We start from the raw sequence: 57,671 nt of genomic DNA, 5'->3' as shown, positions 1-57,671 counted from the left end.
TTGTTCAGCTTGTAAGGCATATTGACTACGTTCGCCTAAATGGCTTTTAATCATTTCCGCCCCGTGTCCAACGATCGTCACGATTTCTGTTGGTTCTGTTTGTTCTACTTGATCTAAAATATGTTCGACCATTGGTTTACCAGCAACTGGATGCAATACTTTATAAAGTTTAGATTTCATGCGTGTTCCTTTACCAGCTGCTAAAATAATTGCGTATCTATTTTCCACGTTTGCCACCTCAAATTAACTAAATTGTTTGATTTTCTTCTAAATCGTCCTCATTATACCTTTTCTAGTTTATCTTACTCTTTTGTCTTTTTCAACAAAATAAGGCATTTAAAAGGTAGACCAATTTATTTTCTCATCTTTTTTTAAAGGAATAAAACAGAAAAAAAGAACCTGAAAATGGAATGGACCATTTTCAGGTTCTTTTTCAAATTATTTCTCTGTGAAATAGTTTCCTGGGACTACGCTAATCGTTTTTGTTTGTGTATCCACATCTTCCACATATAATAGCGAAGTGTAGTCATCGATTGCACGACGGCCATTGAATTTTGACTCAGCAAAAACGGTAATGCCCACAAGTTCTGCTTCAAATTCTTCAATCATACTCTTCATACCATTGACGGTGCCGCCGCCTTTCATGAAGTCATCCACGACTAAAACTTTTGATCCGCGTTTTAAGCTGCGTTTTGAAAGTTCCATTTTTTCGATACGTTCTGAAGACCCTGATACATAGTTCACGCTCACCGTTGAACCTTCAGTAATCTTAGAATCGCGACGAACAATCACAAACGGAACATTTAAGTAATAAGACACAGCTTGCGCAATTGGCACTCCTTTGGTCGCAACGGTCATTACCGCATCAATTTGTTTGCCTAAATATTTAGAAGCAATAATCCGGCCCACTTGTCTTAATAAATTCGGTTCCCCAAGTAAATCTGAAAGATAAACATAGCCCCCAGGTAATAAGCGATCTTGTTCTGACAAACGATCACATAAATCCATAATCAACTGCTCCGCTTCCTCATAAGGAATTTCAGGGATAAAGCGGACACCGCCTGCAGCGCCTGGAATCGTTTCTAAAATACCTGTTCCACGTTCTTTAAATGTTTTTTTAACAATTGCTAAATCTTCACTAATGGAAGACTTGGCAGATTGGTATCGGTCAGCAAAATATGTCAAAGAAACCAATGTATGGGGATGATCTAAAAGATATTGGGTCATATCGATTAATCGTTCACTTCTCCGAATTTTCAAATTCGTCACTCCTTTTCATTCTATCGTTCCTTATTATAAGGGGTTTAACCGAAAAATTCGAGGATTTTTTTCAAATAACTGAAAATAGTTCGCCATTTCTTTTAAAAAAAAGAAATAAAGGAGAAAAACTTTCGTTTTTCTCCTTAGTTTCTTTGCATTTTTTGTTTTCGCTGGACCATAACAACCACTCGGCGATAAATATTGACTAATAAGAATAAACCAATAAAAATTAGGGTAATGCTTGCACTCGGTGGTGTTTCCAAATAATACGAGCTAGTCAACCCTGTTAGCATGCCAATCAAGCCCATAAACACACTGATGATAATCACCGTGTTGAAGCCTTTACCAATTCGCATACCTATCGCAGCTGGTAAGACCATAATTGCTGAAATTAACAAGGCTCCCGCGATCGGAATCATCACAGCAATCGCCACACCAGTAATTACATTAAAAAGCATCGACATCCAATGAATAGGTAGCCCATCAACATGAGCAGTATCTTCATCAAATGTTAAAATATACATTGGGCGTTTAAATAACATAAACAATAGAACTAAAACTACGAATAAAATTGCCAACATAACCACTTGATCCCATGTAATCGTGACGATGGAACCAAATAAATACGATTGAATACTAGCAGCTGAATTGCCTCCTGTTAAATTCATCAAAACTAACGCCAAAGCCAAACCGCCTGACATTAAAATAGCAATCGAAATTTCTGAATAGGTGCTATAAATCATTCGTAAATATTCTAGAATGATTGCAGCCACAATCACGACAATTAAGGTCATTAAATTAGGATTCCAATTAAAAAAGAAGCCTAGTGCCACACCGGCTAATGACACATGTGAAAGGGTATCTGCCATTAAAGATTGTCGGCGAATAACTAGAAAGACGCCGAGCATTGGGGCAATCACTGAGATAAACAGTGCTGCTAAAAAGGCCTTTTGCATAAATGCATAAGAAAGCATTTCTGCCATACGATTCACTCCTTACCGCTAAAATGAACACTACCATTGTAGCGACGTTTAAGCGAATTAATTTTTTAATTCCTGCTTATTTTTTAAATTTTTCCCACATTTCTTTAAGCCGTTCCTTGGCTTTCGTTATGATCGAGCCAGATAACGTTTTATTGGAAAATTTACGTATACGATTCTTCACTCATATGGAAGCAACGCCATTTCGAATCTTCTTTGCGGACAAGACGAATTTGACGATCCACATAGGTTTTGATATCTTCATGATCATGTGTAATCATCAAAATAGCTTTTCCATGTTCATGCGCACTGTGTTGCAACAATTGATAAAATTCGTTTCGCGATTGTTCATCCATACCTGTTGTTGGCTCATCTAAAATAAACAAATCTGGATCTGTCGCAAACACTCGTGCTAAACTAATTCGTTGCTTTTGCCCTCCAGAAAGCTCGCCAATTCGTTTGTGGCGCATTTCCCACATGTCCACTGATTTCAAAGCTTTTTCCACATGAAGATGATCTTTTTTCGTCAACGGTTTGAACCAACGATTTCTGGGAAAGCGACCTGAACGTACTAATTCAATGACGGTGCTAGGAAAGCCCGCATTGAAAGAAGCGACTTGTTGTGGAATGTAGCCAATGCTGATTTTTTCACCAGCACTATTTTTTTTAGCGACCGTAATTTTGCCACTTGTTGGTTTTAATAACCCTAAAGTACTTTTGATCAGCGTTGACTTGGCAGCGCCATTTTCTCCTGTTAAAATAACGAATTCCCCTGGATCAACATAATAAGAAACATCTTCTAAAACAGGTTCATCATCATAATAGAAGGTTAAATTTTCGACTTCAATATAATGCATAAGTTGGCTCCTTTCTGTTGCCAGATTAATGAATGCTTTTTTGTAAAGCAGCGAGGTTTTCTTTCATGACAGACACGTAGTTCTCGCCTGCTTCTTGTTCTTTTTGAGTTAAACTCTCTAAAGGATTCAATACGGCTAATTCGACGCCTGTCTCGTCTGCCAATGTTTTGGCTACTTTTGTAGAAGCCGATGCTTCAAAATAGATCACAGAAACATTGTTTGTTTTAATATATTTTTTTAATTCGGCTAAACGACTTGGCGAAGGTTCTTGGTCTGGAGAAATCCCAGCAATCGGTTCTTGGGTCAAACCATATTGTTTTGCCAAATAGCCAAATGCAGCATGTTGCGTCACAAAGGTCCGATTTTTAGCGCCTGCAAACGCAGCTTGGTATTCCTTATCTAGCGCAGTCAATTTTTCCAAATAAGCAGCGGTATTTTTTTCAAATACGGCTTTTTTTTCAGGATATTTTTTGATAAGCGCATCCCGAATCGCTGTTACTTCTTTTTGCGCTAACACGGGATCTAACCAGACATGCGGATCCAGTTCGTGGGAATGGTTATGGCCTTCATGACCTTCTTCGCCAGATTCTTCCTCTTCTGTTCCTTGCATCAATTGAATGGATTGACTGGCTTCCACGATTGAAACTTTTTTCGTGTCCAAGTTTTCAATAACATTCGGAACCCAAGTTTCTAGCTCTTTACTATTATAAACAAAGACATCCGCATCAGTAATTTTCGCTAAGTCTTTTGCGCTTGGTTCATAATCGTGTGGTTCCGTTCCAGCTGGAATCAACAGCTCAACCTCTCCCTCATCACCAACGACTTGTTTTGCGAAGTCGTACATCGGATAAAAAGTAGTCATTACCGTGAGCTCTTTCTTCTCTTTTGGCGATTGTGTGGTTTGCCCACAACTAGCTAAAAGAAAAGCACTGATTGCTAAAGTAACGCCGATTATCAAACGGCGGTAGATTTTCGTCATGTTCTGTCCTCTTTTCGATTTACCTATTATAAACCGTAATATTTACGATTTGCCAGGAATAATGTACCAAATGGATCACGGGACGTCAAGGAATAAATTTAAAAAAACAACAGAGCGTGGGACAAAAATCACTTTGGGTTTTTGCTCCACGCTCTGTTGTTTTTATTTATTTCAATGTCCGAACCAAATAAACTTCTTCGCAAAAGCCTTTGAGTCCATTATAAATCCGTTGTGCTCGTGTTTTCTTTTCACATAAAGCAAAGACTGTCGGTCCACTGCCGCTCATCAACGCTGCATCAGCGCCGTACTTCAGCATGCGATCCTTGATTTGTTGCACGATTGGATGTCTGGCAATCGTGACACTTTCCAACGCATTGCCAACCGTTTGGGTCATCCCAGTATAATCACCATTCTCAATAGCTATTCTTAGTCCAGCAATATCTGGATGGTGCAATTCATCTACCGCTAAATCATTAAAAACGGTACTAGTGGATACACTAATTCTTGGTTTAACTAACACAATCCAACATTGAGGCATGGTCGGTAATGCTTCAATTTTCTCCCCACGTCCGTTTGCAAAGGCTGTTCCGCCCCTTAAACAATAAGGAACATCCATACCAATTTGGCTGCCAATTTCACAGAGTTCGTCCATCGTCAACCCCAGATTCCACAGTTTGTTCAAGCCTCGTAATGCTGCGGCACAGTCACTGCTCCCCCCTGCTAAACCAGCTGCCACGGGGATACGTTTTTCAATATATATTTTAATTCCTTTATGAATATTATAGGTACGCTTTAATAAGTCAACTGCTTGATAGACATGATTCCGTCGATCCACGGGTAAAAAAGAGCTGTCCGTTTCAATACGAATGATGTCTTCTTCTAGATTTTCAAAAGTTAAATGATCGGCTAAATCTACACTTGCAAAAATAGATTCAACTTCATGATAGCCATCCACACGTTTATGCAGAACATCTAACCCAAGATTAATTTTCGCAGGAGCTCGTTCGATTATTTCCATCGGTTCCCTGATTCACCTTCCTTAATCTTTTGTCTACCAACATTTTAATCTTTTAGATTCTATCATATGTCCATGAAGAAGTACACCGAAGATTGCTCTTTCTCTGACAACAGATGGGTGAAATTAAAAAGAGCTTAGGAACGAAGGGCTCTTCCTTCACTCCTAAGCGGACTTTCTAAATTATACGGCTTGACCGATGAATTCGATTTCAACGGTGCGTGTTAAAACATCTGAATAGCTATAAGATACACGTTCAAATGAGTTCTCGTCTGGATCCAAGTCAACAACAAAAACAGATGGATAAGTCTCCGTTAAGATTCCTTTACGTTCTGTTTGGCGCTTTCTTCCAGTCTGAGCAACTAACATAATTTCACTGCCGATACGGCCTTCCAAATCTTTCTTAATTGACGATAACGTTGTTGGCATTGCATTCACCTCGAGAAACATTATATCACTTTTTTTAAAAAATTTCAAGTTTATCATACTAGAAGTCTGTTTGCAACTACTTTTGCTCGACAAACCAGCTGTTTTGTCGAATTTTTATTCATTTTCTAATGTATATTTCATTTTTGCTTTGGCACGATCATAGGCACTTCGGACAGCTGAAAAAGTTCCCCCACGTACTTTAGCGATTTCTTCTAACGTGTAGCCTTTTAAGTATGCGTTTAAAATTTGTTGTTCCAACGAGGAAAGACGTGTCGGAAAAGCTGCCAATTTTTCTTGAATCATTAATTGACCTAATGGGTCGGTGGCCGCTGTCCCTAAATAGTCCACTAACTCTTCACCAGCGCTTTCTAATCGTTGTTCCAGAGAAATAGACAAGGTATCTGTTCGCCGCTTATAGGCGCATTGATGGCGAATTAAGCTATGTACGTGATTTTCAAAATTTCGTTTAAAAAACTTTCCCAATGATGCTTGTTTTTCTGAATCAAATCGTTCTAACGTCCGAAAGAAGACAATTCGCCCTTCTTGAAGCCAGTCATCAGTATCATAATCTTTTAAATAGTATTTTTTCATGCACTTATAAATCACTGGCTGATATTGCCCATATAAAGCTTGAAATTGTTCTTGGTCTCCTGCTAATGCTTGCTGAATCTGTTCTAACATAAAAAGCCCTCCTTTTCGATAAACGTATCGAATGATTTAGGAGAGCATAGCATGTTAGAAATTTATGACTTAAGCGAACATTTGTTTAATCTTTTTTTTGAGACAATTCTTCTAGCTTCTCAGAAAGTTTTGATAACTGCTCCACGTTCCATGGAGAATTTCGACGAAATTGCTGGAAATGGATATCCGTTGCATGAATGGCAATCGTCTTTTCTGTTTTCTGGACAGCTTTGTAAAGTTCATTGGCCGAAGTCCGCAATGCACCTTGTGAAAAGACCACCCATTGTTCAGCCAAATCACTCGTTGCGACTGTTACTTGCGTTAAACGATCATTTTTTTCACCAGCTAGACGTTCAATATAACTATCTGCTGTTTCATCTTCTTTGGTGAAAACCACGGTCAAAAGGTACTTTTTGTACGTTTGCTGAATACCTGGGACTAATTGGGCATCAAAGACCACAATGATTTCCAACCCTTCATATTTGGCATAATTGGACAGACGACTAAGAAGCAGTTCACGCGCATCCTCTAAACGCTCTTGCTTTTTCAACTGGACCAATTCTGGCCAAGCACCAATCATATTATAGCCATCAACGATTAACAATTGTTTTTTCATACAATCGCCTGCTTCTATAATGGGTTGCGGCCACGATAGACTTCATACATTAGCAAGCCTGCAGCCACACCAGCGTTTAAGCTTTGAACGTGTCCAGTCATTGGAATCGTTAATAATTCATCCACTTCTTTATGAAGACCTTGACTCATGCCACGACCTTCATTTCCGATGATTAAGGCAATTGCGCCTTGTGTATTCCAGCGACGATAATCCGTCCCAGACATATCTGTACCAAAAATCCAAAATTGATTCTCTTTTAGCGTTGCAATACTTTGCGCTAGATTCGTTACACGAGCCACTGGAATATGTTCCACGGCCCCTGTTGATGCTTTGGTTACGGTTGGTGTAATTCCCACTGCACGATGTTTCGGAATGATAATACCGTCCACGCCTGTCGCATCAGCAGTTCGCAAAATTGAGCCAAAGTTATGTGGGTCCTCTAGACTGTCTAAAATTAGGAAAAATGGTGTTTCTGTCTTTTCTTTTGTTTGTTCCAATAATTCTTCTAAAGTTAAATATTGATACGCCGTGATTGCTAAAACCATGCCTTGATGCACGCCGTGATCACTCATCGTATCTAATTTTGCTTTAGGCACCCATTTGACTGGAACAGCCTGTTCTTTCGCTGCTTGTTTTAATTGCTCAATTTTCTCGCCACGAGCATCTTCTTGTAAAAACAATTTATTCCCGCGTCCTTGCTGCAACGCCTCAACAGTGGCATGGAAACCAAAGACAAAGTTATCTGCTAGCTCTTCTGAGGTTCCATCAGCACCTGCTGTCGCTGGTCGTGGGTTCCGTTCTTTTGAACGCTTATCTGAACGTTCTGGACGTTTCTTACCTTTTTTAAAAGGACGAGATTTTTCATTTTTCATTGGTTTCACCTACTTTCTTGATACACCAGTTAATTAATTCTTCTAAACGTTCTTTTTGTTGTGTTAAATGTAAATAACCCATCAAGGATTCGAAACCGGTCGCTACCCGATAAGTCGTCACATCAGCATTTTTGGCAAAGGTGTGACTTTTCGCATTCCGACCGCGTTTGTACATCACTTCTTCTTCCTCCGTTAGCATTTCTCCCGCTAACATCGCTTGCATTAAGCTTGCTTGGGCTTTTGCTGACACGTAATGTGTCGCCATGCGATGCAAAACATTCGGTTTCGTTTGTCCTAAGGAAACTAAATAATCACGAATGTAAATTTCATAAATCGCATCGCCAACATAGGCCAAAGCTAAACCGTTTAATTGTTTGTAATCTCTCATTCACTTCTTCTCCATCTCGTTCCTTGCGGAGTATCTTCTAAAACAATGCCTTGTTCTTTTAATAAATCGCGGATTTCATCACTTCGGGCAAAATCACGGTCTTTCCGTGCTTGGTTCCGTTCTTCAATTAACGCATCGACTTGTGCATCCACTAATTCTTCGTTTTTAAAGAATAAACCAAAAATAGCTAACCAGCCACTGAAAAGCTTATCCATCGCCACTAGAATTGGTTCCGAAACTGTCGCTTGTTCACTGTACTGATTCATCATCTTCGCTAATTCATAAACGACCGTAATCCCGTTAGCTGCATTGAAATCATCGTCCATTTCCGTAATAAAACGTTGTTCTAATTCGTTTAATTGAGCCAAATAGTGTTCATCCTCTGGCAAACTTGCGACCGCATCTGCTTGTCTAAAACGTAAATTTTCAAACGCATTTTTCAATTTTTGATAATTGGCTGCTGCCTCTTTTAGAGTGCTTTCGCTATAACGAATCGGGCGACGGTACTGGGTGGTGGACATAAAGAAACGTAAAATTTGCGGATCCACTTTTTGAATCATTTCATGAACAGTAATGAAGTTACCTAGGGATTTGCTCATTTTTTCATCGTCTTCACCAATTGTGACATAGCCGTTATGCATCCAGTAATTGGCAAAGGTATGGCCTGTTTTGGCTTCGCTCTGTGCAATTTCATTCTCATGATGTGGAAATTCTAAATCTTGTCCACCGCCATGAATATCAATCGTCTCTCCCAAGTGTTTTGTCGCCATGACAGAGCATTCAATATGCCAGCCGGGACGTCCTTTACCCCAAGGAGAATCCCAAGAAATTTCATCTTCTTTGGCACTTTTCCAAAGAGCAAAATCCAATGGGTCTTCTTTTAATTGTTGTTCAACGCCAGTTCGTTGACTTGCCCCCACTTCTAATTCATCAATCGATTGATGGCTTAATTTACCATAATTAGGGAATTTACGGGTGCGATAATACACATCACTTGCGACCTCATAAGCAAAACCTTTTTCAATTAAAGCGTCGATAAAAGCTAAGATATCAGGCATGTGGTCCATCACCCGGGGATGTAGCGTTGCTGGCTGGACATTCAATGCTTGCGTGTCTTCTTCAAAGGCTTTGATAAAACGCTCCGCCACTTCCGGCGCAGTAATTTTCAATTCTTTGGCTGCCTTGATAATTTTATCATCGACATCTGTAAAATTCGAGACATAATTCACTTCATACCCACGATATTCAAAATAACGACGAATCGTATCAAAGGCGATCGCACTGCGCGCATTACCGATATGGATATAGTTATACACGGTTGGTCCGCAGACATACATCCGAACTTTACGCGCCTCAATTGGCGTAAATACTTCTTTTTCTCTGGTCAATGTATTATAAATTTTAATCATGCCCTTTTTCCACCTTTCTTCCATTTAGACGAACGACTTTCGCAGGAACACCCACAGCTGTAGCATCTGCTGGGATGTCTGAAATAACAACAGCACCCGCCCCAATTTTTGAACGTTCACCAATCACAACTGGCCCTAAAATTTGAGCTCGTGCCGAAATCATCGCTCCTTTTTTCACTGTTGGATGGCGTTTACCCGTATCACGACCGGTCCCACCTAACGTCACTCCGTGAAACAAAACAACATCTTCTTCTATTTCCGCGGTTTCCCCAATCACAATGCCCATGCCGTGATCGATAAAAACTCCCGCTCCAATTGTGGCTCCGGGATGAATTTCTACGCCCGTTATGAAACGCCAAAATTGTGCATGAATCTTCGCCAACAAAAACAACTGATGCCTATATAAGAAATGAGACAAGCGATGCCAAAACAGGGCGTGCAAGCCAGGATACGTTAAAAGAACTTCTAGTGTGGTCCGCGCTGCAGGATCGTTTCTTTTAACAGCTGCGACGCTACGTTTCAACCAACTCATAGGGTGAACTCCTTTCTACTATACAAAAATAAAAAACGTCTTTTAAGCAACAAAAAAACGTTGCTTAAAAGACGCCCATGCGTGGTTCCACTTTTCTTCACAAGAACTAGCTCTTGCCTCGATACAGTTAACGCCTGCCGACGTCTTCGGTTACTTTTTTCACCAAAGCCACTCATAGATGCATTTCGACAAAAGATGCTCGCTGTTCTCACCACCCACAGCGTCTCTGAAATCCATCTGATTGTCTACTTCTTCTATTCTTTGTGTTTTTATAACACTTTATTTAAATGATCTAATGCTTTTTCTTTGCCTAATAATTCGATGGTTTCGCCTAATTCAGGACCATGCATTTGTCCAGAAACAGCAATTCGAATTGGCATAAACAAGTTTTTGCCTTTAACGCCGGTTTCTTTTTGGACGGCTTTAATCGCTGCTTTAATACTTGGGACATCGAAAACGTCCAAGGCTTCTAATTGTTCTTTAAACGCATGTAACACAGTTGGCACTGTTTCTCCTTGCAAGAATTCTTTCGCAGCATCATCTAAAACTGGATGTTCATTAAAGAACAAGTTTGATAGTTCCACAATTTCAGCTGCATAACTCATTTGTGGTTGATACAAGCTAACTAATTGTTTTAACCATTCGATTTTTTCAGGAGATGGATTTTCTTCAACACGACCGTCAGCGACTAAATAAGGAATACACATATCTGTTAGTTCACTCAAGTCCATTTGTTTCATGTATTGATTGTTAATCCATTCTAATTTTTTCGCATCAAAGGCCGCTGGTGACTTGCTTAAGCGTTGTTCATCAAACAATTTAATCAAGTCTTCTTGTGAGAAGATTTCTTCTTCGCCAACAGGAGACCATCCTAGTAAAGCAATAAAGTTGAACATGGCTTCTGGTAAGTAACCTAATTCACGGTATTGTTCAATAAATTGTAAAATTGTTTCATCACGTTTGCTCAATTTTTTGCCAGTTTCTGAATTAATGATTAAGGTCATATGGCCAAAGACAGGTGGTGACCATTCAAACGCTTCGTAAATCATTAATTGTTTTGGTGTGTTCGCAATGTGATCATCGCCACGTAAAACGTGAGAAATTTTCATTAAGTGATCATCTACTGCAACGGCAAAGTTATACGTTGGCATCCCATCGCGTTTTTGGATGACAAAATCGCCACCAATGTTATCTGACTCAAAAGTAATTTCACCTTTCACGATGTCATCAAATTTGTATTCTGTATTACGTGGCACACGGAAACGAATCACTGGTTCTAGACCAGCCGCTTCTTTGGCTGCTTGTTCAGAAGGTGTTAAATTCGCACAAGTGCCTGCGTAGTGAGGCATTTCCCCACGAGCTTGTTGTGCTTCACGTTCTGCTTCTAATTCTTCTGGCGTACAATAACACTTATACGCACGATTGCTACTTAATAATTGATCAATCAATGGTTGGTAAATTTCTTTACGTTCTGATTGACGATATGGACCATATTCTCCCGGATGAGCAGGTGATTCATCCCATTCCATCCCTAACCATGCTAAGTTTTCCAACTGACTTTTCTCGCCGTCTTCGATGTTCCGTTTTTGGTCGGTATCCTCGATACGAATGATAAATTCTCCGTCATTGTGGCGGGCAAATAAGTAGTTAAATAATGCTGTTCTTGCATTCCCAATGTGCAAGTGTCCAGTTGGACTTGGTGCGTAACGCACACGAACTTTCGTCATGTTCATTCCTCTTTCCATTTTTTAAAAACAGACGGTTTAACGTCGTTTTCAGTTATTTTTCCAATAAAGCAACGGCAATTGCGCCGATTCCTTCTTTTTTACCAACAAAGCCCATCGTTTCCATGGTCGTTGCCTTAATGTTCACTTGTGTGACCGCTAAGTGGCAACTCGCGGCTAGATTCTTTTTCATCTCTGCCAAGTATGGGCTCATCTTTGGCTCTTCCGCTAAAATTGTACAATCAATATTGCCAATAGTAAAGCCCGACCGCCCAACTTTTTCATTTACTTTTGTTAATAAGTTTACAGAATTCGCATTTTTGAACTGCGGATCGGTTTCGGGAAACAGTTGCCCAATATCACCCAGACCAGCGGCACCAAGGATTGCATCAATAATTGCATGTGTTAAAACATCGGCATCTGAGTGACCTAACAGACCTTTTTCATAAGGAAGAGTAACCCCACCAATAATTAAAGGTCGTTGCGGAACTAATTGATGAACATCAAAACCTTGACCGATTCGAATCATACTAAGTCCTCACTTTGCTTAATTTTTATCGTTTTTAGGATGGTTATCCTTGCGATCATTAATCCCGCGACCCGCGTGCGCCGGTTTGGCAAAAATCATACGCCCAGCTGCGGTTTGTAAAGCACTTGTGACGACCACTTCGATTTGCTCATTCATGTAATGCTGGCCATCTTCTACCACAACCATTGTGCCATCATCTAAGTAAGCGACCCCTTGTTGACGCTCTGTTCCGGCTTTTACAACCATCACATTCATCGTTTCACCTGGAATCACCACTGGTTTCACAGCATTAGCTAAAGCATTAATGTTTAAAACAGGCACATTTTGAAATTCAGAGACTTTATTTAAGTTGTAGTCATTGGTCACAACCACGCCATCTAATAATTTTGCTAATTTGATTAATTTACTGTCTACTTCAGAGATATCCTCGAAATCTCCGTCATACATCTCAACGGAGATACCTTCTTCTTTTTGTAAAGCATTTAAAATATCTAAGCCACGACGACCTCTCACCCGTTTTAAACTGTCTCCAGAATCAGCAATGTATTGTAATTCATATAAAACAAAGTTAGGGATGAGCAAAACACCTTCTAAAAAGCCTGTTTTAGCGATATCGTAGATTCTGCCATCAATGATGACACTGGTGTCTAAAATTTTGTATTTATGGAAGTTGTCTTCCACTTTACGTTCCAACATTTGTCCTTCGGTGTCTTCCGTATTTGCTTTCTTTTGGCGAGGTGTGAAAACTTTTTTCCACTCCTCAATCCGTGTTGTTCCCATTCGGAAACCTAAGTAACCCAGAATAATCATAACTAGAATTGGTAGTAAACTATTCACGACAGGAATTTGTAAGTTGTACATTGGAATGGAGATAATGACGCCAATTGTTAAACCAATGATGGCACCAATACTTCCAAATAATAAATAGGTTAAACTCATTTCATTTAAAGCTGCTTCGATTTTTTTAACAGCGGAAACAATATACTTTGCTAACCCTAAAGATAAAATAAAGAAAATAATTGCACCAATTAATCCGTTCGTAAAGTTATTGTTTAACCAACTGTTATTGCCTTGCTTAGCCATTTCCCAAGCCATTGGGAAAAGAGAAATTCCTAAACTTGCACCAGCAATGATCATCAGCAACGTGATGATTCGTTTTTGCATATAGCCATCCTCCTCGTTTATTTAATAAAGACGTCTAGCGTTGTGGGGCGTACAAAAATCATACGCCACCAACAACCTAAACGGATTATTTCTACTTTCATCATTTAAAAACTTTTCTTAACGTTTCACCAATTGTTGAAACGCCAATAATTTCAATCCCTTCAGGCGCTTCCCAGCCACCAAGGTTATTTTTAGGGACATAGACTTTTGTAAAGCCTAGTTTTTGCGCTTCACGCACTCGTTGTTCAATACTATTCACGCGGCGGATTTCACCAGTTAAACCAATCTCACCAATGAAACATTCCGAAGATGAGGTTCCTTTTTCTTTATAGCTAGAAGCAATACTGATTGCTAACGCTAAATCAATAGCTGGTTCATTAATTTTGACTCCACCAGCCGCTTTTAGATACGCATCCTGGTTTTGTAATAAAAGGCCTGCCCGTTTTTCTAAAACCGCCATGATTAAAGAAACGCGATTAAAGTCCAACCCGGTGGTCGTTCGCTTGGCATTGCCAAACATCGTTGGGGTAACTAGCGCTTGGATTTCCACCAAAATGGGGCGTGAACCTTCCATTGCTACCACAATTGAAGATCCGGTGGCTCCTTCTAAACGTTCTTCTAAAAAGACCTGAGAAGGATTCATAACTTCAACCAATCCATGTGTCTGCATTTCAAAAATACCAATCTCATTCGTTGAGCCAAACCGATTTTTGACAGCCCGTAAGATTCTAAAGGTGTGATGCTTATCTCCTTCAAAATAAAGAACCGTGTCTACCATATGTTCCAACATCCGTGGCCCTGCGATAGACCCTTCCTTCGTTACGTGTCCGACAATAAAAATGGCAATCCCATTCGTTTTTGCCAGTTTCAATAATTCGGCAGTTGTTTCTCGGACTTGACTGACACTACCAGCAACGCTGGTAACATCTGGCTGCGTCATTGTTTGAATCGAGTCAATAATGACATAGTCTGGTTCTAATTTTTCAATGGCTCGTGATATTTCGTGCATATCTGTTTCTGCGTATAAGTAAAATGTCTCGTTGACGGTGCCTAGACGCTCCGCTCGTAATTTAATTTGCTCAGCACTTTCTTCACCAGAAACATATAAAACCGTGCCACCTGTGGCTGCTAATTGTTGCGATACTTGTAAGAGCAATGTTGACTTACCAATTCCGGGATCGCCACCGATTAAAACTAACGAACCTGGAACAACGCCACCACCTAAAACCCGATTCAGCTCCACTAATTCAGTTTTTACACGCGGCTCTTTTTTAGGTACGACTTCAGATAGCCGTTGTGGTTGTGTCTTTTTACCAGTCAAACTTACTCTAGCACGACGATCAGAAGTATCTTGAATAACCTCTTCCACCATCGAATTCCATTGTCCACAATTAGGACAGCGGCCGAGATATTTTGGAGACACATACCCACAGCTTTGACATTCAAATTGAACTTTTGCTTTTTTTGCCATGTAGAATCTCCTTATCTGTTGTTTATTTTAACATTTATTAAATGGTTTGAATAACGTTGCCTACTGAAAAAATGGGCTTTATTTTTGTCCAGACGAACCAAAACCGCCCGTTCTTTCTGCCTCGACTTGGTCATCATCCGCTAATAAAAACGGCTTAAAAATCCCTTGGCCAATTCGTTCACCTTTCTCAATGACAACATCTTCATATCCAAAGTTTAAAAATTGGAACATGATATGTCCTTCGTTATTCTCGTTATTATAATAATCACTGTCAATGACTCCGACACCATTCGCTAAAAGTAGGAACCGTTTTAGCGGGTTCGAAGAACGACTCACCAATTCTAAATATTCAGAATCAGGCATATACGCCTTAATTCCTGTTTTAACTAAAATTGGTTTGGGATTTTCTCCAGCTTGTTGTAACTTCCAAAGACTTGGTACAACGACCGTTTCGGCTGCTTGAAAATCATACCCCGCGGCACCTTTTGTTGCTCGTTGTGGGACACTCAAGCCCTCTTCTTGATACTTAGAAATAATCTCAAAACCACGTTGTTTCATATTCATTCTCCCCTACTGTCTAAACTACTCCTATTTTACCATAATCTCTGATACTCTGGTTGTTTTTAGTAAGTTTCTCATTTCTAAAAGCCCAGTTAATCTAGACTACGCAAAAAAGAGGAGAATTTTTGTTTATTTTCCTTCTTTTAGTCTATCATCTTCTCTTAAAATAAACAGACCAAATCCCAAAAAGTCCCAAGATTCCCTCAAAAAGTTCACACTTTCATTAAACTTTCTTTACTATTCATTATTTAGCACTTTCTAGTAGCCGCTGATTTTGTTATAATGAGTGTCAAATTTTACTGTAAAAAGAAACGAGGCACTTATGAGAAACAAACTCCAACAGGCCAAACGAATTGTGATCAAAGTCGGAACCAGTTCTCTGATTTATCCCAATGGCAATATTAACTTAAAAGCAATTGATCAATTAGCCTTTACTTTGAGTGATTTAAGCAACCAAGGCAAAGAAATTATTTTAGTTTCTTCTGGCGCAATTGGTGTCGGACTGAATAAATTAAATCTATCTGTGCGCCCAACGACAATTCCTGAACAACAGGCAGTCGCTGCAGTCGGCCAAGCAGAATTAATGAACATTTATAATCAGCGGTTTTCAACCTATAGCCAACAAATGGCACAAGTTTTATTAACTCGTGATGTTATTGAATATCCTGAAAGTCGCAATAATGTTACCAATACTTTTGAACAACTGTTAAAAATGAATATTATTCCTATCGTCAATGAAAATGATACTGTCGCAATTGAAGAATTGGATCACTTAACCAAGTTCGGGGATAACGATCAATTGTCTGCCATTGTCTGCCAAATTGTTCAAGCTGACTTGTTAGTTATGTTATCAGATATTGATGGTTTCTTTTCAGACAACCCTACTGTCAACAAAGAAGCCACGTTATTTTCTGAAATCAATGAAATTAATGAAGACTTGTTCCAATTAGCCGGTGGTAAGGGGAGCCGCTTTGGCACTGGTGGGATGTCTAGTAAATTAAAAGCTGCTGAACGTGTGTTAGCTAATCAACAGGCGATGATTTTAGCAAACGGAAAGCAGCCAAAAATCATTTTTGAAATTTTAGAAGGAAAAGATATCGGTACGTTATTTATTAAAGGAGGGCATGAAAGTGACTGATTTAAAGCAACTAGGGCAACAAGCTAAAGAAGCCTCTTATACGCTAGGCTTGATGGATACTCGTCAAAAAAATACTTTGTTAAACAAAATGGCCGCAGCCATTGAAGCCAATGCACCCCGCATTTTACAAGCAAACGCATTAGATTTAGAGCAAGCCGCTACCCACGGAATTTCTGAAACAATGCAAGACCGCTTACGTTTAACAGAAGAACGGATCACAGCGATGGCCGAGGGCATACGTCAAGTCGCTACTCTACCCGATCCAATTGGGGAAGTAGATAAAATGTGGCGCAATGAAGCGGGGCTGTTAATTGGGCAACAACGCGTACCTTTAGGTGTTATTGGAATCATTTATGAATCGCGGCCGAACGTGACAACGGATGCCGCTAGCCTTTGTTTCAAATCGGGAAATGCTGTTATTCTTCGAGGCGGAAAAGAAGCGTTTCACTCCAATCAGATATTGGTGACAATTTTACAAGAAGCGCTAATACAAGAAGCCGTTTCTCCCCATCTCATTCAATTTGTTGATGATACTTCTAGAGAAACAGCCCAACAACTTATGCGCTTAAATGACTACTTGGATGTCCTCATTCCACGTGGCGGCGCCAACTTAATCAAAACTGTTTTGACGACGGCCACTGTTCCTGTTATTGAAACGGGCACGGGCAATTGTCATATTTATGTGGACAAAGACGCCCAGTTAACAATGGCAACTGAAATTATTGTCAATGCTAAATGTCAACGTCCTTCTGTCTGTAACGCCGCCGAAACGTTATTAATTCATCAAGAAGTGGCTGAAGCCTTTTTACCAACAATTGAAAAAGCCTTGAAGGAGTTTCACGTGGAACTTCGGGCAGATGAACGTGCGTTAGCAATTTTTGAAGAAGCCATTCCAGCGACTGAACAAGATTGGGAAACGGAATTTCTCGACTTTATCTTAGCAGTGAAAGTCGTTGATTCTTTAGACGAAGCCATCCAGCATATTAATCGCTACAATACAAAACATTCTGAAAGTATTATTAGTGATAATTACTTTGCCACACAACAATTTTTACAACAAGTGGATGCAGCCGCTGTTTATGCGAATGCTTCAACTCGTTTCACGGACGGTTTTGAATTTGGATTTGGCGCCGAAATCGGCATTAGTACGCAAAAATTACATGCCCGTGGACCTATGGGCTTAGCAGAGCTTACTTCGACAAAATATGTTATTTATGGAAATGGGCAAGCACGTTCTTAGAAAGAAAAACCCTTGATTTAAAAATCAAGGGTTTTTCTTTCTCCTCCCCGATGTGCATCTTTACACATGGAATTGTTCACAGTTCCACAATCTATTCTTGATATTTTTTTTGAATCCTCATTATACTTTCTACATACGCTTGTTTCACTTGGACTGGCTCTAAAATTGTCACTTCTTCACCAAAGCCCATAAAATAGTTGGCTAAAAATTGTGTTTCTGTTGGATGAATCTGTCCAACTAAAAAACACTGCGTGGGCGTTTCTTCCAACTGAATATTGTCAAAGCGATGTTTATAAAAAAATTCTTTGCCTTTTTCTGTAATGATTGCTTTAAATGGAATCGTACGTGCCGTCGTTTGTTGATGGCGATACGATTCTTTCAGTTCTTCAGTCGTAAAATCCAGTGTTTGGTTTAACTGCTGAATAGCCTCCATAAAATCACAGCGGTAAGTACGCCAAGCCTTTTTAGTCACATCATAGCCTGAACAATACCAATACCCTTCTAAAATAGTTAACCGGGTTGGTAAGATTTTTTTCGTTGTTGCTTCATATCTGGTATAGTTAAACTGAATTACTTGTTGCGCCAAAATACAATGAAACAGCTGCTCTAAATTGCCTGGTGCTTCTACTTGTTCAATTCCTTCGTAATAGACGACCTTACTCATTTGACTGATTTTAAATTGGGTTGGTTCATCTAAAGAATGTAATAATTTTTGCTTAATTTGCTGATAGGAATGACCAAACGGTGACTCTGCGACTAATTTCAGTAATTGTAACGAAAAAAAGATTGCTAACACTTCATTTTCGTTAAAATAAATCGGCGGCAACAACGGTTTGTTTAAAACTCGATAGCCACCATAACGACCATTCTCCACATATAGCGGCACGCCTAAATTTTCCAAAGCTTCAATATCCCGCAAAGCTGTGCTTTTAGAAATCCCAAAAGTTTTCATTAACTGATTTAAATTAAACTGAGGATGGGTTCTCAAGAAAAAAAGTTCCTGATTTAAACGTTCTGATTTTTTCATTTTTCCCTCCATCGGTGTCACTTTTTGACACCTTTTATTGTTATGCTTATCTTATCAATCTTAGGAGGTTCAAACAATGAAAAACACACAATTTGCCCTTTTCATGGTCTTAAATGGACGAGCAACGGAAGCCTTGACGTTTTACCAAGAAGCCTTTGCTGGTGATATTCTTTTTAAAATTACTAATCAAGAATTTAAAGAGCGTTTAAATCCTTCTTTGACCATTCCCGCTGGCGAAGAACACTGGCTTTCTCACTCGATTTTACAAATGGACACTTTTCAATTACAACTAGCTGATAATCCTTTGTTTGCAGGAATGAATACCACGCCCACAGAACAATTGGCCCTCAGCTTAACCGTCGACAGCCGTCACTCTGCCAAAACAATTTTTGAAAAACTCACGTGCCATCCCGAATCCTGTATTATCCTAGAACCAATTGAAAATGAATTTGCAACATTTTATACGATTGTGAAAGATCCTTTTGGTTTAGTCACTCAAATTACTCATGAAAAACAAGCAGATCCTACCAAGAAAGGACGTTAGCCGAAGAATGCGAACCTATGAATCAAAAGAAGCCTTGATTGAGGCCATTCAAATAGCTTCACAAAAATATTCAGCTGAATTTGCAGAAATTCCTGAAACACTTAAAGATCACCGAATTGAAACAGTAGCTAAAACACCTTCAGAGAACTTAGCCTATCAATTAGGTTGGCTCAACTTGCTGCTTTCTTGGGAAGAACAAGAACAACGTGGTCTGACCGTTCAAACGCCAGCTAAAGGTTATAAATGGAATCAACTGGGCGCTCTCTATCAATCATTTTATCAAACCTATGGACAAATGAGTTTAGAAAGTCAGCTGATTGCGTTGCAAGACATCTTAGAAAAATTACTTCATTGGATTGACTCGCTTTCCGAAGACGAATTATTTTTACCTCAACAACGGGCTTGGGCGACCACCAAAGCACAATGGCCTCTTTGGAAATGGATTCACATTAATAGCGTTGCCCCTTTTACTAGTTTCCGAACGCAAATTCGCAAATGGAAAAAAGCGTGTCTTTAAAAAGTTATCCACATTTTTTCAAAAAAAGCTTGACAAGCATTTTTAAATTCTCTACAGAAAACTTTGTGGATGAAATTTCTTATTTTTTCCAAAAAACTTTTCCACAATGCTTATTTGTTCGACATTAAATCTTTGTAAATTCTAGAAAAAAGAAGATGAAAACGTTGTTTTAATAACGTTTTCATCTTCTTTCAACTTTAGGGGCTCCTTTACTTTTAGCAAGCAGCCCTTCTGAACTTGCGTTTATTTTTTTTAGCAACTCGAAAACTTATCCTTGTGGATAAACCGAGATAAAAAGCTTTTTTGTGGTTTTCAACAGAGTTATGCACAAAGTTATCCACAGGGCGTTTTCAGCAATTTTTCGGAGAATATTCGTTGTTTAATCTGGTGATTTAGCATTTGAATGTCAATCCCTTACTACTAATTCTTCTTCACTCCACCCTTAGGATCCTAATAAAATTTTAAAGTTTTTCTTCTATTGGTACATCAAATAAAGAGTATGATAAACTATAGGTACTTTCGAAAAATCAGGTGAGGTTATTTATGAAAAATAAAAGTAGGCAGTTTTTAAAAAACAACTGGCCTTATATGTTAGCCAGTTTCTTCATTCCATTTTTAATTATGGCAATTATCTATTTGAGTATTGGGATTTATCCAGGAAGTAGTCGCAGTGTTTTAGCCAGCGATGCCTTTTCTCAATTTTCAAATTTTCACGCAAGCTTTAACAATGTTCTTCATGGAAAACAAAGTCTTTTCTATACGTGGAATGCTTCTTTGGGACTAAACTACTTGTCCTTAATTTCCTATTATCTTGGTGGCTTATTTACGCCGCTCGTCTTTTTCTTTAACAATCAAAACATGCCTGATGCGCTCTATTTCCTAACGTTGTTGAAAATTGGGAGTGCTGGCTTGAGTTTTTGGTTCTTGGCAAAACAAACCTTTAAGATTCCTAAATGGTCCCATGTGACTTTAAGTGTGTCTTATGCGCTAATGTCCTTCATTGTGGCCCATTCAGAATTAATTATGTGGCTGGATGCCTTTATTTATCTGCCACTCGTAATTTTAGGAATTCATCGTTTAATGGACCAACGAAAACCGACATTATTGTTTGTCAGTTATTTCTTGCTTTTCATTACAAATTATTATTTTGGCTTTATGATTGGGTTGTTTTCCTTCCTGTACTATTTTGCACGAACGTTTACAGACTGGCAACGATATAAATCTCGAATCGTTGCGTATTTTACTACTTCTCTTTTAGCTGGTGGAGCATCCATGATTATGGTCTTACCTGCTGTCTTAGATTTACGAACCAATGGTGAAACTCTTTCTGAAATTACAACCTTTAAAACAGAAGCGACTGCCTTTTTAGATATTATTATGAAAAATATGATTGGCGTTTACGATACAACCAAATATGGGTCCATTCCTTTTATTTACATTGGGTTGTTGCCTTTGATTTTTTGTCTCTTCTATTTCGTTACGAAAGAAATTCCATTGAAAAACAAACTACTTTTTGGCAGTTTGTTTGTCCTATTGATTGCTAGCTTTTACATCACGCCCTTAAATTTATTCTGGCACGGTATGCATGCGCCGAACATGTTTCTTTTCCGCTATAGTTTCCTCTTTTCATTCCTAGTTATTTTGCTTGCAGGTTATGGTTGGGAGAAATTTGAAAAGGATGATCTCGGTGTCTTAAGCGGCTTGATTTTGATTCTTTTAGCAATTTTTGCTCTTGCAATGGGCACAAAAGGTGCTACTAGTTATACGTATGTGACTTTAACCTCTTTCGTATTAACGGCAACTTTTTTACTATTATACTTTTTCGGGATTGCTTTTTATCAATTGAAAAAAGCGCCTATGCAATACTTAGTGATTTTGTTATTGCTGCTCGTTTCTGGTGAAGCAATCATTAACACACGGGCGATGGTCACTGGTATTTTAGATGATTGGAACTACGCATCACGAAGCTTGTATTCTGAGCCTTATCCTGACTTAAAAAATCTAGTCGATCAAACAAAAAAAGAAAATGATACCTTTTACCGCTTGGAAAATTTAAATGGTGTTTCGGCCAATGACGGCATTAACTATGGCTACAGTGGCATTAGCATGTTTTCTTCCGTTCGGAACCGACATTCTTCAACATACCTAAACGCCTTAGGTTTCCGCTCGCGAGGCACGAATTTAAATATTCGTTACCAAAATAATACCTTGTTAATGGATGCTTTGATGGGCATTAAATACAATATTGCTGAAAACAATCCAATGAAATTCGGCTTTGAGCGACAAGCAGCTGCTGGTAAATATCAGCTTTATCGTAACGAAAATGCTTTGCCGTTAGGATTTTTAGCAGACAAAGAGATTTACAATGTTCGGCAACCTCTCAATGATAATTTAGGTAGTCAAACAAATTTACTAAATGCTTTAGCCAATACCAATGAACGGTATTTTACCTTTTATCAACCAACGATGACGCTTCAAAATAACGTGACAATTACGCAAAATACAGCTGGCGTAACTTTTACGGAGAAACAACATAACGTAGCCAAAGAGATTTCTTATACAGTCAATGTGCCCGCCAATACGCAAGCTTATTTGAGTTTATTCCCAACGGATTTTGCTCAATTGGAAAGTTCCACTGCGACGGTCACCGTGAACGGCTCGAGTCAGCAATCACAAATTGGCATTACTGGCCAATATTATAATTTAGGCTACTATCCAAAAGATACAACCGTTAACTTCAAAGTAAGTTTTTATGGAACCAAAGCAGTAAGTTTTGTTCAGCCGCAAGTAGTTGGCTTAAATACCAATGCATTTGAAAAAGCCATTTCCGCCGTACAAGAAAAAGGCGTTGATTTAACCACTGGCAAACGCTCTGCTTCAGGTACCTTTACCGCCGACAAAGATCAAGTACTCGTCACTACAATTCCTTATGACAAAGGTTGGCGTGTCAAAATTGATGGCAAAAAAGTTACCCCAAAAGCCTTTAAAGATGCCTTTCTAAGCGTTCCTGTCAGCGCTGGAACCCATACTATTCAGTTCTCTTATTTACCAGAAGGATTGATTCCTGGCATCGTGTTATTCGTTCTATGTACTGGTGGTTTCGTTGCCTACGTAACCTTGATTCCAGCTAGACGAAACCGTAAAAAAGAAGACAAATAAAAAATCACGCGATGGCTAAGTCATCGCGTGATTTTTTTAAATTTCAGTCATTGCTTCTTCCACAAGCGAAACACTTTGATGTCTTCCTTTCGTAATCAACAAGGAAAGTTGCACAAAAGCAAAGAGTACGCTGGTCCGCTTAGGATAAGCAAAATAACGTGGTTGCCAACTAGTGACATATTGTTCTTTGCGCTTGCGTGTATCTTGAAACGCATAAATTTGATAACTATACTTGTAAAAAATATTAACAAAGCGTTCTTTTAAGAAAGAGTACTTGCTCTCCCCTACGTTAGCCAACGGCGCCATCCCAATATCAATTAATTGATAGCCCTGCTGTTGATAGGTTTCAATAAAATGAGTGAACAAATATTCTCTAGTAAAAGCAGGTGCGTCTGAACGAATACGTAACAAATCATAAGAAATACTTTTGCCTTTTTCCATTTCTTTTCCCGTAATGAAACCGATGACCGTTTGTTTCTGTCTCACCAAGCCCACGCTACTGCATTTCAAGTACTCGGGATCCAACCGTCCACCAATAAAGTAGCGCTCTTTTTGATTCCGTGACCAGTCCGCAGAAACTCGTTCTAACTCTTGATATAAGGCATCACTAATCGTTTCGGGATAAAATTCAAACTGAAAATCCGCTGCTTCTGCTGCTATTTTTTCAGTCACTGTTTCCGTCCAGGCTGTTTGATTCACTGTTGACGGCTCATCAAATTGAATCAAGCCTTCTTCCCCAACTTTCATAAATTCAAAGCCGCAATCGTGAAGATTCATAACATATTCTTCCGAAATACGATAAAAAACTAATTGATAGCCTAACAAATCAGCTTGATCCATAAACGCCAGTGTCGCCGCTGTCCATTTCTCTCGTTGCCCAATCGGATCCGCCAAGACAAAGCATTTATTAAACTTCATTTGAAACCCAAAAAGTACTTGATCTTCGCCTTCTTCTTGGTAATAAAAATGACCATAATCCTTTAAATACAAAAATTGACTGCCTTCGTTGCCACCAAATTTTTCCAAAAAGCGTGTCAACCGCGCTTCCTCAAACCCCTCACCTAAAGTAACAGTTGTTTCGGCTAAATATTGATACAAAAAGAATAAACCAATCAAGGAAATACTTAAACCAATCAATCCGTTAAACCAAACATCATCTGACGGAAACAACAAAAAGTGATTGATAACTTGATTGCCACCAGCTGGTCGTGCGGCGTAATAGCCAGCAACCGCATAACCGATAAACAAGCAGCCAAACAAAATACTATCTACCGTTAAAGCGCCCCATGAATAAACGAACTTTTCACGATAAAATTCTTTACGAGCCAAAATAACCGCCAATAAAATAACGGCATAAACAGCAATTAACTGCCACGAAGTCGTTCGTGCCACCGTATTTACAATACAAAATCCTAGTAAAATAATTGTAGGCCAATAAGCTTTTTTCACTTTCATAGAAATGCCTCGAGCTAAACCTAATAACAAGAATCCTACAAATAAATTCAATGTTTGATCTAAAAAATTAAACGAAAAGGGAAGTAATACTTGGAATAAACGACTGACATTCGACAAATTCGTCACAGTCGACAATAGAACCATCATAATTCCTGCAAAATATAACGCCGCCACCAAAATAAAATGCGCCACTTTTTGTGAAAATAACCGAGGTAAATTATCAAAAAATTGATTGACTTTCATGCCTGCTTGTTGCAAGAACAAAATAACTCCTGTCATAAAAGGCGTCACATAATAAAACAAACGATAATACAACAACCAGACGACCGCTTGTGATCGATCAATCCCTAATTGTGACAAGCCCAAAATCATTAAGACATCAAACGTTCCCATACCACCAGGAACCATGGTCAACATCCCGATTAACGTAGCGATAACAAACATTGGGTAAACAGAAACCATCGAAACTGGCACCTGCATCAAGCGACCTATCATCAAGAAAGCAAACATCCCACCTAGCCATTGACCTAATGAAGCGCCGAATAATAGGAGCACTGCTTTTGGAAAAAATGTTTTAAACAATGTTCGCCGTTTTAAATACGTGAAAAACCAGAGCGCTGGCGCAATCAGGCTGCCCAATAATAACCAAACCCAATATTCACGAAAAACATTTTGGGTTCGAATAAAAAATAAATCAACAAACGCCACAAAAGATAAAATAGATAACCCTGAAATCAAGAACAGAGCAACTTTTGAGACCGTTGCTACAACCTTGCCCCGCGGTACATCTTTTCCGTAAAAATTAATCCGTAGCGTTGCCCCAACCACGCCGCCAAAACCCGCTAAGTTATTAATGGTATTGGTGACCCAAGCCGAAGTTAACCAATCCATTCGTTTCATTGGTGGCTTACCTTCTTTTTCCAATAATTTAACGACTACATAGTCATAAAGGAGCATCGGAATAACCCCTAATAGTCCTGCCAAGACCATACCAATTAAACGCCCCGTACTTTGTTGTTCCATCGTGGAAAAAATATCCGCCCAGGTCATGCCTTGAGCGATATGTGTCACTTGGTTAGCCACGAAAACTAATACAGAACCAAGAAAAATTAGTTTCAATAATAAACTGTGTTCTTTCAACCACTGCGTTAGTTGGCTAATATTTTTTTTCATCTTATAGCCTCTTTCATATCTCTTTTCTATTCATTTAACTTTCGTTTTATCGATTTTCTTCCATGGTAGCCTATTTGCTGAAAATTTTCCAGCACGGCTAGACATTTTGGCTGAATCGTATTGTTTTATTGAAAAAAAGAGTGAGAAAAAAATCTAAGACGATTTTTTCTCACTCTTTTAACTGTATTTTTTACGCCACTACTTCTGCGACAATCTCAATCTCCACCAACACATCCATCGGTAATTTAGAGATTTCAATCGTTGTGCGTGCAGGATATTCCGCACTAAAATACTCAGCATAGACTTCATTGAATGCCGTGAAATCCGCCATATTTTGTAAATAGCATGTCGTTTTGACTACATGAGCAAAATCACTACCAGCTTCTGTTAAAATCCCTTGAATATTTTTCAGTACTTGATTGGTTTGTTCTTTAATCGTTGTCCCAACCACCTTGCCTGTTTCAGGATCCAGTGGAATCTGACCAGAAGTAATCAATAAACCATTCACAATTTTTGCTTGTGAATATGGCCCAATTGCTTGTGGTGCTTGCTTTGTTTTAATTGTTTTCATTTCTTTTCCCCCAGTAAATGACAAGTTGTTACTTTTTGTTATTTTATTTGTTTCTATTTTTCCATTGTACTGCAACCAATTTCGGAATGCTATCTTTTCTCAATTATTCCCAAGTGCTGATGCTGTGCCATCCTTTTGTAAAACAGCTTCAAAACCTTGGCGCATCCTTTCAAGTCCCTCGTGTAGTTTTGCTTGCGAACAGCCAATATTTAACCGTAAAAATCGTTGTCCATTACCGCCATAAATCGAGCCGTCCATAATGGCGACTTTCCCCACAGAAACTAAAGCCTCTTGTAAGCGGGCCACATCTGGAACTGCCGCTGATACGTCCAACCACATTAAGTAAGTGGCTTCCAGCTCCGTCACTTTAATTTTTGGCAAATATGTCTGTAAAAAATCTTTCACGTAACGTTGGTTCTCCGCTAAATAATCATTCAACTCGTCAACCCAAGTACCACATTTTTGATAGGCCGTCATGGTTGCTAACATTCCCAAAATACTTGTTGATGATAAACCATCGGCGTTTTTTAATTTGAGCTGAAAAGCGTCACGCAATTCGTTATCTGGAATTAAGGTGTAAGCAAAAATCAGCCCTGGAAAATTAAAGGTTTTCGTGCCACTGGTAATAATGGCAGATTTTTTATAACCAAATTGCGTAATTGGTCGATGAACATGGCCTTTATTAACGATATCCATATGAATTTCATCAGAAAGTAAAAACACATCATACTGTTGGCACAATGAAACCATTCGCTCTAACTCCCATTGCTCCCAAACACGTCCTGTTGGATTATGCGGGGAACATAAAAGCAAACAGCGATTTTCTGGTTGCGCTAGTTTTTTTTCTAAATCAATAAAATCAATACTGTAGCGCTTCTCTTGATAAAGCAGTTCATTCGCCACTACTTGCCGCTTATTTTCCTGAATAACTTTAAAAAATGCATCATAGGCAGGTGTTTGTAAAATAATGCCCTCCCCTTCGTTAGTTAATAATTGAATCAAAGCAGAAATCCCGTAGATAACGGTCGGGGTATACATAATCCAGTGTTCTTCAATCTTCGTCTGGAATCTTGTCTGGTACCACGTTTGAATTGCTTCTTTTAATTGCGGATGATTCCACCTCGTATAGCCAAATACTGGATGTTTCAAACGCTCCTGTAATGTTGCCAGAACTGCCTCTGGCACAGCAAAATCCGTATCGGAAATAGTGAAGGGAAGCAAATCCGCTTCCCCAAATCGGTCTTCTACAAAATCCCACTGTGTACAATACGTTCCTCGTCGATCAATTGCTTTATCAAACGACACACTCTTCACCTTCTGTCTTTTTTCTAACCTAAAATCATCTCTAATTGATTACGGACCGTTGTCACTTTGGTTCCGATAATCACTTGCACGTTCTGCGCATCTAAATGCACGACACCTAAAGCCCCTAATTGCTTTAATTTGTCATCATCTACTTTATTAGCATCTGCTAACACTAAACGTAAACGCGTAATGCAATTATCAATAGCTTGAATATTCTCTTGCCCACCCAAAGCCGCTAAAATCCCAGGCGCATCATAGCCACCCGTTTTCTTATATTGAACTTCTTGATCGGTATATTCAGTCTCATCTAAGACCTTGTCTCGTCCAGGTGTTTTTAAATCAAAGGTTACAATGACTGTTTTAAAGACGAAATAATAAACAACAAACCAGATAGCGCCGACAATGAGAACCCACCACCATTTTGTATAAGTTCCTTGTAACAAGCCAAAAATAACAAAGTCCAGTAGCCCGCCATCAGTGTTCCCAATCACAACACCCAATAAAGCCATTACCATGAAACCTAGACCAGTCATAATGACATGAAACAGCCATAATAATGGACTAATAAATAAAAATAAAAATTCAATTGGTTCTGTAATTCCAGTGATAGCCGTTGCAATCACACCTGAAAGGAGTAAGCCTTTAATCTTATGTCGATTCGCCGGAGCTGCAGTATGATACATCGCAAGTGCCGCCGCTGGTAAGCCAAAAATAAAGGTCGGCATTTTCCCTTGTGACAAGAAAGCTGTTGCGCTTGGTGAAATCGGTAAATTATTTTGCAATTCTGCATAGAAAATATTTAACGCACCAAACACTTCTTTGCCAGCCACCACCGCTGAACCCCCTGCTTCAGTAAAACGAATCATGGAAACCAAAATATGATGCAACCCAAACGGTAACAGTAGACGTTCCCCTGACCCAAACAGAAAAGGCCCAAAAATACCAGAACGTTGGATAAGTTGGCCAATCGCCATAATCATTAGCGCGAAAAGTGGCCAAACTAACGGAATTACTAAGCCCACGAAGGCCATCACTAATGAAGTAATAATTGGTACAAACCGTGCGCCAGAAAAGAAGGCAAAACTATCTGGTAGTTGCACCGTATAAAATCGATTATGCAACTTATAGACAATAAGCCCAGCGATAATTCCACCAAGAACGCCCATTTCAATCGTTTGAATCCCAAAAACCATTCCTTGACCGGCTTCCCGCAACTGTTCAGGATCCACAAGGCGATTCGTCTGCACTAAATAGAAATTAATCGCTAAATTCATCACCGTATAGCCTACGAAACCTGAAAACGCAGCAATTCCTTTTTCTTTCCGAACTAACCCCAACGGAATGGCCATTGCAAACATGACAGGTAAATAGGCAAACGCAAAACCACCAATTGTCGACATAAATTGGAAAATAATTTTCACTGCGGGCTTTCCTAAAAACGGGATCGTTTCAATCATGGATTCACTGGAAAAAGAACTTCCTAATCCCAACAAAATCCCCATAAAAGCTAATAAAGCCACTGGCAACATAAACGTTTTGCCTAATCCTTGGAAAAACTCCCAGAAAGTCGCTTTCTTTTTCTTTACTGCCATTTCTTAACTCCTCCATTCATTCTTTACAAAACTAAAAATGATTGCGTTTACATTCATTGCCCTCATTATAACTAGCCCAAAACAAAGAAAAAAGAGGCTACACTCTTTCTGTATCCCCTTACATCATTTAGTATGGTGTTGCATAAAATTACCGCGGCTGCTTTGCCTCTGCGTACATTAATAAAACCGTATCGAACAAACAAATGACAGCAATTCTTGAACTTAAATCCACGCGCTGATGATAACGTGTCGTCCCTTTGGCAAATAACGTCGTCGTCGACAATTTTTCCAAGGTGCTTCCTTTAGTCGAAATCAAACTAATCATCGGCACTTGCTGTTCCTGCGCTACACGTGCATACGCTAAAATCCCTTTAGTTTCTCCTGTATAACTGACAAAAATGGCTAAATCCTGTCCATCCAGATTCTTAACTGCTGCCGCTTGTTCATCCCAATCAGATCGTGCATAGGCTTTTTTTCCTAAAAATGTTAGCTTTCGTGCAAAATCAGTACAAATAGGAAAACTGCCACCAACACCGAACACTTCAATCGTATTCGCACGCTCAATCATTTTAAGCATTTCCGCGACTTTGGCTTCATCCATTTGTTGAAAACTGTCTTGCACATTGGCGATCAACTGTTGCGTAATAGCTTGAAAACTACGACTATCGCTTTCTGTGCTCTCGCTCTGCACCGATTGGACGATCGCGTATTTTAATTCTTGGAAGCCTCGATAACCTAAGTGTTTTGCTGTCCGAGAAATAGTGGCTGTTGAGACAAACAACGCCTGCGCCACCTCATAAATGGTTTGTGAACTAATTTCCGTCATATGCGTCAAAATATAATCCAGTACTTGATTTTCAATTTTACTTAAATGATTTCGTTTCTTTTCTAACAAAGCGATTAATCCCTCAGTCGTCATCCAATCCCTCACTTTAAATCCTTTTTTATAATTATACACCAGAATATTCTGATTATTTCAATAAGAAAGTCCAAAATAACCAACAGCGGCTCCATCATTCGCCAGAGAAAAAAATCAGCCTTCCGATGGAGGTGCTTGTTGCGCGTTCTTGCTATACTCTGTATATAGAAAACAGGAAAAATTTGGAGGTAGTACGTATGAATAATCAACGACCAATGTTTATAAATATTCTTTTAGTGGTCCTTTTATTTTTAGTTGTCGGTTCACTCTTTAGTGCCGTTGTCGGTATCGTGGGAAGCTTATTGTGGCTAGCAGTAAAAATTTTAGTTCCCGTAGCGATTATCGTGTGGCTTGTTCGAACAATTTCGGGAAATAATGGCAACTGCCGCCGTCGTTATTAAAAAAAAAAACAGGTTTTCCTTTTCGGAAAACCTGTTTTTTTTACTTCTTTTATCTAAAAGCATATACAATATTACTAATACCAAACATCATAAAGTAGAAGCCAACTAAGAAGCTTAAAGTTAGTGCTGAAGACAATGGATTAAATAATAACATTACACCTAAGATAATCCCTAAAACGTCAACAATTAATGTGAACCAGAAGTAACCTGTGCTTACTCGTTTAGCAAAATCTAAAGTAAATAAGCCGAAAATTGAGTCGAATAAAAACCAAATTGCAAAAACAAATGGTAACACAGCGACACCAATATTTAAGTTAAACAATAAGTAAACACCAATTAGGATATCAATAATCCCTAAGATGATTGGTGCATAAGCTTTGTAGCCTAGCAATTCTTTCATACGATTACGTACAAAAATTTCGAAAATCCCTTTAATAATAGCAAAAATCGCAAAAACCATCACAATGGCAATTAAATTACCGGCAGGATTTTGGAAAGAAATTAATGCAGTCAGAACAAATAGAATTCCTAATACTAATGAACCCCAGTCCATTCCATGATGTTGTCGTTGTTCCATGACACTCACTCCTCTATAAAATAATTTATTACACTTATTATGTTACTACTATTTTACAAGGTGTCAAATATTTTCATCGTGCTTTCTGAAAACCATTTCAATGATAACTCCATTAAAAACAACGTATCACTTGATTGTCTCTTTTTTGGTGCACAATTGTGTCTTTTTTGTATAAATAAGTCCCTCGTTTTCCCACAAAAAAACCGCTACTTTTTCATCTAGTTTATAAAAAAGTAACAGTTATAAATTATTTTTTCTTTTTCCCAATCGAGAGAATCCCTCTTTTTATGACATCAAAGAAACTCAAAGATTGGACCATATGATCTGGGTCAACATATTCACGAATAGCTCGTAACACTCGCTTCGGCTCTTTTGAAGCAAACGTATACGTCCCATTTTTCTTGGTTTGAATCGCATAACGAGGAATCCATTTTCCTTTGAACATTACTGAAGCCAACACGTAATCGACTTCTTCCCACGGAATTTGGATAAACTTACGTGGATCTTTGGCATGGTAAAATTCAAACCCGCGGTCACCTATCATAATTTGTCCATAATCTGTTAATCCTGTAAATGCCGTCGCATCTATAACTAAATCAACTTTTGTGTTTAATGATTGTACCATGTTATCTGCTCCATTTCATTCGACTAATTCCTCTTTATTATACGTTTCTTTCCTGATCGAAACAAACAAAATTACATCTTTGTTTAAAAAAGCGGAAGAAAAGTTTCTCGACTTCTCTTCCGCTTTTTTTGATTAGAAGTAATGAACTTACTTCGTCATTCTTATAATAAGCCGATTAAGTGGCCGACAACGCCGACTACGAATAAACCAAGAATGATAACGATTGGGCTAACTTTTTTCTTCAATAACCACATACATAAGAATGTAAGTAGTAATGGTGCTAGACCTGGAATCAATTGATCTAAGTTATCTTGTAAAGTAGTAACTTTCGTTGGTGAAAGCGCCAAGCCTTGGTTCACTTGTTCAAAGGCTTTATGCATTCCTTCACCGCCAGCAGGAAGTTTATCCCACTCGATATAAGCACCTTTGTCTAACTTAACTTGTGAGACAATTGGTAAGAACTTAATCGATACCCAACGTTGAACTAATGCGGCCAGTACGAACATCCCTAAAATAGAAGCACCTTTTGTAATATCTTGTAGTAAACCACCTGAAAGGTCATCAGTAATTTTAGAACCTGCTTTGTAACCAAACTCTTGTGTATACCACATGAATGACCAACGAATTAAGTTCCAAGCAACGAAGAATAAGATTGGGCCTAAGATGTTACCACCCATTGCTAAGGAAGCACCTAAAGCGCCTAACATTGGACGAACAGTAAACCAGAAAACTGGGTCACCGACACCGGCTAAAGGACCCATCATCCCAACTTTAACCCCTTGAATCGCTACGTCATCAACTGGTGCGCCATTGGCACGTTCTTCTTCCAAAGCTAATGTTACACCAAGGATTGGTGAGGCAATGTATGGGTGTGTATTAAAGAATTCTAAGTGACGTTTTAACGCCGCTGAACGTTCTTCTTTCGTTTTATATAATTTTTTGATTGCTGGAATCATTGAGAATGCCCAGCCGCCGTTTTGCATACGTTCATAGTTCCAAGAACCTTGGATAAATGTTGAACGCCAAGCTACAGCTAAACGATCTTTTTTAGTTAATTGAATTTTTTCTGCCATTTTCTTTGCTCCTCCTTCAGAATTAGTAGTCGTTTAAAATATCGCCTAATGGGTCGCCAGAGTTGCCTCCGCCATTTGAGTTAGAAGAACCGCCCATTTTAGATAAGTTCAAGTAAATAAGAGCTAAAGCGACACCTAAAGCACCTAATGCGATTAATGTTAATTGAGAAATCGCTGCGACTACGAAACCGATAATGAAGAATGGCCATACTTCTTTTGTTGCCATCATGTTGATTACTAATGCATAACCTACGGCAACGACCATACCACCACCGATAGCCATACCATCAGTTAACCAAGCTGGCATTGATTCTAAGAAATTACGAACAGTGTCAGCAGGAATGAATAGTAACGCACCTGCTGGAATCGCAATACGAATACCTTGTAAACATACAGCGAAAATGTGTAACATTTCAACTTGTTTAATGTTGCCTTTTTCAGCAGCCGCGTCCATCATGTGAACGATTGGAACCGCAACTGTCCGAACGATCATTGTTAAGAACAAACCTGCAACCGCTAAAGGAACTGCGATGGCAATCGCTGAAGGAACACCTTTAACACCTTGGCCACCTAAAACTAAAATAATTGCTGAGGCAACAGATGCTAAAGCGGCATCCGGTGCAACGGCAGCCCCGATGTTCGCCCAACCTAACGCGATCATTTGTAAAGTACCACCTAAAACAATTCCGGCTTCTAAATTACCAGTAACTAATCCGATTAATGTACATGCTACTAACGGTTGGTGGAATTGGAACTCATCCAAAATCCCTTCCATACCAGCTAGAAAGGCAACGAGTAAAACTAAAATAATTGATATAACAGACATGATAAGCCTCCTATTTTGATTTGTATTTGGCGAGTTACGCGTTTGCTAACTCATTTTTTGCTTTTTTCAAAATTTCGTCCATATTCGCTTTTGAATCATTTGGCACTTTACGCACATCAAATTTGATGCCTTTGGCTTTTAATTCATCAAACGTATCAACGTCTTCTTGACCCATTGATAATACTTTGCTTACAACGACTTTTCCAACAGAGTGAGCCATTGAACCAACGTTTACTTCTGGGATTTCTACGCCGCCTTCAACCACTTTTAAGACGTCTTCAGGATTTTCAAATAATAATAATGCTTTTGTATTGCCAAAACGTGGATCTTTCGCTACTTCAATCATTTTACTGATTGGAATAACATTGGCTTTTACTCCTGGAGGAGCTGCTTGTTCGATTAATTTCTTACGTAAGTCATCTTTTGCAACGGCATCAGAAACAACAATAATTCTGTTTGGTTGTGTTGCTTTTGTCCAAGCTGTTGCTACTTGACCATGTAATAAACGTGAATCAATACGTGCTAGCACAAATTTAATTTTGCCATCGCCAACAACTGTACCTGGTGGTAACGAACCTTTTGGCTGTGCATCTTCTGTCGCAGCAGCTTTTGGTGCTTCTGCTGGTTGTAACTCTTCTGGTTTAACTTTGACACCATCTTTTGCTGTTTCAAGAATGTGTGTCGCAATTTCTTGTGCTGATTCCATAGAGAAACGAGAAGCATATGCTTCAATAACCATTGGTAAGTTCATACCTGCAACGATTGCCCATTTGTCTTTATGATCTTCTAACAATGAGTTCGCTTGGTTAAATGGTGTTCCTCCCCATAGGTCAACTAAAAATAGTACTTCGTCTTGATTGTCAAACGATGCAATGGCTTCTTGCATTTTTGCTTTTACATCATCGGGACCTTCGCTAGGCATTAACGTAACTGCTTTTACATTTTCTTGTTCGCCAAAGATCATTGCACCAGATTGCAAGATCCCTTCAGCAAATTCACCGTGACTTGCTAGGATAATTCCTACCATTTTTATACCTCCTGTATAATTGATGTTTTTTTTCATGGTTGTACTGCTAAACGCTTTCACTTTTTGAAAAAAATCAGATAAATCAGATTCTGACAAAAATAAATGAAAAAATTTCAATAGTTCTTGATTTTTTTCAACATCAGCACTTGCCTTTATCAATACAGTTCATGAAGCAATGATGTTGGTCCTAGGCCACCACATCCTTTCAATGTCTTTCGTCTGTAAAAATGAACGTCAGCTGGCGTTATTTTCTTTGCTACGCTCTTTTTTCAGTAAATCCATCAAATTCACTTGGCTGTCTGCTGCGACTTTTCGAATTTCCAATTCAATACCTTGTTCATTTAAAAACAGAAATGCTTTTAAATCGTTGGCATCCACTGCGACTGCATTCGTAATCATTCGCTTGCCTGTACTGAAACTCATTCCGCCAATATTCACAGAAGTTAGTTGTACACCGCCTTCGACCACTCGTTTCACGTCCAAAGGATTAGTGAATAACAACATGGCTCGAAACGAATCAAAACGAGGATCAGGGTAAACATCAATCATTTTTTGAACAGTGATGACATTTACTTTGACACCAGGTGGAGCAGCTTGAACCAACAAGGCTTTTCTCAAATTGTCATGAGCAACGGAATCACTAACCACTAAAATGCGATTAATGTTCGTCAATTTTGCCCAAACAGTTGCTACTTGGCCATGAATTAATCGATCATCAATTCGAGCTAAACGAATATCCATTACCATCGGGAATGCTCCTTTAAATTCATTTTTAAAGGTTAGGACCTTTGTCTTTTTACCTAAAAATTTTAGGTAAAAAGGGACACCTTATTATAAGCAAGTTTCGTGCCAATTTTAGTGTATCGGTTCGAAACCTAGAAAATTATAGGTTTTTTTAAGAAAATAAAAAAAACGATACACTAATAAATAGTGTATCGTTTTTTCTGTATTAATCTAGTGTATCAATTTCGGTGATTTTATCTTCGATACACTGAGCATTTTTGACTAACTGTGCGATAAAATAAACTTCTTCTGCTGGAACATCCATATTAAGAGCTTCTTCCATAGTCTCAATTGAGGCCACAATCACTGGATAAATTGGCTCTTGAACCAATCGACCAAGTTCTTTTTCTGAAACCGTCAGTGTATCATTCCGTAAAATACGCTCCAACATGCCCGATGTGTGCATAATCAAATTGATGTAAAATGTGTACTCTTCTGGCATCGCTAATTGGGTTTGGATATTTTTAGCGAATGACCACAACAGATCAATGATTTTTTTTCCATTAATGAAAGTGAAACTTTGCTCCATATATTTTAGACAAATTTCTTTTGCTGCCGCTTCGTCCAACGGCTTATTCATTACTTCTTCTTTCCGCTCTGCTAGTAATTGCTGAATAATTTTTTCTGCTTCACCGGAAAAGAAATTTTCCATGGAAATATAAGGAACACCAATTTTGGGATTGGTAATCCCAGTTGTCGCAATAATTTCATAGTCTTCTTGAATTTTAGGCAAGACTTCTTTCATATTTACAATGGACAAAGGAATCACTTCTAAATGCCAGTCTATTTGTGGCAAGACAGCTTCCTCAATAAGCTCTTTCATTCGGCGCGCAGTTCCTTCTCCAGAAGCGCAGATAGCAATAATTGCTCTTGTTTTCCAATTTTCAATGATTTGTTTCGTTTCACTTTGGCGAATATCGGCATAGCCATGAAAGTTTTTTAAAGACTCGTGAAGTGTTTCCAATTGCGTATCAATTAATGCGGTTTTGCGGGCCGCTTCAAGCACAATTGGCGTGGTCACCATGTCTACTGTCCGCACATCAATGCCTGTCTGGCGTACAATTTCTTCTGAAAACGTACTTAATGAACCCATATCCACTAATAATAGTACGCCATTTTCTTCATTCACTTCACCAACTGCTTCAACGATTTTACGCAAAGCTTCTTTCGGTGGCATATCTAAAGGCATATCCACAGCCTTCAAATTATCAACATTTAACAATTGAGAAACCACTTGTACCATACTGCTAGCGGTACTATTTCCGTGCGCAGCCACGACAATGCCAATCCGGCCAGCCTCAGGATTTTCTCTTAAAGAAATGAGCAAAACAGCTAAATAGTAACTTTCAGATTCAGGAATCTCCATCTGATAACTACTTTCAATAATATTTTTAATTTCTTTTGCTGTTTCAAACTCTGTTGGATAATCTAAAACCATATTTCGAATACTTTCATTTAAAGGATGCTTAGGATCTTTGCCTAATTGGATGCGTTTCAAGAAAGAACTAATGTGTAAACTCATTGCATAAATAAAGTTGGGTTGAAACGAATACGATAACCGCTTCGCTGCAAAATTATAAATTTTCTTAGTGACATCAATAATTCGTTGGTCCACAATTTCAGCCAATTTATTTTCTGTATCAAAGGTGAATCCATAATCTTTGTAGAAAGATTTTAAATGAACATTGATATCCGTTGTAATAAAATTATTAATTAGTTCTTGGTCCAAGCCGTCTGCTTTTAAGAGAGCCGCTTTATCTCCAATAATCTCATATAGATTGTAAGGCAATTCATAGGCATCTGACTGAATAGCTACTAAAGATTCATTTGGTGATACCACTAATTGCGGTTCCAGATATTTCGATAACTCCGACAATACTTCTCGATTACTGGCAAGTTGCATAATGCCTTCTTTAATATTGTCCGTTAATTCGTCCATCGTAATCATTAATTCCTCTTGTTCCATCTGATTAAGGAACCCTCGCGCAGTCACAAGTTGCACATTCGATTTTAGCTGACCGACATTTCCATAAGAAACACTTCCGATTAACGCTTTGACCACATCTTCTGACAAAGAGATTCGCCGTTGAATCCGCGCTGCTTCCATTGAAACCATCACTTTTAGGAGGTCAATTTTTTCTTTCGCAGGACGGTCACTAAAGTTCGGTAATTGAATGATAATCGGAATGCGTCGCACAAAAGTATTCAATAAAGAAGAAGTAGGATTCTCCGTCGTAGCACAAATAATCCGAACATCCGCATGATGTGATTTCACTGTTTCACCTAAACGCGCGTACACACCGTGATCCATAAAATAAAAAATCATTTCTTGTCCTTCGGGTGGTAACCGATGTACTTCATCTAAAAACAGAATGCTGCCATCTGCTTCATCAATAATCCCTTCTTTCGCTTTCGTAGCGCCTGTGAAGGCCCCTTCTACATACCCAAATAAATGCGACATCAAAAGTTCTGGATTATGCGCATAGTCTGCACAGTTAAACACCACAAACTCTTTTTCTTTGGCCACAATTTGGTTCAGCTTCGCAAATTGAAACATGGCATGAGCAAAATAAGTTTTCCCAGAACCTGTTGGTCCAGTAATTAAACAATTCAAGCCTTTGGGCGGATATAAAATCGCTGCTTTGGCTTGTTCAACCGGCGTTTTCATGCTTCCAGCTGAACCGATAATTTTTTTGAAAATATCTTCAACTTCTGGGGTTTTGCTGGTCGTGACTACTGGTTCAACCAATGGTTCGATAAAAGTTTTTGTGGAGTGATCCATTGATTTTTCCCGATAACTTTTAACTGGCTTGGTTAATGGTCGATGCTGAAACGCCACCTGCGCGACATATTTTACTGGTCGACCAGACAATTTTTTCAAGCGCCCTTCACGAACCAGTTGATTCAAATCTTTACTAGCATTGGTCCGCTGAATGTTTAAACGTTCTGAAATTTCTTGTGTCGTGACTCCCGCATCACTTGTTAAGGTCATTGGCGTTAAATTCTTCGTTTGCTCTTTAACATATTGATAGATTTTTTCAATCCGCTTCATTTTTGATGGCTCCTTTAATCGATACACTAATTAATTTACATGATACAGTGTATCATTAAAAAAATACACTAAAAACCCTTTCATGAAAAAAAATTCTGTTTCACATGAAACATTTTAAAAAAACGCCTTTTTTTCTATAAAAAACCCACCTTTTTATTCGTTTCTGTAAAAAGATTGAAACTCCTTGAAAAAAGGTTCTGTAGCCGATATAATGCAGAGAGGTTCAAGAATATATTAAAAGCGAGGAAAACAATTGATTACTGTTAATGATGTAAGTTTACAATTTCCAGATCGTAAACTTTTTGAAGAAGTGAATATTAAATTTACTCCTGGCAACTGTTACGGCTTAATCGGCGCAAACGGTGCAGGAAAATCAACGTTTCTTAAAATTTTATCAGGTGAGATTCAACCGACAACTGGCGTGGTTTCAATGGGTCCTAATGAGCGACTTGCAACGCTGAAACAAAATCACTTTGACTACGAAGACTACACTGTTTTAGAAACTGTAATTATGGGACATAAACGTCTTTACGAAGTAATGAAAGAAAAAGATGCTATCTATACGAAAGAAGATTTTTCAGATGAAGATGGGATTCGTGCCGCAGAACTAGAAGGCGAATTTGCTGAACTTGACGGTTGGGAAGCAGAACCTGAAGCAGCTGTTTTACTCCAAGGGCTAAACATTCCAGAAGAATTACATGATCAAAAAATGAGCGAATTAACAGCTGGTCAAAAAGTCAAAGTATTATTAGCTCAATCTCTTTTTGGTAAACCAGATGTCTTACTATTAGACGAGCCGACAAATGGTTTAGACACCCGCTCAATCAATTGGTTAGAAGAATTTTTAATCAACTTTGAAAATACCGTTATCGTGGTTTCCCATGACCGTCATTTCCTAAACAAAGTCTGCACTCACATGGCAGATTTAGACTTTAGTAAAATCAAACTTTACGTTGGTAACTATGATTTCTGGTTGGAATCAAGCCAACTAGCGACAAAATTGCAAGCACAATCTAATGCCAAAAAAGAAGAACAAATCAAAGAATTACAAGACTTTATCGCTCGTTTTAGCGCCAATGCCTCAAAATCAAAACAAGCAACGTCTCGTAAAAAAATGTTAGATAAAATTACCTTAGATGACATTCAACCTTCCTCTCGTCGTTATCCATTCGTTGGTTTTACACCAGAACGTGAAATCGGCAATGACTTATTACAAGTTGAAAATGTCTCTGTAACGATTGATGGCAAAAAAATCTTAGATAATATCTCGTTCAACTTAACAAAAGATGATAAAGTGGCATTCATCGCTGACTCAGATATTACAACGACTACGTTATTCAAAGTGATTATGGGCGAAATTACTCCCGATACAGGTTCTGTTCGTTGGGGCGTTACAACTAGCCAAGCTTATTTACCAAAAGACAACAGCAAAGACTTTGAAGAGCCATTAACCATTTTAGATTGGTTACGTCAATTTGCTGGTAAAGAAGAAGATGACAATACGTTCTTACGTAGTTTCTTAGGTCGGATGTTATTCTCTGGTGAAGAGGTACTAAAACCAGTCAATGTTCTTTCCGGAGGCGAAAAAGTGCGTGTCATGCTTTCAAAATTAATGCTTTCCAAAGCCAATGTCTTAGTCTTAGATGATCCAACGAATCACTTAGACTTAGAATCAATCACTGCATTAAATGATGGGTTGATGGCTTTCACTGGTTCAATTCTTTTTGCTTCACATGACCACCAATTTATCCAAACATTAGCGAACCGAATTATTGCTGTTTCTGATAAAGGGGTCATTGATCGGGCAGAAACAACCTATGATGAATTCTTGGAAAACCCAGAAATTCAAAAACAAATGGACGTTTTATTCAGTTCAGATTATTAAAAAAATAGAGAAGTCATTAAAAAATGACTTCTCTATTTTTTATTTTCTTTTTTCACCAAAAGAAAACACAGCAATACAACCTATTCCGGTATGACTAGTAATGGTGGGGCCTAGAGGATAAATCAGTATCTCATTAACCTCTATTTCTTTTTCAATTAATTCTTTGACTTTTTCCGCGTCATCTTTCGTTCCCGCATATGCAATCAACAGTGTTTGTTTCATTGGCTCTACAATGCCTTGAATCGTTTCTTGCGCAATCTTTTGCAAGGACTTGTTTCGTCCACGAGTTTTACCAACGGATGCTAGTTTGCCTGCCGCATCCACGCGAATAATTGGTTTAATGTTCATTAAGCCACCAAGTGCTGCCGCTGTTTTAGAAATCCGTCCGCCACGTTCTAAATGTTTTAAATCATCTACCGTTACCCACGAGTGAAGTTTCATTTTTTGCTCTTCAAGATAGGCAACAACTTCTCCTAATGAATGACCATCTGTTTGTAATCGAATGGCTTCTCGGACTAACATCCCTTGACCTAAGCTAGCTGCTTTTGTATCAATAATATGAATTTCTACATTATCGTACTCTTCTTTTAACATCTCTACTGATTGCAACGCACTTTGATAAGAGCCACTTAACCCAGATGAAAAAGCTAAATAAATCACCGGTAACCCTTGCTCCACAAAAGGACGGAAAAATTCATTGTAGCGTCCCACATTAACTTGAGAGGTAGTGGGCATACTTCCATTTTTAATAGCCGTTAAGAAGTTCTGATAATCAAACGTTTCACCTAAATCATCGCGATATTCTTTCCCGTCAATTTGAATATTCATGCTAATAAAAGATACTTGGTTTTCTTTTAAGTATGTATACGGCAAGTCACAACAAGAATCTGTCACTAATTGATAATTCACGGACAATTGCCCCCTTCATGTTTTCTTTTATTTTACCATAGTTTTTCATTTTTATATAAAATTAAAAAAGAACGTAAAGGCTGAACTGGCATAAGCCATCCTTTACGTTCCCTTAAAAATCTGCTTAAATTTGTGCCCAAACGCTTTCTAAAACGTTCGTTTGGTTACGGTCTGGACCTACAGAGAATGTTGAAATGCGCACACCAACTAATTCTGAAATCCGATGCACATAGTTACGAGCATTAGCTGGTAAATCAGCTAAAGTTTTGCAACCAGTGATATCTTCAGACCAACCTGGTAATTCTTCATAAACTGGTTTACAGCGGCTTAATTCTTTTAAGCTTGCTGGATAATGATAAATTAATTCACCATCAAGTTCATAAGCTGTACAAATTTTCACCGTTTCTAAACCACTTAACACGTCAATCGAGTTTAATGACAAGTTCGTAATCCCTGATACACGTTTTGAATGACGCATAACTACTGAATCAAACCAACCGACACGACGCGGACGTCCTGTTGTTGTTCCGTATTCTTTACCGACACGACGAATGGTTTCTCCTGTTTCATCAAATAATTCTGTTGGGAATGGGCCGTCACCGACACGTGAAGTGTACGCTTTGCAGACACCAACCACTTTATTAATTTTTGATGGACCAACGCCACTACCGATAGTTACGCCACCAGCTACTGGATTAGAGGAAGTAACAAATGGATAGGTTCCTTGATCGATATCCAACATGACACCTTGTGCCCCTTCAAATAAAACCCGTTTTCCAGCATCTAATGCATCATTTAAAATAACCGAAGTATCTGTAACATATTGTTTAATTTGTTGTCCGTATTCATAGTATTCTTCAAAAATATCATCAAATTCAATGGCTTCGCTATCAAACATTTTAACGAATTGACGATTTTTTTCTTCTAAGTTAATTTGCAAACGTTCCGCAAAAATTTCTTTATCCAATAAATCAGCGATACGGATTCCCACCCGTGCTGCTTTATCCATGTAGGCTGGGCCAATTCCTTTAATCGTTGTCCCAATCTTGTTTTCACCTTTCGCATCTTCTTGCAATTGATCCAATTTAATATGATACGGCAAGATGACATGGGCACGATCTGAAATACGTAAATTATCAGTGGCAACATTATTTTCTTTTAAATAAGCTAATTCTTTTACTAAAGATTTTGGATTCACAACTACGCCGTTACCAATTACACTAATTTTTTCTTTATAGAAAATCCCTGAAGGAATTAAATGTAATTTATACGTTACGCCGTCGAATTTAATGGTATGTCCGGCGTTATCTCCGCCTTGGTAACGAGCGATCACTTCTGCATTTTCACTTAGAAAGTCTGTAATTTTTCCTTTACCTTCGTCGCCCCATTGCGTTCCAACAACTACTACTGATGACATTCGAACACCTCGTTCATAATTTTTTTGTCCTGAATCATTGTACCAGTAAAACCAGTCCCTTTCAAGGGTAAAAATCGAATATTCTTTCACAATCAAAAGCGTTTCTGTCAAAAATACGAACATTTTTAGTTATGTTTTTGTAAAACAATAAAATATACGAATATTGTTCGTGTTTTACTCTCTGATTTTAATCCCTTAATAAGCAAAAAAACGAACTCAAAAAATGAGTTCGTTTTTTTAAAATTCTGTCCTCGGCGAAAGCGAAGAAAATTTATTATATTCTTTAATGAAAAGTAATTCGACCGTTCCACGCGCACCACTACGGTTTTTCTCAATGATGACTTCTACAACATTGTCAACTTCTGGTGGCTCATGATCACCGTCTTCTCCTTCACCACGATCGTAGTAATCATCACGATAAAGAAAGGCAACGATATCGGCATCTTGCTCAATGGAACCTGACTCACGAATATCACTTAACACAGGACGTTTATCTTGACGTTGTTCCACGCCACGAGAAAGCTGTGACAAAGCGATAACTGGGACTTTTAATTCTTTCGCTAATTTTTTTAATTGACGTGAAATATCAGAAACCTCCTGTTGGCGGTTCTCTTTTCCAGTTCCTTCAATCAATTGTAGGTAGTCGATCAAAATTAGACCTAAGTTGCCTTTTTCTTGTGCTAATTTACGACATTTCGCACGAATTTCGGTAATTTTAATCCCTGGTGTGTCATCAATATAGATATTCGCACGGGACAAACTACCCATCGCAATAATTAAGTTTTGCCATTCTTCTTCAGATAATTGCCCTGTTCTTAAATGGCTGGCCTCAATGGATCCTTCTGCACAAAGCATCCGGTTCACTAATGATTCTGCCCCCATTTCTAAACTAAAAATAGCGACAGCTTTATCTGTTTTGGTGCCGACATTTTGGGCAATATTTAATGCAAAAGCGGTTTTCCCTACCGCTGGACGGGCCGCTAAAATAATTAGCTCTTCCGCTTGCAAGCCGGCAGTCATTTTATCCAATGCTTGATAGCCTGTAGGTAAACCAGTAATCTCTTCATCATTTTGGTATAATTGGTCAATATTCGCAATAGTTGTATTTAGAACATCTGAAATTGATAAAAAGCCACTACGATTCCGCTTTTCGGAGACTTCTAAAATGCTTCGTTCTGCATCATCCAAAATAGATTCAACATCTTCACCTTGCTCAAAGCCTTTAGTTACAATCTCTGTAGCGGTTTGGATTAAGTTGCGCAGCAACGATTTTTGTTCAACAATTTTTGCATAATAAATGACATTGGCAGCTGTCGGCACAGCTAAAGCTAAATCTGACAGATAACTTAGTCCACCAACATCTTCTAACAAATTCTCTTGTTCTAGGCGATCTTTGATTGTTACCACATCAATCGCTTCATTTCGGTCGCTTAAGGTCATCATCGTTTGGAAAATCAACTGATGACTACGACGATAGAAATCTTTAGGTTCCACATATTCCATCGCTTCTATTAGCACATCTGCATCTAAGAAAATAGAACCTAAAACGGCTTGTTCCGCTTCAATATTTTGTGGCGGTACCCTATCTTGCAATAATTCATTCATTTTGTTCTCTCCCACGATGTCTTACTTTCTGGTTCATTTAGTCTATCCATTTTAACACAATTTCATTAAAAAAAGTACATTTTTTCTCTGCTGATTTCTCTATTTTTAGTTCACTTTCCAATTTTAAAAAATATACAATTAATAAAAATATAATACTTTTGTTAATTTAAAGTTTTGTGCATTTGATTTTTAAATATTATAAAAAATAATTTGAGTAATTTATTTTGCATAAAAAAGAAGCCGGGGAAATCGGCTTCTTTTTTATCGATTGTATTATTCCGCTACGACATGAACCTTAATTTTCGCTGTAACTTCATGATGTAGTTTGACTGGTACGTTAGTGTAACCTAGAGAACGAATTGGGTTGGCTAATTCGATTTTGCGTTTATCCAATTTTACATTGTATTGTTTGTTTAAGGCTTCTGCAATTTGTTTTGAAGGAATTGAGCCAAATAAACGGCTATCTTCTCCAGCTTTTGCCTTGATCTCTACAACAGTCTTTTCATCTTCTAAAAAGGCTTGCATTTCTTTTGCTTGTGCTAAAACTTCTGCTTCATGTTTTTCTTGGGCTTTCTTTTGACCCGCTAATGCACTCATGCTCCCTTTATTGGCTTCTTTCGCATAACCATTTTTAATTAAAAAGTTTTGGGCGTAACCAGTTGGCACTTCTTTTACGTCCCCTTTTTTTCCTTTTCCTTTAACGTCTTGTAAAAAAATGACTTTCATTTCCTTCACTCCTGTTCATACATTTCATTAATATTTTGACGAATTACATCAAGTAGTTGCTCTTTTACTTCTGCTACTGTTACGTTTGATAATTGTACTGCCGCATTAGTAAAGTGACCGCCACCACCTAAATTTTCCATAATAATTTGGACATTAATTGAACCATTACTCCGAGCACTAATGCCAATCTGTTGATCCGTCCGCTTGGTAATGACAAATGCTGCATTAATCCCTGCCATAGAAAGTAATGTGTCCGCTGTTTTGGCAGCTGTGACACTATCATATTCTTTGTCTTCACTCCCGGCAACAACGACGGTATCTTTTGTGACATATTCGCTTTTAGAGATTAAGTTGTTCATTTCCAGATAGCTTGTAAGATCAGAACTTAATAGATATTGTACTAAAGATGAGTCTGCTCCACAAGTTCGTAAATAACTAGCCACATCAAATGTTCGCGCCGTCGTTCGTGTATTGAAACTTTTCGTATCAACCACAATTCCCGCCAACATCATGGTTGCTTCAAAGGCCTGCAGTTTATTTGCGCTATTACTTTGGTATTCGATCAATTCTGTGACTAATTCTGAAGCAGAAGAGGCAGAAGATTCAATATAAGAAAGCAAAGGTTTTGCTGGAAATTCGTCTCCTCGTCGATGGTGATCAATGATTACTACTTTATCAAAACGCTCATAGAGCTCTTGTGAGATCGATAGAGACGGTTTATGGTAATCTACCATAACTAATAAGCTACTTTCTTTCTTGCGCTTCATGGCCTCTTTAGGACTAATAATGCGCTCTTCTAATTCTGGGTACTCTTTAATCGCCTCTAACACTCTTTTGACATCGGGAATGATTTCATTTTCATCTAAAACAATCCACGCTTTTCGATTATTAAACGAGGCTAAACGAGCAACACCAAATGCTGAACCTAACGCATCCATATCTGGATAACGATGGCCCATAATATAGATGTCAGCAGATTCCGCAATAATTCCCTTAATTGCCATGCTCATTGCGCGAGAACGTACTTGGGAACGTTTCGTCGTTACTGCCGTTTTTCCACCAAAAAATAACGGCTTCGCTTCATCTTTGGCTTCTTTTACAACCACTTGATCGCCGCCACGTACTAAAGCTGTATCTAGGTTTGTTTGAGCCGTGGTCCCGGTTTGATCTAAGGTTGGCCCCCCATAAGCAATCCCCATGCTTAACGTAATGGCTACTTCATGGTTAGCTGATTCCTTACGGATCGTATCCAAAATAGAAAATTTTTCGTCCATCATTTTTTGAATATCTTCCCATTGGGCAATGAAAAAATAACGTTCTGCGTTGATTCGCTTATAAAAAACTTTGTATTGGTCCATCCAATCAGAAACCATCGTCGTAATGAAACTATTCAAATAAGAAATTTCTTTCTCGTCCATTGTATCGGTGACATCATCATAATTATCGACAGACACAATGCCAATAGCCGTTTGCATTTCGACTTTTTCTTGATACAAATTACTTTCTTTAGTGATATCTTCAAAAGTAATTGTATGTTGTTCTTTATTGACGCTAAAGCGATAGGTATTTTCGTCAATCGTAAAAATATCTTGGTTTCGTTCTGCTAATTCTAAATAAGACGTAACTTGGCTAGCGGTTAACGTTAGCTGATTGTCTTTATTAAAAATAGAAGCAGCATAAGGATTAAGCCATTCTACCGCGCGTGTTTCCCCGTTATACGTAATAATCCCCACAGGTACTTCATTCACAACATAATCCAACGATTGTTCAGCAATGGAACTTGCTTCTTGAATCTTTTCTACGTTCGTAATTTCTACATCTCTAATCAACAGCCGAATAACCACTAAGAGAAAGATATCTAATGCGATAATTACCGCCAATAGCAGCCATTTATTTGTTAGTAAGAAATAGAGGAGAAATTCTACTAAGAGAAGACCCACAACAATTAAGAAACCGTTTTTTTGAATTCTCTTCTTTTGCATTTTTTTGCCTCCAATCTTTCTGCAGACCTTTGAGGCGACTTGTTCCAACGAGCGTATTGCTCTGGTGATTCACTAGTTATTTCATCCCTTATTTTATCACAAAACACTTCATTCTGCGAACCTTGTTATGTTTCACGTGAAACACTAGTCAAGATAAAAAAGAACCAAAGAGCAAGCTCTTTGGTTCTGGAAATTGTCATAAAATTATTGTTCGTCACTAACGAATGGTAATAATCCCATGATACGTGCGCGTTTAATAGCAATCGTTAATTTACGTTGGTTTTTAGCGCCAGTACCTGTAACACGACGTGGTAAAATTTTGCCACGTTCTGAAATGAATCGTTTTAACAATTCAGTATCTTTATAGTCGATGTATTCGATGTGGTTTGCTGCGATGTAGTCGACTTTCCGACGTTTACGTCCGCCTCTTCTTTGTTGTGCCATTCTTGTTCCCTCCTATCAAATTCGTTTAGAATGGTAAATCATCATCTGAAATGTCGATAGATGAACCTGAGCCACCAAATGGATCAGAATCTTTATCGAAATCAGGCATACCGTTATTGTTTTGCGACTGAGAAGATGATGGATTGAAACTATTGTTGTTGTTATTAAATCCAGAACCGGCATTGTTATTACCAAAGCTACGATTTTGTGATTGATAACCATTTTCGTTGTTATTAAAGCTACCGCCGCCAGTTCCTCTTTGTTCTGAAGCAGAACGAGATTCTAACAATTGGAAGTTTTCACAAACCACTTCAGTTACGTAGACACGTTGACCTTGTTGGTTCTCGTAGTTACGAGTTTGAATTCTTCCGACAACACCTAATAATGTACCTTTACGGGCATAATTAGCCATTGTTTCTGCGGGTTTACGCCAAATCACACAGTTGATAAAGTCTGCTTCACGGTCACCATTTTGATTCGTAAAGTTACGGTTTACAGCAAGTGTAAAGGTCGCAACAGCTGAACCACTAGCGGTGTAACGTAAGTCAGGATCTTTTGTCAATCTTCCGACTAATACAACGTTATTAATCATTCAAAACATCTCCTTTCGTCAATAAATGTTTCATGTGAAACAAATTATGCTTCTACCTTCACGATCATATGACGGATAATATCGTCATTGATTTTTGCTAAACGATCAAACTCGTTGATTGCGCCAGCTGTTGATGGAGAAGTAACATTAACGATATGATAGATGCCTTCACGGAATCCGTTCATTTCATATGCTAAGCGGCGTTTTTCCCAATCTTTAGATTCGATAACTTCTGCTCCGTTATCTTTTAAGATTGTGTCGAAACGTTCTACTAAAGCAGTTTTTGCTTCTTCATCAATGTTCGGACGAATAATGTACATGATTTCGTACTTCGTATCTTGACTCATTGATTTTCACCTCCCTATGGACTTCAAGGCTCTTAGTTGGCTAAGAGCAAGGAGAACATACCTAAAAAGGTAGTTCACAATCTCTAATTATATGCTAATTGATGGACAAAAGCAAGAAATAGTTTTGAAAAGCCCCAATAAAAAAGTTTCGCCAACTGGCGAAACTTTTTTATGTTATTCTTCTGTTTCTGATGTTGTTTCGTTTTCTGTTGTTTCTACAACTTCAACGATTTCTTCTTCCACTTCTTCTGGTTCTACAACAGCCATTGTTACCACTTTGGCACCATCTTCCATTCTCATTAAACGAACCCCTAATGTTGCGCGTCCTGTTTGAGAAACAGAATCAACGTTAAAGCGGATAATGACGCCTTTGTTCGTAATCAATAAGATATCTTCATCACCATTGACCGTGGTTAAACCAGCTAATGGACCATTTTTCTCAGTGATATTTGCTGTCTTAATCCCTTTACCGCCACGTCCTTTAACTGGATATTCAGAAGCTTTTGTACGCTTACCATAACCATTTTCAGTAATGACTAGGACTTCTTTATTTTCATCCAGAATCGCTGCGCCGACCACATAATCATTTTCGCGGAGACGGATTCCACGAACACCTGATGCTGTCCGGCCCATATCACGTACAGTATTTTCATCAAATGTGACAGAGTATCCTGCATGTGTTCCGATAATCATCTTCTGATTGCCATTAGTCGTTACCACGTTAACTAACTCATCATCTTCTTTTAAGCTAATGGCGATTAATCCATTACTACGGATATTAGAAAAGGCTGTTACGGCTGTCCGTTTGACGGTTCCTTTTAAGGTTGTGAAGAACAAGTATTTACCTGCTTCCGCTTTGCCCTCAACAGAAATAATCGCTTGAATTTTTTCTGCAGAATCAATTCCCAGTAAGTTAATCACTGGAATTCCTTTTGCTGTTCTACCGTATTCAGGGATTTCGTAACCTTTTGCTCGGTAAACTTTCCCAGTGTTCGTAAAGAATAATAACGTGTCATGTGTTGAACAAGAAACTAGGTTTTTCACGAAATCATCATCATGAACGCCCATGCCTTGGACACCACGTCCGCCGCGGCGTTGCGCCCGGAATTCGGAGTTTGCCATCCGCTTAATGTAGCCGTTATTGGTTAATGTAATCACGACTTCTTCTTCTTCGATTAAATCTTCATCTTCAAGACTTAGGACTTCACCTACTAATAATTCTGTGCGTCGTGCATCACCAAATTTTGTGCGAACGTCATTTAACTCTGTTTTAATGATTTCAATGACGCGTTCTGGGCGGGCTAAAATGTCCTCTAAGTCCGCAATGAATTTCAATAGCTCTTGATATTCATTTTCAATTTTGTCGCGTTCTAAGCCTGTTAAGCGGCGTAAACGCATATCTAAAATCGCTTGCGCTTGACGATCTGAAAATTCAAAGCGTTCAATTAACGTTGCTTTTGCTTCGTCATCTGATTGTGATCCACGGATAATGGCAATGATTTCATCGATATGATCTAAGGCAATTCGTAGACCTTCTAAAATATGCGCCCGTGCTTCTGCTTTGTTTTTGTCAAAAATCGTCCGGCGAGTAATGACTTCTTTTTGGTGCTCGACGTAATTTTCTAAAATACGTTTCAAGCTTAAAATTTTCGGTACGCCTTTTTCGATGGCTAACATGTTAAAACCAAAAGATGTTTGTAAGGCAGTCATTTTGTACAAGTTGTTTAACACAACAGAGGCACTCACATCTCGACGAACATCGATGACAATCCGCATGCCTTCACGAGAAGATTCATCCCGCAAATCAGTAATTCCTTCAATCCGTTTATCTCTGTGTAATTCAGAAATTCGTTCGATTAATTTGGCTTTATTCACCATATAAGGCAATTCAGTTACTAAAATACGTTCTTTTCCATTCGGCATTTCAGTCAATTCAACTTTTGCACGAACAGTAATCGAACCTTTCCCTGTTTCATATGCTCGGCGAATCCCTGATTTCCCCATCACTAAACCGCCTGTTGGAAAATCTGGTCCAGGTAACACTTCCATCAATTCATTCGTCGTTACATCAGGATTGTCCATCAATAAACTTGTTGCATCAATCACTTCACTTAAATTGTGTGGTGGAATGTTTGTTGCCATCCCCACCGCAATCCCCGTTGTTCCGTTAACTAGTAAGTTTGGAAAACGAGCAGGTAAAACTACTGGTTCTTGTTCTGAATCATCATAGTTTCCTTGGAAATCGACTGTATTTTTGTTAATATCTCGTAGCATTTCTAAAGCAATTTTACTCATACGTGCTTCGGTATAACGCATAGCGGCAGCGCCGTCACCATCGACAGAACCGAAGTTTCCGTGGCCGTCAACTAACATAGCCCGATAACTAAAAGGTTGTGCCATCCGCACCATTGATTCGTAAATCGCACTGTCCCCATGGGGGTGATATTTACCCATAACATCCCCAACAATCCGGGCTGATTTTTTGTGTGGTTTATCAGGGGTTACCCCTAATTCGTTCATTCCATATAAGATTCGGCGATGAACAGGTTTTAAACCGTCACGAACGTCAGGTAACGCGCGGGCTACGATAACACTCATTGCGTAGTCAATGAAAGATTCTTTCATTTCGCTGGTCAGATTGACGTCTTGAATGTTTTCTTTAATTTCTTCACTCATGAATTTTTTCCCCTCTAAATATATGTTCTAGCGTCTCTTACAACGTTGCGACACATTAAATATCCAAGTTTTTCACGTAATGGGCATTTTCTTCGATAAACGCACGACGTGGTTCCACACGATCGCCCATTAGCATTTCAAAAATTTGGTCAGCTTCAATGGCATCATCGACACTCACTCGCGCCATTAATCGTTTTTCTGGGTCCATTGTTGTTTCCCAAAGTTGGTGATCATCCATTTCACCCAAACCTTTGTAACGTTGAACACTTGGTTTTGGTGAAGCAGGTAATTCTTCTAACACTTTTGCTAGTTCCTCTTCAGCATGTTTGCCCGGTTGAACGTAGGTGATGTTTTTCCCTTGTTTCACACCATATAGTGGTGGTTGAGCAATATACACATAACCAGCTTCAACAATTGGACGCATGAAGCGATAGAACAAGGTTAATAACAACGTTCGAATATGCGCACCATCGACATCGGCATCGGTCATAATCACTAGTTTGTGATAACGTGCTTTAGAAACATCGAAATCTTCGCCGAAGCCTGTTCCCATAGCTGTAAATAATGACCGAATTTCTTCATTGGCTAAAATTTTATCCATGCTGGCTTTCTCGACATTCAAGATTTTCCCACGAATTGGTAAAATGGCTTGGAATTCACGGCTACGTCCTTGTTTTGCTGAACCGCCGGCCGAGTCTCCTTCGACGATAAATAATTCGCATTTTTCCGGATCTTTACTTGAGCAATCAGCCAGCTTCCCTGGCAAGTTGCTAATTTCTAACGCGCCTTTACGACGGGTGACTTCACGGGCTCTTTTAGCGGCTAAACGAGCTTTTGAAGCCAACATGCCTTTTTCGACAATTTGTTTGCCGACTGTTGGGTTTTCCATTAAGAATTTTGTAAAGTATTCTGAGAATAAACGATCCGTAACGGTCCGTACTTCTGAGTTCCCTAATTTCGTTTTCGTTTGTCCTTCAAATTGAGGATCTGGATGTTTGATGGAAACCACTGCGGTTAAACCTTCACGAACATCTTCCCCAGTTAATTTTTCATCGTTTTCTTTCATCAATTTTTGTTTACGTGCATAGTCATTAATCACACGTGTTAAAGAAGTTTTAAAACCAGATTCATGCGTTCCGCCTTCATAAGTATGAATATTGTTGGCAAAACTTAAAATATTTGAGTGGTAGCCATCTGTATACTGCATTGACACTTCCACTGTAATATCTTGTTGCTCTCCTTCAATGAAGATTGGCTCTGGGAAAATAACGTCTTTATTGGCATTTAAATGCTCAACATAACTCTTAATCCCGCCTTCATAGTGATACTCTTTTTTATCTTCTTGTCCTTCACGACGGTCTTCAATTGAAATGTGTAAGCCTCGATTTAAAAAGGCTAATTCACGAACCCGTGTTGCTAATTTATCAAAATCATAAACGGTTGTTTCTGTAAAAATTTCAGGATCTGGAATAAAGTGAACAGTAGTTCCGTGACGATCCGTTTCTTCGATAACTTTTAGGTCATCAACAACCGCACCACGACGATATTCTTGGTAATACACTTTGCCATCTTTATAAACACGAACATCTAAACTGGTCGATAAAGCATTAACAACAGAGGAACCAACACCGTGCAAGCCACCTGATACTTTATAGCCGCCACCGCCAAATTTCCCGCCGGCATGTAGCACTGTAAACACTGTTTCCACAGCTGGGCGACCTGTTTTGGCTTGAATCCCGACTGGAATTCCACGACCATCATCGATAACAGTAATACTATCGTCTGGTTCGATAATTACTTGAATTGATTTAGCAAATCCTGCTAAGGCTTCGTCGATAGAGTTGTCAACGATTTCCCATACTAAGTGGTGTAACCCTTCGCCACTAGTAGAACCTATGTACATACCAGGACGTTTCCGGACAGCTTCTAAGCCCTCCAAAACTTGAATCTGACTAGCGTCATATTCTTGCGCACGTTCTCTCATGTTTTTTTCTTCTTCTGTCATGTCGCTGAATTCCTTTCTATCTTGCCTTGTTGAACATAAAAAATATCTGGTTCAACTGTTAGCTTGTCTTTTATGTGATCTAAACTAGTTGTCGTTAAGAACGTTTGAACTTTGCCTTCAATCGTTTCTAACAAGTGAATTTGACGTTCATTATCTAATTCACTCATGACATCATCTAGTAATAACACAGGATATTCTCCTGTTTCTGAATGCATCAAATCAATCTCTGCCAATTTAATACTTAAAGCTGTCGTTCGCTGTTGACCTTGTGAGCCATACGTTTGAACATTTTGACCATTGACAATAAATAGCAAATCGTCACGATGAGGGCCTAAAAAAGTATTCGCTTTAAACAATTCACGCTTACGATTGTTCATTAATTGTTGGAGCAATTGATTTTGAAGTGCTTCTAAGGAAAGATCCGTGTTGTCAATTGGGATGCTTGATGCGTAGTCAATGGTGAGCGTTTCGCGTCCATGACTAATTTTTTGATGGAGTAAGTTTGCCCAGTGTTCTAATTTTTTAAGAAAACCTAACCGAGCGTATAGAACTTTCCCGCCAAATTCAGCTAGCTGCTCTGTCAAAATATCGAGATAAACAGTATCTGTTTGTTTCTTTTCAGCTAGTTGTTTTAGGTATTGGTTCCGTTGCTTTAAAACAGACTGATATTGGACAAGATCATAAAGATAAATAGGACTCACTTGTCCGAGTTCCATGTCAATAAATTTCCGGCGGACTTGAGGTGAGCCTTTCACCAAAGATAAATCTTCTGGGGCAAATAAAATAACATTCAGTTGCCCAATGTACGCACTGAGCCTTTTTTGCTCAATGTGGTTAACCTTGGTTTTACGTCCTTTGTTGGAAATTAAAATTTCCAACGGCACGGTGCCTGTCTTTTTTTCAACCACACCGCTAATTTTAGCTGCTGCTTGTTCCCAGCCAATTAATTCTTTTTCATTGCTGGTTCGATGACTTCGTGTCATTGCTAGAACATAAATGCTTTCTAACAAGTTGGTTTTTCCTTGGGCGTTTTCGCCTAAAAAAAGATTTAACGTTTTTGGAAAATCTAAGCTGACTGTTTCATAATTACGATAATGCTGAAGTGTCAGCTCATTCAGCCGCATCGTCGGACTCGTTTCCGTTTTTCACCATAAAAAAAGTACCTTCTTCAGGTATCTCAATCATCATGCCCGCATAAAGTTTCCGTCCGCGACGATTTTCCAACTCGCCATCAACAAACACGCTATTGTCTGCCAAATACCATTTGGCTTGGCCGCCACTACCAATGACGTTGATTTCTTTAAGAAACTGACCAAGCGTTATATACTCAGTTGCTAAAACAAACGTTTTTTTCAATGTGCATCCCTCTTTTTTCTAATACGTTCTCATATATATTATACCCTTTTTCATAAGAGAAAACAAATTTATCTGTCTAATTTTCATTCTAAGCAATTTTAATTCTAAATGACCGAAAATATTATTAGGATAAAAAAACTCTTAAAAAGCATTTTAAAACGGAAATTGATATTTTCTTGAGAAAAAAGGGGCCTGATTTGGCAGAAATGACGAGTAGCGTTTAACTAAAAAACAATTAGGGGTAACTCAAAAGACAAACGAAGAGGGCGTGCATTGAAGAAAAGTAGCTTGTAGAGGTCTGAGCGTCGTTTTAAGCAACGTGAACTTCTTTCACTAGGAAATATTCATAAAAAAATGAACAGCCCTTAAACGAAAAATTAAAGGGCTTTTTTCTTTATCCCCGAAAAAAAAGGCAGAATTTATTCGTCAAACGATAGTTCAAACATTCACAATATAATTAGCGTAAAAGCTATTGCGATTTTAAAAAGCTTATCTAGCAGCGTTTATCGGCTTTAAATAGACGACAAAAAAGAACCTTCGGCGATCATAGTGATTTTCCGAAGGTCTTTTTTAAACATGATTAATTTGTACGAACCGGTGTAATTAGTTGAATGAAATCTAGTTCTGTTTCGGTTGGCTCCAATGTAAACGGACGAATTGGAGAAAGGAATTTCACGGTAATATTCATATCGCCAAACGCTCGCAACGCATCTTTCATATAATCTGGGTTGAAAGAAATATCCAACGCTTCACCAGAAACATTTTCATAGTTTAACGCTTCTTCGACTTTTCCAATTTCAGGTGAATTTCCATATAAAACAACAGAATCTGGTGAAATTGAAAGGCGAACAATATTGTTACGTCCTTCATGAGAAAGTAAAGAGGCACGTTCGATTGCTGAAAGCAATTCTGGTACATAAAATTCAATTTGCGTGTTATGGCTAGTTGGAATTAAACGGTTGGTATCAGGATAATTTCCTTCTAACAAACGAGAATAGAAGTACATTGTTTCTGTTTTAAATAGCACTTGGTTTTCCATAATGCTGATTTCAACCATTTCTTCTTCATTGGTTAATGAACGAGAAAGTTCAGTTAAACTTTTTCCTGGAATTACAATGTTAAAGTCTTCTACTGCTTGTTCTGTCGGGATCACACGTTGACTTAAACGATGTGAATCTGTTGCAACGGCAAGTAATTTTTGATTTTCTAAAATAAAGTGAACCCCAGTTAAAATTGGACGACTTTCGTGCATCGATACAGCAAAACCTGTTTCACTAATAATTTTTGTCAATAAATGAACAGGTAATTTCATTTGGTTTTGAGTATCAATTACTGGTAAGTGCGGATAATTGTCAGCATCTAATCCATTGACCGTAAAATCAGCTTTTCCTGAAGTAATTGCAACTTGATTGTTATCTAGAACTTCCATTGTGAACATATCTTCTGGTAATTTACGAATAATTTCGCCAAAGAAACGAGATTGTAAAACGATGCTACCTGTGCGTTCAATGGTCATTTGAGCTTTTTCATCGTCTTTACTTAAAAAACTTTCAATTGAAATATCCGCGTTACTCCCAGTAAGTGATAAGCCATCTTCTGATAAGACAATTTTAACACCTGTTAAGATTGGAATCGTTGTTTTAGAAGAAATTGCTCGTTGAACAGTTTGTAATTCTTGTAAAAAGACACTTCGTTTGACCGTTAATTTCATAATGTAAACTCCTTTTTAAGTATTTTCAATACGTTCTAATTTTGTACGCCACTGTTTTGTATATTATATATAAATAAATAATAAAAGTAATAGGGCATGTTGATTCTGTGGAAAAGTCAAAAAAGCATTGATTTTACTAAGTTATCCACTTGTGTATAAGTTGTGGATAACTTTGTTCTTTTTTGTTTAGTTTTCCACATCCTAAGAGTTCAATAAATTTTTAATTTCACTGACTTCTTTTTGAATCGCTGGATCTTTTTCCAATAATTGCTGAATCTTTTCGTGCGCATGAATCACCGTTGTATGATCTTTGCCGCCAAATTCGGCACCAATTTTTGGCAAGGAATTGTCGGTCATTTCTCTAGCAAGATACATTGAGATTTGACGAGGAACCACAATTGTTTTCACCCGTTTTTTCCCTTTTAAATCCTTAAGAGGCACATGATAATATTTGGATACTTCTTCTTGAATTTGTAAGATGGACAATTGATTTTTACTACCAACTGATTTTAGAGATTTCAAGGCGTCCGCCGCTAAACTAGTGGTAATATCTTCTCCATTAATAGTTGCAAAGGCTTGAACGCGGACCAAAGCACCCTCTAATTCACGGATGTTGGAATCGATTTGACCAGCGATATAACTTAGTGTATCATCCGGAATTTCTAAACGCTCGGCATCTGCTTTTTTGCGCAAAATTGCAATCCGTGTTTCTAAATCAGGCGGGGTGATATCGACAGACAAACCCCAAGCAAAGCGAGAAACTAATCGTTCAGGTAATTTTGGAATATCATTCGGCGGGCGATCACTTGTTAAAACAATTTGTTTATTTTCATTGTAAAGATCGTTGAAGGTATGGAAAAATTCTTCCAATGTTGCTTCTTTTTCCGCCAAAAATTGAATATCATCGACTAATAATAAGTCAACATTGCGATATTCTTTCCGAAATTGTTCGGATGTCTTTGTTTGAATTGAGTTGATAAATTCATTCGTAAACGTTTCGCTACTAACATATTTGACTTTGGCATCTGGTTGATTCACTAACATTTGATGACCAATGGCATGCATCAAATGGGTTTTCCCTAACCCTACACCGCCATAGAAGAAAAGGGGATTGTAAATCGAACCCGGATCCTCGGCAACAACAAGCGCTGCAGCGTGAGCCATTTGGTTTCCTTTACCAATAACGAAGGTGTCGAAAGTGTACTTAGGATTAAGCATCGCTTTTTTACTTTGTTCACTAAAAACAACTTCTTCTTCGGTAGGTTCTTCGAGTTCTTGTGCCAGTGCTGCGTCTTTTTCATCGGCAACAACAAAATGGGGCATCACTTCTGCACCGGTCAATTTAAATCCAGTTTCGACAATTTTTGCCGAAAGATTTTTTTCCCAGTAATCACGATGAACTGCAGAAGGGACTTCTAGCCACAATTGATTGTTGTCTAATTTCAAAGGGCGTGTGGTTTTAATCCAAGCATCAAAACTTGGCGCCGACAAAATCGCTTGATAGGCTTCTTCAAGGCTATGCCAAAAACTTTCCACGTCGGGCAT

The 57,671-nt window shown here is 38.5% G+C and carries 52 protein-coding genes and 1 other annotated feature (1 of these 53 running past the window's edge); of the genes, 7 read left to right on the top strand and 45 right to left on the bottom strand.

What is annotated here, in order from left to right:
- The 18 genes from glmU to IGK54_RS00175 all read right to left on the bottom strand — a co-directional run.
- A protein-coding gene (gene glmU, locus IGK54_RS00260) for a bifunctional UDP-N-acetylglucosamine diphosphorylase/glucosamine-1-phosphate N-acetyltransferase GlmU (RefSeq protein WP_002356067.1) crosses the window boundary here: on the bottom strand, positions 1 to 237 show its 5' portion. Its footprint begins 1,149 nt before the window's first position; the window shows 237 of its 1,386 coding nt (coding positions 1–237); its start codon is at positions 235 to 237; the stop codon falls past the left edge of the window.
- A gap of 201 nt (positions 238 to 438) precedes the next feature.
- The gene (gene purR, locus IGK54_RS00255) at positions 439 to 1,260 is read right to left on the bottom strand and encodes a pur operon repressor (protein ID WP_002381336.1); all 822 of its coding nucleotides are present in this window, start codon (positions 1,258 to 1,260) and stop codon (positions 439 to 441) included.
- 143 nt (positions 1,261 to 1,403) lie between these two features.
- A complete protein-coding gene (locus tag IGK54_RS00250) occupies positions 1,404 to 2,243 on the bottom strand; it encodes a metal ABC transporter permease (RefSeq protein ID WP_142957460.1) in 840 nt (279 codons plus the stop codon).
- 161 nt (positions 2,244 to 2,404) lie between these two features.
- A complete protein-coding gene (locus IGK54_RS00245; protein ID WP_002356064.1) occupies positions 2,405 to 3,097 on the bottom strand; it encodes a metal ABC transporter ATP-binding protein in 693 nt (230 codons plus the stop codon).
- Positions 3,098 to 3,122: 25 nt separating this feature from the next.
- Entirely contained in the window at positions 3,123 to 4,076 is a 954-nt protein-coding gene (locus tag IGK54_RS00240) for a metal ABC transporter substrate-binding protein (RefSeq protein WP_002367576.1), read from the bottom strand.
- Between the two features lie 166 nt (positions 4,077 to 4,242).
- Positions 4,243 to 5,094 carry a 4-(cytidine 5'-diphospho)-2-C-methyl-D-erythritol kinase gene (gene ispE / locus IGK54_RS00235; protein WP_002356061.1) on the bottom strand — a complete coding sequence of 284 codons (852 nt, stop codon included), beginning with the start codon at positions 5,092 to 5,094 and terminating at the stop codon, positions 4,243 to 4,245.
- A gap of 180 nt (positions 5,095 to 5,274) precedes the next feature.
- Positions 5,275 to 5,577: a Veg family protein gene (locus tag IGK54_RS00230; RefSeq protein ID WP_002383497.1), complete on the bottom strand. Its 303-nt coding sequence runs from the start codon at positions 5,575 to 5,577 to the stop codon at positions 5,275 to 5,277.
- A gap of 57 nt (positions 5,578 to 5,634) precedes the next feature.
- Positions 5,635 to 6,201 carry a sigma-70 family RNA polymerase sigma factor gene (locus IGK54_RS00225; protein ID WP_016633030.1) on the bottom strand — a complete coding sequence of 189 codons (567 nt, stop codon included), beginning with the start codon at positions 6,199 to 6,201 and terminating at the stop codon, positions 5,635 to 5,637.
- Between the two features lie 85 nt (positions 6,202 to 6,286).
- Positions 6,287 to 6,817 (bottom strand): NYN domain-containing protein, encoded by a 531-nt coding sequence (locus IGK54_RS00220; protein WP_002356058.1) that lies wholly within the window; start codon positions 6,815 to 6,817, stop codon positions 6,287 to 6,289.
- A 14-nt stretch (positions 6,818 to 6,831) separates the two neighbouring features.
- Complete coding sequence (rlmB, locus tag IGK54_RS00215) at positions 6,832 to 7,689, bottom strand: 23S rRNA (guanosine(2251)-2'-O)-methyltransferase RlmB (RefSeq protein ID WP_002356057.1); 858 nt, start codon at positions 7,687 to 7,689, stop codon at positions 6,832 to 6,834.
- On the bottom strand, positions 7,679 to 8,077 hold the full coding sequence (locus tag IGK54_RS00210; protein WP_002356056.1) for a Mini-ribonuclease 3: 399 nt from the start codon (positions 8,075 to 8,077) through the stop codon (positions 7,679 to 7,681). The genes rlmB and IGK54_RS00210 overlap by 11 nt, the downstream gene beginning before the upstream one ends.
- On the bottom strand, positions 8,074 to 9,486 hold the full coding sequence (gene cysS, locus IGK54_RS00205) for a cysteine--tRNA ligase (protein ID WP_430603095.1): 1,413 nt from the start codon (positions 9,484 to 9,486) through the stop codon (positions 8,074 to 8,076). Before cysS ends, IGK54_RS00210 begins: the two co-directional genes overlap by 4 nt.
- Positions 9,479 to 10,018: a serine O-acetyltransferase EpsC gene (gene epsC / locus IGK54_RS00200; RefSeq protein WP_002356054.1), complete on the bottom strand. Its 540-nt coding sequence runs from the start codon at positions 10,016 to 10,018 to the stop codon at positions 9,479 to 9,481. The genes cysS and epsC overlap by 8 nt, the downstream gene beginning before the upstream one ends.
- Positions 10,019 to 10,082: 64 nt before the next feature.
- Positions 10,083 to 10,289 (bottom strand) — a binding site (T-box leader).
- Positions 10,288 to 11,745 (bottom strand): glutamate--tRNA ligase, encoded by a 1,458-nt coding sequence (gene gltX, locus IGK54_RS00195; protein ID WP_142957456.1) that lies wholly within the window; start codon positions 11,743 to 11,745, stop codon positions 10,288 to 10,290. Its footprint overlaps the feature before it by 2 nt.
- Before the next feature lie 52 nt (positions 11,746 to 11,797).
- Positions 11,798 to 12,271 (bottom strand): 2-C-methyl-D-erythritol 2,4-cyclodiphosphate synthase, encoded by a 474-nt coding sequence (ispF, locus tag IGK54_RS00190; protein ID WP_002359233.1) that lies wholly within the window; start codon positions 12,269 to 12,271, stop codon positions 11,798 to 11,800.
- A gap of 18 nt (positions 12,272 to 12,289) precedes the next feature.
- Entirely contained in the window at positions 12,290 to 13,435 is a 1,146-nt protein-coding gene (locus IGK54_RS00185) for a PIN/TRAM domain-containing protein (protein WP_002368622.1), read from the bottom strand.
- Between the two features lie 100 nt (positions 13,436 to 13,535).
- A complete protein-coding gene (gene radA, locus IGK54_RS00180) occupies positions 13,536 to 14,906 on the bottom strand; it encodes a DNA repair protein RadA (protein WP_002356050.1) in 1,371 nt (456 codons plus the stop codon).
- 78 nt (positions 14,907 to 14,984) lie between these two features.
- Positions 14,985 to 15,470, bottom strand: coding sequence for a dUTP diphosphatase (locus IGK54_RS00175; RefSeq protein WP_002361472.1), 486 nt, complete (start codon positions 15,468 to 15,470; stop codon positions 14,985 to 14,987).
- 319 nt (positions 15,471 to 15,789) lie between these two features.
- Between IGK54_RS00175 and proB the strand changes: the two genes are divergently transcribed.
- A complete protein-coding gene (gene proB, locus IGK54_RS00170) occupies positions 15,790 to 16,605 on the top strand; it encodes a glutamate 5-kinase (RefSeq protein WP_002389550.1) in 816 nt (271 codons plus the stop codon).
- The gene (locus tag IGK54_RS00165) at positions 16,592 to 17,845 is read left to right on the top strand and encodes a glutamate-5-semialdehyde dehydrogenase (protein ID WP_002385467.1); all 1,254 of its coding nucleotides are present in this window, start codon (positions 16,592 to 16,594) and stop codon (positions 17,843 to 17,845) included. The genes proB and IGK54_RS00165 overlap by 14 nt, the downstream gene beginning before the upstream one ends.
- Positions 17,846 to 17,936: 91 nt before the next feature.
- Here IGK54_RS00165 and IGK54_RS00160 read toward each other — a convergent pair whose 3' ends face one another.
- Positions 17,937 to 18,884, bottom strand: coding sequence for a helix-turn-helix transcriptional regulator (locus IGK54_RS00160; RefSeq protein ID WP_002389777.1), 948 nt, complete (start codon positions 18,882 to 18,884; stop codon positions 17,937 to 17,939).
- A gap of 64 nt (positions 18,885 to 18,948) precedes the next feature.
- Between IGK54_RS00160 and IGK54_RS00155 the strand changes: the two genes are divergently transcribed.
- The 3 genes from IGK54_RS00155 (at position 18,949) to IGK54_RS00145 (ending at position 23,092) form a co-directional block, all read left to right on the top strand.
- Entirely contained in the window at positions 18,949 to 19,416 is a 468-nt protein-coding gene (locus IGK54_RS00155; protein ID WP_430603093.1) for a VOC family protein, read from the top strand.
- 7 nt (positions 19,417 to 19,423) lie between these two features.
- Positions 19,424 to 19,933, top strand: coding sequence for a ClbS/DfsB family four-helix bundle protein (locus tag IGK54_RS00150; RefSeq protein WP_430603379.1), 510 nt, complete (start codon positions 19,424 to 19,426; stop codon positions 19,931 to 19,933).
- Positions 19,934 to 20,476: 543 nt separating this feature from the next.
- Positions 20,477 to 23,092, top strand: a complete 2,616-nt coding sequence (locus IGK54_RS00145; RefSeq protein ID WP_002370603.1) for a YfhO family protein — start codon at positions 20,477 to 20,479, stop codon at positions 23,090 to 23,092.
- Positions 23,093 to 23,128: 36 nt separating this feature from the next.
- On the opposite strand, the gene mprF is transcribed toward IGK54_RS00145, so the two are convergent.
- The 5 genes from mprF to IGK54_RS00120 all read right to left on the bottom strand — a co-directional run bounded on the left by mprF (position 23,129) and on the right by IGK54_RS00120 (position 30,107).
- Positions 23,129 to 25,720: a bifunctional lysylphosphatidylglycerol flippase/synthetase MprF gene (gene mprF / locus IGK54_RS00140; RefSeq protein ID WP_002370602.1), complete on the bottom strand. Its 2,592-nt coding sequence runs from the start codon at positions 25,718 to 25,720 to the stop codon at positions 23,129 to 23,131.
- Between the two features lie 190 nt (positions 25,721 to 25,910).
- Positions 25,911 to 26,291 (bottom strand): RidA family protein, encoded by a 381-nt coding sequence (locus tag IGK54_RS00135; protein ID WP_086317559.1) that lies wholly within the window; start codon positions 26,289 to 26,291, stop codon positions 25,911 to 25,913.
- A gap of 99 nt (positions 26,292 to 26,390) precedes the next feature.
- Positions 26,391 to 27,605 (bottom strand): MalY/PatB family protein, encoded by a 1,215-nt coding sequence (locus IGK54_RS00130; protein ID WP_002395262.1) that lies wholly within the window; start codon positions 27,603 to 27,605, stop codon positions 26,391 to 26,393.
- Positions 27,606 to 27,619: 14 nt separating this feature from the next.
- Positions 27,620 to 29,188 (bottom strand): maltose/glucose-specific PTS transporter subunit IIBC, encoded by a 1,569-nt coding sequence (malX, locus tag IGK54_RS00125; RefSeq protein WP_002378674.1) that lies wholly within the window; start codon positions 29,186 to 29,188, stop codon positions 27,620 to 27,622.
- Positions 29,189 to 29,336: 148 nt separating this feature from the next.
- A complete protein-coding gene (locus IGK54_RS00120; RefSeq protein WP_010773878.1) occupies positions 29,337 to 30,107 on the bottom strand; it encodes a MurR/RpiR family transcriptional regulator in 771 nt (256 codons plus the stop codon).
- Between the two features lie 197 nt (positions 30,108 to 30,304).
- On the opposite strand from IGK54_RS00120, the gene IGK54_RS00115 reads away from it, so the two are divergent.
- Positions 30,305 to 30,508 (top strand): hypothetical protein, encoded by a 204-nt coding sequence (locus tag IGK54_RS00115; RefSeq protein ID WP_002381332.1) that lies wholly within the window; start codon positions 30,305 to 30,307, stop codon positions 30,506 to 30,508.
- 49 nt (positions 30,509 to 30,557) lie between these two features.
- Here IGK54_RS00115 and IGK54_RS00110 read toward each other — a convergent pair whose 3' ends face one another.
- The 7 genes from IGK54_RS00110 to IGK54_RS00080 all read right to left on the bottom strand — a co-directional run bounded on the left by IGK54_RS00110 (position 30,558) and on the right by IGK54_RS00080 (position 38,471).
- Positions 30,558 to 31,085: an HdeD family acid-resistance protein gene (locus tag IGK54_RS00110; protein WP_002356034.1), complete on the bottom strand. Its 528-nt coding sequence runs from the start codon at positions 31,083 to 31,085 to the stop codon at positions 30,558 to 30,560.
- 247 nt (positions 31,086 to 31,332) lie between these two features.
- Positions 31,333 to 31,710, bottom strand: coding sequence for a DUF956 family protein (locus IGK54_RS00105; RefSeq protein WP_002356033.1), 378 nt, complete (start codon positions 31,708 to 31,710; stop codon positions 31,333 to 31,335).
- 161 nt (positions 31,711 to 31,871) lie between these two features.
- On the bottom strand, positions 31,872 to 32,783 hold the full coding sequence (locus IGK54_RS00100) for a PTS system mannose/fructose/sorbose family transporter subunit IID (RefSeq protein WP_002356032.1): 912 nt from the start codon (positions 32,781 to 32,783) through the stop codon (positions 31,872 to 31,874).
- Positions 32,784 to 32,805: 22 nt separating this feature from the next.
- Positions 32,806 to 33,609 carry a PTS mannose/fructose/sorbose transporter subunit IIC gene (locus tag IGK54_RS00095; protein ID WP_002356031.1) on the bottom strand — a complete coding sequence of 268 codons (804 nt, stop codon included), beginning with the start codon at positions 33,607 to 33,609 and terminating at the stop codon, positions 32,806 to 32,808.
- A 34-nt stretch (positions 33,610 to 33,643) separates the two neighbouring features.
- The gene (locus tag IGK54_RS00090) at positions 33,644 to 34,636 is read right to left on the bottom strand and encodes a mannose/fructose/sorbose PTS transporter subunit IIA (protein WP_002356030.1); all 993 of its coding nucleotides are present in this window, start codon (positions 34,634 to 34,636) and stop codon (positions 33,644 to 33,646) included.
- A gap of 234 nt (positions 34,637 to 34,870) precedes the next feature.
- Entirely contained in the window at positions 34,871 to 35,383 is a 513-nt protein-coding gene (locus tag IGK54_RS00085; protein WP_002385473.1) for a mannose/fructose/sorbose PTS transporter subunit IIB, read from the bottom strand.
- A gap of 202 nt (positions 35,384 to 35,585) precedes the next feature.
- On the bottom strand, positions 35,586 to 38,471 hold the full coding sequence (locus tag IGK54_RS00080) for a sigma 54-interacting transcriptional regulator (protein ID WP_002356028.1): 2,886 nt from the start codon (positions 38,469 to 38,471) through the stop codon (positions 35,586 to 35,588).
- A 253-nt stretch (positions 38,472 to 38,724) separates the two neighbouring features.
- Between IGK54_RS00080 and IGK54_RS00075 the strand changes: the two genes are divergently transcribed.
- Complete coding sequence (locus IGK54_RS00075; RefSeq protein WP_142957504.1) at positions 38,725 to 40,356, top strand: ABC-F family ATP-binding cassette domain-containing protein; 1,632 nt, start codon at positions 38,725 to 38,727, stop codon at positions 40,354 to 40,356.
- Positions 40,357 to 40,395: 39 nt separating this feature from the next.
- Here the strand turns inward: IGK54_RS00075 and IGK54_RS00070 are convergent, their stop codons facing one another.
- From IGK54_RS00070 to dnaA, 14 genes are all read right to left on the bottom strand, one after another.
- Complete coding sequence (locus IGK54_RS00070; protein ID WP_002376295.1) at positions 40,396 to 41,265, bottom strand: DegV family protein; 870 nt, start codon at positions 41,263 to 41,265, stop codon at positions 40,396 to 40,398.
- Positions 41,266 to 41,389: 124 nt separating this feature from the next.
- The gene (locus tag IGK54_RS00065; protein WP_002359213.1) at positions 41,390 to 42,682 is read right to left on the bottom strand and encodes an adenylosuccinate synthase; all 1,293 of its coding nucleotides are present in this window, start codon (positions 42,680 to 42,682) and stop codon (positions 41,390 to 41,392) included.
- Positions 42,683 to 42,919: 237 nt separating this feature from the next.
- Positions 42,920 to 44,287: a replicative DNA helicase gene (gene dnaB, locus IGK54_RS00060; RefSeq protein WP_002381331.1), complete on the bottom strand. Its 1,368-nt coding sequence runs from the start codon at positions 44,285 to 44,287 to the stop codon at positions 42,920 to 42,922.
- Between the two features lie 273 nt (positions 44,288 to 44,560).
- Entirely contained in the window at positions 44,561 to 45,013 is a 453-nt protein-coding gene (gene rplI, locus IGK54_RS00055; protein ID WP_002356023.1) for a 50S ribosomal protein L9, read from the bottom strand.
- 5 nt (positions 45,014 to 45,018) lie between these two features.
- The gene (locus IGK54_RS00050) at positions 45,019 to 47,043 is read right to left on the bottom strand and encodes a DHH family phosphoesterase (protein ID WP_002363542.1); all 2,025 of its coding nucleotides are present in this window, start codon (positions 47,041 to 47,043) and stop codon (positions 45,019 to 45,021) included.
- A gap of 156 nt (positions 47,044 to 47,199) precedes the next feature.
- Positions 47,200 to 47,439: a 30S ribosomal protein S18 gene (rpsR, locus tag IGK54_RS00045; RefSeq protein ID WP_002356021.1), complete on the bottom strand. Its 240-nt coding sequence runs from the start codon at positions 47,437 to 47,439 to the stop codon at positions 47,200 to 47,202.
- A gap of 25 nt (positions 47,440 to 47,464) precedes the next feature.
- Positions 47,465 to 48,031, bottom strand: coding sequence for a single-stranded DNA-binding protein (gene ssb / locus IGK54_RS00040; protein WP_002364599.1), 567 nt, complete (start codon positions 48,029 to 48,031; stop codon positions 47,465 to 47,467).
- A 44-nt stretch (positions 48,032 to 48,075) separates the two neighbouring features.
- The gene (gene rpsF / locus IGK54_RS00035) at positions 48,076 to 48,378 is read right to left on the bottom strand and encodes a 30S ribosomal protein S6 (protein ID WP_002356019.1); all 303 of its coding nucleotides are present in this window, start codon (positions 48,376 to 48,378) and stop codon (positions 48,076 to 48,078) included.
- Positions 48,379 to 48,552: 174 nt separating this feature from the next.
- The gene (gyrA, locus tag IGK54_RS00030; RefSeq protein WP_002361457.1) at positions 48,553 to 51,054 is read right to left on the bottom strand and encodes a DNA gyrase subunit A; all 2,502 of its coding nucleotides are present in this window, start codon (positions 51,052 to 51,054) and stop codon (positions 48,553 to 48,555) included.
- 55 nt (positions 51,055 to 51,109) lie between these two features.
- A complete protein-coding gene (gene gyrB / locus IGK54_RS00025) occupies positions 51,110 to 53,059 on the bottom strand; it encodes a DNA topoisomerase (ATP-hydrolyzing) subunit B (protein ID WP_002359210.1) in 1,950 nt (649 codons plus the stop codon).
- On the bottom strand, positions 53,056 to 54,183 hold the full coding sequence (gene recF / locus IGK54_RS00020) for a DNA replication/repair protein RecF (protein WP_002356016.1): 1,128 nt from the start codon (positions 54,181 to 54,183) through the stop codon (positions 53,056 to 53,058). The genes gyrB and recF overlap by 4 nt, the downstream gene beginning before the upstream one ends.
- The gene (gene yaaA, locus IGK54_RS00015) at positions 54,170 to 54,415 is read right to left on the bottom strand and encodes a S4 domain-containing protein YaaA (protein WP_002356015.1); all 246 of its coding nucleotides are present in this window, start codon (positions 54,413 to 54,415) and stop codon (positions 54,170 to 54,172) included. The genes recF and yaaA overlap by 14 nt, the downstream gene beginning before the upstream one ends.
- A 580-nt stretch (positions 54,416 to 54,995) precedes the next feature.
- Positions 54,996 to 56,126: a DNA polymerase III subunit beta gene (gene dnaN / locus IGK54_RS00010; RefSeq protein ID WP_002356014.1), complete on the bottom strand. Its 1,131-nt coding sequence runs from the start codon at positions 56,124 to 56,126 to the stop codon at positions 54,996 to 54,998.
- A gap of 201 nt (positions 56,127 to 56,327) precedes the next feature.
- A complete protein-coding gene (gene dnaA / locus IGK54_RS00005) occupies positions 56,328 to 57,671 on the bottom strand; it encodes a chromosomal replication initiator protein DnaA (protein ID WP_430603089.1) in 1,344 nt (447 codons plus the stop codon).

Origin of the sequence: Enterococcus sp. DIV2384, from assembly GCF_050534975.1 — a bacterium.
Taxonomy (GTDB): Bacteria; Bacillota; Bacilli; order Lactobacillales; family Enterococcaceae; genus Enterococcus; species Enterococcus faecalis.
Note: the sequence above shows the minus strand (reverse complement) of the source record. Positions and strands in the feature narration are given on the sequence as shown.

What these genes read in the sequence shown, in the direction of transcription:
- IGK54_RS00250 (WP_142957460.1), bottom strand. Translation starts at nt 2,243, where the DNA reads ATGGCAGAAATGCTTTCTTATGCATTTATGCAAAAGGCCTTTTTAGCA.
- IGK54_RS00245 (WP_002356064.1), bottom strand. Translation starts at nt 3,097, where the DNA reads ATGCATTATATTGAAGTCGAAAATTTAACCTTCTATTATGATGATGAA.
- IGK54_RS00240 (WP_002367576.1), bottom strand. Translation starts at nt 4,076, where the DNA reads ATGACGAAAATCTACCGCCGTTTGATAATCGGCGTTACTTTAGCAATC.
- ispE (WP_002356061.1), bottom strand. Translation starts at nt 5,094, where the DNA reads ATGGAAATAATCGAACGAGCTCCTGCGAAAATTAATCTTGGGTTAGAT.
- IGK54_RS00230 (WP_002383497.1), bottom strand. Translation starts at nt 5,577, where the DNA reads ATGATAAACTTGAAATTTTTTAAAAAAAGTGATATAATGTTTCTCGAG.
- IGK54_RS00225 (WP_016633030.1), bottom strand. Translation starts at nt 6,201, where the DNA reads ATGTTAGAACAGATTCAGCAAGCATTAGCAGGAGACCAAGAACAATTT.
- IGK54_RS00220 (WP_002356058.1), bottom strand. Translation starts at nt 6,817, where the DNA reads ATGAAAAAACAATTGTTAATCGTTGATGGCTATAATATGATTGGTGCT.
- rlmB (WP_002356057.1), bottom strand. Translation starts at nt 7,689, where the DNA reads ATGAAAAATGAAAAATCTCGTCCTTTTAAAAAAGGTAAGAAACGTCCA.
- IGK54_RS00210 (WP_002356056.1), bottom strand. Translation starts at nt 8,077, where the DNA reads ATGAGAGATTACAAACAATTAAACGGTTTAGCTTTGGCCTATGTTGGC.
- cysS (WP_430603095.1), bottom strand. Translation starts at nt 9,486, where the DNA reads ATGATTAAAATTTATAATACATTGACCAGAGAAAAAGAAGTATTTACG.
- epsC (WP_002356054.1), bottom strand. Translation starts at nt 10,018, where the DNA reads ATGAGTTGGTTGAAACGTAGCGTCGCAGCTGTTAAAAGAAACGATCCT.
- gltX (WP_142957456.1), bottom strand. Translation starts at nt 11,745, where the DNA reads ATGACGAAAGTTCGTGTGCGTTACGCACCAAGTCCAACTGGACACTTG.
- ispF (WP_002359233.1), bottom strand. Translation starts at nt 12,271, where the DNA reads ATGATTCGAATCGGTCAAGGTTTTGATGTTCATCAATTAGTTCCGCAA.
- IGK54_RS00185 (WP_002368622.1), bottom strand. Translation starts at nt 13,435, where the DNA reads ATGCAAAAACGAATCATCACGTTGCTGATGATCATTGCTGGTGCAAGT.
- radA (WP_002356050.1), bottom strand. Translation starts at nt 14,906, where the DNA reads ATGGCAAAAAAAGCAAAAGTTCAATTTGAATGTCAAAGCTGTGGGTAT.
- IGK54_RS00175 (WP_002361472.1), bottom strand. Translation starts at nt 15,470, where the DNA reads ATGAATATGAAACAACGTGGTTTTGAGATTATTTCTAAGTATCAAGAA.
- proB (WP_002389550.1), top strand. Translation starts at nt 15,790, where the DNA reads ATGAGAAACAAACTCCAACAGGCCAAACGAATTGTGATCAAAGTCGGA.
- IGK54_RS00165 (WP_002385467.1), top strand. Translation starts at nt 16,592, where the DNA reads ATGAAAGTGACTGATTTAAAGCAACTAGGGCAACAAGCTAAAGAAGCC.
- IGK54_RS00160 (WP_002389777.1), bottom strand. Translation starts at nt 18,884, where the DNA reads ATGGAGGGAAAAATGAAAAAATCAGAACGTTTAAATCAGGAACTTTTT.
- IGK54_RS00155 (WP_430603093.1), top strand. Translation starts at nt 18,949, where the DNA reads ATGAAAAACACACAATTTGCCCTTTTCATGGTCTTAAATGGACGAGCA.
- IGK54_RS00150 (WP_430603379.1), top strand. Translation starts at nt 19,424, where the DNA reads ATGCGAACCTATGAATCAAAAGAAGCCTTGATTGAGGCCATTCAAATA.
- IGK54_RS00145 (WP_002370603.1), top strand. Translation starts at nt 20,477, where the DNA reads ATGAAAAATAAAAGTAGGCAGTTTTTAAAAAACAACTGGCCTTATATG.
- mprF (WP_002370602.1), bottom strand. Translation starts at nt 25,720, where the DNA reads ATGAAAAAAAATATTAGCCAACTAACGCAGTGGTTGAAAGAACACAGT.
- IGK54_RS00135 (WP_086317559.1), bottom strand. Translation starts at nt 26,291, where the DNA reads ATGAAAACAATTAAAACAAAGCAAGCACCACAAGCAATTGGGCCATAT.
- malX (WP_002378674.1), bottom strand. Translation starts at nt 29,188, where the DNA reads ATGGCAGTAAAGAAAAAGAAAGCGACTTTCTGGGAGTTTTTCCAAGGA.
- IGK54_RS00120 (WP_010773878.1), bottom strand. Translation starts at nt 30,107, where the DNA reads ATGACGACTGAGGGATTAATCGCTTTGTTAGAAAAGAAACGAAATCAT.
- IGK54_RS00115 (WP_002381332.1), top strand. Translation starts at nt 30,305, where the DNA reads ATGAATAATCAACGACCAATGTTTATAAATATTCTTTTAGTGGTCCTT.
- IGK54_RS00110 (WP_002356034.1), bottom strand. Translation starts at nt 31,085, where the DNA reads ATGGAACAACGACAACATCATGGAATGGACTGGGGTTCATTAGTATTA.
- IGK54_RS00105 (WP_002356033.1), bottom strand. Translation starts at nt 31,710, where the DNA reads ATGGTACAATCATTAAACACAAAAGTTGATTTAGTTATAGATGCGACG.
- IGK54_RS00100 (WP_002356032.1), bottom strand. Translation starts at nt 32,783, where the DNA reads ATGGCAGAAAAAATTCAATTAACTAAAAAAGATCGTTTAGCTGTAGCT.
- IGK54_RS00095 (WP_002356031.1), bottom strand. Translation starts at nt 33,609, where the DNA reads ATGTCTGTTATATCAATTATTTTAGTTTTACTCGTTGCCTTTCTAGCT.
- IGK54_RS00090 (WP_002356030.1), bottom strand. Translation starts at nt 34,636, where the DNA reads ATGGTAGGAATTATCCTAGCAAGTCACGGTGAATTTGCTGAAGGGATC.
- IGK54_RS00085 (WP_002385473.1), bottom strand. Translation starts at nt 35,383, where the DNA reads ATGGTAATGGATATTCGTTTAGCTCGAATTGATGATCGATTAATTCAT.
- IGK54_RS00080 (WP_002356028.1), bottom strand. Translation starts at nt 38,471, where the DNA reads ATGAAGCGGATTGAAAAAATCTATCAATATGTTAAAGAGCAAACGAAG.
- IGK54_RS00065 (WP_002359213.1), bottom strand. Translation starts at nt 42,682, where the DNA reads ATGTCATCAGTAGTAGTTGTTGGAACGCAATGGGGCGACGAAGGTAAA.
- dnaB (WP_002381331.1), bottom strand. Translation starts at nt 44,287, where the DNA reads ATGAATGAATTATTGCAAGATAGGGTACCGCCACAAAATATTGAAGCG.
- rplI (WP_002356023.1), bottom strand. Translation starts at nt 45,013, where the DNA reads ATGAAAGTCATTTTTTTACAAGACGTTAAAGGAAAAGGAAAAAAAGGG.
- rpsR (WP_002356021.1), bottom strand. Translation starts at nt 47,439, where the DNA reads ATGGCACAACAAAGAAGAGGCGGACGTAAACGTCGGAAAGTCGACTAC.
- ssb (WP_002364599.1), bottom strand. Translation starts at nt 48,031, where the DNA reads ATGATTAATAACGTTGTATTAGTCGGAAGATTGACAAAAGATCCTGAC.
- rpsF (WP_002356019.1), bottom strand. Translation starts at nt 48,378, where the DNA reads ATGAGTCAAGATACGAAGTACGAAATCATGTACATTATTCGTCCGAAC.
- gyrA (WP_002361457.1), bottom strand. Translation starts at nt 51,054, where the DNA reads ATGAGTGAAGAAATTAAAGAAAACATTCAAGACGTCAATCTGACCAGC.
- gyrB (WP_002359210.1), bottom strand. Translation starts at nt 53,059, where the DNA reads ATGACAGAAGAAGAAAAAAACATGAGAGAACGTGCGCAAGAATATGAC.
- recF (WP_002356016.1), bottom strand. Translation starts at nt 54,183, where the DNA reads ATGCGGCTGAATGAGCTGACACTTCAGCATTATCGTAATTATGAAACA.
- dnaN (WP_002356014.1), bottom strand. Translation starts at nt 56,126, where the DNA reads ATGAAATTAACGGTCAAACGAAGTGTCTTTTTACAAGAATTACAAACT.
- dnaA (WP_430603089.1), bottom strand. Translation starts at nt 57,671, where the DNA reads ATGCCCGACGTGGAAAGTTTTTGGCATAGCCTTGAAGAAGCCTATCAA.